We start from the raw sequence: 57,671 nt of genomic DNA, 5'->3' as shown, positions 1-57,671 counted from the left end.
GGTATTGGCCGGCATCGCTGGCTGACTGCCGGCCAGACGCTGCGCTGCTCGCCTCATTTAAAAGCGGAAGGTTTAACCGGTTCCTATCTGTTTTTTGATGGCCAGATGGACGATCGTAAACTTGGCTTGTGGATGGCCGCGCAATGCAGCAAAGCCGGCGTACAGCTGGCAGAGCATAGCCCGGTTTTAAAGGTCAGCACCGATGCCCGGATTCTGCTGGCCAGCGGTTGGCAGCAGTATGACCGGGTTATTAATGTGGCGGGGCCCTGGAGCCAGCAGCTGCTGGCACAATCAGGCCTTAAGCAGCAACCGCTCGATCTGGTGCGTGGCAGTCATTTACTGTTGCCACCAATAGGCCGTTACGGCCATATGCTGGAAGTGCCGGCTGAAGCACGCATCGTTTTCGTGCTGCCCTATCAGGGCAATACCCTGCTTGGTACCACCGAGGTTCGTCAGCAACTGGATGAGCCCATCAAATGCTCGGCGGACGAACGGGACTATTTACTGGCTACCTATAACCACTACTTTCAACCGGCGGTTCAGTACAACAGCGTGCTGGCTGACTTTGCCGGTGTGCGGCCGTTACTTGGTGGCAGCGAAAATGCCAGTAAAGCCAGCCGGGAATATCAGCTGAACTGGCAGGGACAGCTGCTGACTGTTTCCGGCGGTAAATGGACTACCGCCCGCGCATTGGCCAGCCAGGTTCGGCAAGCTGTTTCTGAAAGTATTACAAAGTAATTTTGCGATTTTTGTTGTGATAAAAGCTCGCATTGTCATCTGAATTCAGTATGATTTCTGCCATGGAAATAGCCATTAAGGGGTTGGCATGGTTTCGTCTTTTAACAAGATGACAGTTAAACAGCAATTTGTGCTGGTATTGGTTTTACTGATATTACTCAGTTCAGTACTGAGCGGCGTACTCGCGTATCGGCAGGCGAAACAGCTGGTGGTAAACCGGATGCTGCAGCATGAAATGCCTGCAGTGGTGCGTCAGATTAGCCAGAGTCTGGAAGGCCAGGTAAGCCAGATGACCACGGCAACCCGCCAGCTGGCTGAAAACCCATATATTTTGCAATGGGCCGATCAAGGGTTTCCCAGCCAGCAAGAGCCTCTGCTGTTGCAGCAGATCCGCAATGTTAAAAATCAGCTTGGACTGGACGCCGCATCATGGGCAGACCGGCAAACCGGCCGCTACTGGAATCAGGAAGGTTTTCTGCGGGTGCTGAATCAGCAGCAAGATGGCTGGTTTTTTGCGTTCAGAGACTCTGCAGCAGCCACCAACGTCAGCTTGTTTACTGAGCCTGGTGGCAAGGTAAGAATGTTTGTTAATTATCAGCAGGTAAATGGTCGCGGCTTATCGGGTATAGCGGTATCGCTGCAACAAATGGTCGATTATCTCAGAGGAGTGCGGATTGCCGATACTGGCCTGGCTTATCTGGCCGACGGCGACGGTAATATTGTCATTCACCCCGACACCAGCCTGATTGGCCAGCAAACCATGACGCAGCTGTACGGCAGTAATGTCACCCGGCAATTGGCAGCGGGCAGCGCCTTACGCACCCAGATTACCGACAATTTATTGCTGGTTAGTGTGCCGGTGCAGGGTACGGTCTGGTCTGTGGTGGCGCAGGTACCGCTGGCTGAAGTACTGGCTCCGGTGCGGCAATTGCGTAATACCTTGTTGTTAACGGGCTTGGCGGCCACCCTGATTGCGGCTTTGCTGGCCTGGTTACTGGCCAGTTCTTTAACCCGCCGTTTGCATTCTGTGGCAGAAACCCTGCAAAACATTGGCGAGGGCGAAGGGGATTTACGGCAACGCTTACCGGCAGATGGCGCCCTGGAAGTCAGACAGATAGGTAGCGGCTTTAATAATTTTGTCGAAAAAATTCATGGTCTGATTACCCGGTTACATCAGCAAAGCGAACAATTACAGCAGTCCGCTACTCAGGTAGATGACAGTGCCAGCCAGAACCGTGATCTGGCGCAGGAGCAGCGTGACAAGCTAGGCGGTATTGCCACAGCAATTGAAGAGTTATCTAACACAATAAGCGCCGTGGCGGGCAATGCCGCAAAAGCAGCAGATACCGCCGAACACACTAATCAGAACGCCAGCCGGGGGCTTGCCGTTATCAGTAACACCAGCCAGAGCCTGCAAAAATTAACCGCTGAGGTTGATCATATAGCGGCTGTCGTCACCACGCTTGCTAAAAACAGCGATAAAATCGGCGGCATTCTTAATGTTATTCGTGCTATTTCCGAGCAAACCAATCTGCTGGCGTTAAATGCGGCAATCGAAGCCGCGCGGGCGGGTGAGCATGGACGTGGCTTCGCTGTTGTTGCCGATGAAGTGCGGCAACTTGCGCAACGTGCCGCCAGCGCTACCGATGAAATTCAGCAGATGATTAATCAGTTACAAACAGAATCGCAGCAGGCGGTGGGGGCCGCTGAGCAGGGAAAACAACAAGCCAGCGAGAGTGCTCAGGCTATGCTGCAGGCCACGGCAGAGTTACAACATATTGTCGACGGTATTCGTGAGCTGGACCAGCTGAACCGGCAGGTAGCGACCGCGACAGATGAGCAGGCGGCAGTGGTACAACATCTGGGGCACAGTGTGCACAATGTGGCCCAGCTGGTCGATGACAGCACGGCTTCCGCCACTAAACTGGCGGACTTCAGCGTAAAATTGCGCCAGTTATCCGGTGAATTAAACCGGCTGATAGACCGGTTTATTGTTTAGCAGCTGGCGGTGGCGGCGTTACAGGGTTATCGCCAGGATCTTTGAGCGACGCTGATAATTATACAGCTGCTTTTTCTGGCTGGGTAAATCATCAACGGTAACCAGCTCAAAGCCCTGCTCTAAAAACCAGTGAATGCTGCGGGTGGTCAGGGCAAACACTTTGTCATAGCGACGCTGGCGGGCCTGCTGAATAATATGTTTTAACAGCAGGTAACCCCGGTCGGCATCCCGGTAGTCGGGATGCACGGCTAAACAGGCAAATTCACCGACGTTTTCATCAACAAACGGATAAAGCGCGGCACAGCCAATCACCAGGCCATCGCGCTCTATTAAGGTAAAGTAGTCAATTTCCATTTCCAGTTGCTCGCGCGAGCGGCGCACCAGCAAGCCCTGCTGCTCCAGCGGCCGGATTAAATCCAGAATGCCGCCAATATCCCGTATTGTCGCCCGGCGCAGCTTTTCAGCCGACTCGGTGACAATCTGCGTACCGATACCGTCGCGGGAAAATAACTCCTGCAACAAGGCACCGTCTTCATCATAACTGACCAAATGGCAGCGTGGTACGCCGCCACGGGTGGCTGTGATAGCTGCATGTAAAAACGCCAGGGTTCCCGGGCAGGCGCTATTATTCTGTGCCAGAGCCTGCAGCGTTGTTTCCGCTTCATTTGGCATTAGCTCGGCAATAATATCGCCGTCTTCATCCGTTATACCGCCCACCTCACTGAAACCAATCATTTTATCGGCCTTCAGTTTGATCGCCACCTGGGTAGCAATATCTTCGGCAGTCAGGTTAAAGCTTTCACCGGTTACTGACGCCGCAATCGGGCCCATCAGCACAATGCCGTTGTTATCCAGCTGGCGGCGGATACCGGTAACATCAATCCGCCGCACTTTGCCACTGTGATGATAATCAATGCCTTCATCGACACCCAGTGGCTGGGCAATGACGAAATTGCCACTTACTACGTTTATTTGCGCGCCTTGCATCGGGGTATTGCTTAAACTCATTGATAAGCGGGCGGTAATATCCAGCTGCAGTGCGCCGGCTACCTGCTTAATCAGTTTAAACGAGTCATCATCGGTTACCCGTACCCGGTTATGATACGTCGGTTCCAGCCCGGCAAGTCCCAGCGCCTGATTAATCTGTGGCCTGGCGCCATATACCAGCACAATTTTAATGCCAAGGCTGTTTAACAGAGCAATATCATTAATAATACTGCGAAAACCAGTTTGAGTAATGGCTTCGCCGCCTAGCATAACCACAAAGGTTTTGCCGCGGTGAGCATTAACATAGGGGGCAGACTGGCGAAAACCGGAGACAAGTTCAGTAGTGCGCACGGGTAAGGGGCTTCCTTCTTGCTGAAAATTAACAATCTACAGTATAAAGATGGCAGTAAGCTGACAATTTGCCAACCTTCACTGCCGTAAAATCGGCATTCTAGGTCTAAAGTGGTTTTATATCCACTTTTTAAGCATATTTATTCTTCGGTAGGTCGGTGTGCAGTTGCTGCTGGCGATTAGTTATAAAAATGGATGAATTTTAAGCCAACTCCGGTTAAGCCGGAGCATCGGATGAGCAACCAACCTTCCGACAGAAAACTGCCGAATGTGAATCGTATTCTAAGCGGCAGGCTGCATCGTCAGTCGAGGATAATATGCGGTAAAAACCGCGAGCTGTCTTTGGTGATCAGGCTGTTGTCTTCCCGGATACAGATGCCGGCAGCACTGTCGCCGACTACCCAGCTACCAATCAGTGTATAGTTATTGCCGAATTTTGGCAGTGGCGCTAGTGCCTGGCGAATATAGCCGCTGTCGGTGTAGGGGCCGTCTTCAGATAAGCGCTGGCCGCTGCTGGTGACCAGTTCAATATTGGCGCCTTCGCGCGAGAACAGGGGCTTTTTAACCCAACCCGGCTCTACCTGCTGGCTGTCGGCAAAAAACGCCGGCAATAAATTGGGGTGGCCCTGATACTTTTGCCACAGTAGCGGCAAAATACCTTTATTTGATAGCAGCAGCTTCCAGCTGGGCTCCAGCCATTGGGTTTTGCTGGTAAGAATACTGCCGGCAAACTCTTCCTGCAGCATAAACTCCCACGGATACAGCTTAAACAAGCCATTGATGGCAAAGCCATCCATATCCACCAGCTGGCCTTCAATATCGCCCAGCTGCTCCAGCTGAATATAACGGCAGTTCAGACCTGCCTGCAGCGCAATATCCATCAGGTAATCGACCGTGCCTTTATCTTCAATGCTTTCGGTTACGCTGCTGAAGTAAAACGGCTGCGCCAGCGGTAACTGGGCAAAAGCCTGCTCCAGTTTATCCTGCAATGAATTAAATTGATCGCTACCCTGCGGCAGCTGGCCCCGCATCAGCTGATCTTCCAGCCAGACCCACTGGAAAAACCCGGTTTCAAATAACGATGTGGGGGTGTCGTAATTCAGCTCCAGCAGTTTGGCCGGGCGCTGGCCATCGTAGCTGAAGTCCATCCGGCCGTATAAATGCGGCTCACCACTGCGCCAGCTGGCGGCGATATAGTCCCAGAACCGCTGAGGAATAGCCAGTTGCTGCAGCAGCTGCTCACTGGCCAGAATATCTGGCACCAGATCCAGCGCCATCTGATGCAACTCTTCAGTAGGTGCTTCCAGGTCCTGCTCAATCTGTTGCAGGCTGAACTGATAATAAGCGCTTTCATCCCAGTAGGGTTCATTATCGATAGTATGAAACTCAAACCCCACGCTGCTGGCAAAGTCCTGCCAGCCCGGGCGGGGTGATATGCTATGCCGTTTCAATGCTATCAGCCTCCGTAACTGCGGTTGGCGCTGCGCTGCGCTGCCTGGGCACCAAAACCGCCACGCCGGGCCAGCGTTGCTGGTTTAGGCTGCACTGCCGACGGCCGGATACTGGTGCTGCCCGGTTGGCTGGCTACCGCAGTGTTGGTGGCGGTGCGGAAAGTATTACGATCGTCACGCGATTTATACAGCGGCTGAGTGGGCACAGTGTTGCGCCCAGTTGCTGCCGCCGTTTGCTGACCGGTCTGGCCGGCGGCTGGCGCTAAGCCGCCACGGTTCAGCATCTGGCCGGCCATAAAGCCCATCATCATCGGCATAAAAAAGCTGCCCTGCTGATGTTGCTCAGGTGCGGTTTCACACTGGCCGGCACCAAAGTCGGCTTCGCACTCCTGCTTATTAGCATAGCGCGGCGCCACTTTCGGGTGTAATTGCGCTGCTTCGGCAAAAGCCGCCTGGCATTGTGCCGGCGGGTTATAAAAGGCCGCGCATTCTTCCGGGGTACTGAACACCTGTGCTTCAACCTGCTTTTCTGCGCAACCGTTTAAAGCCAGACCGGTTGCCGGTAACATAAAAATCAACGCGGCTTTCTGGCTGCGTTTGGTTTGGCGTAATGTCATATGCGGCTCCTTAATAGCTCATGCAGGCGGCATTTAATATGCCGACAGTAATAGAGCAACCGGCAGAATAAATACCGGCTGCCAGTTCGCCCTGCGTAATACGCTGCGGTAACTGTTTCAGGGCAGCGCTGCTTAACAGAAAGGTCAGCACCTGAACCACCAGTGCCACTGCGCCCCAGATGGCGCAGTCAAGTAATGACATCGAATGGGTAATAGCGCTGGCAAGCGGCCAGGCAAAGCCCACCAGGGCACCGCCAAACGCTATGGCTGCAGCCGGGTTATCGGCGCGGATAAGCGTGAATTCATCATGTGGTGTTACCCAGGTATAGAGCCGGATAAACAGCAGCAGCAAAATCACTGCCAGCAGGAAGTAAGCTAAAAAAGAGGGAATACCCGCCAGCGAGGTTAACGCGGTGTTTAACATAGTGCTGTTTGTCATCAAAAAATCCTGCGATTAAATGCCAGCACTGATCCTGCTTAAAATGCCGGCGTAATTCAAGTAAAACCGCTTAAGCAATCGTAGTTTGCCTTTTGTCGCAGCCTGACAGCGGGCTAACCTGCCGTGCTTTACAACCAAAGCAGAGCTTTTACACTCGGGTTATATTTAAATCAAAAAGCAGCAATCATCCAGGGAACCTCTATGAATAGAATATCCACGTTAGCGTTAGGCGTCGCGTTGTCGCTCGGCCTGACCGCCTGCAGCAGTCAGCCGGTTGTCAGTAATAGCGCGCAGCAATCCGCCACATCATCTGCCGCAACATCGACCCAACAAGCTGAACAACCGTTAGGCTCTGGCATCAACCCGGCCAATATGGACACCAGTGTTGCCCCACAGCAGGACTTTTTCCGTTATGTTAACGGTAATTGGCTTACCAGCACCGATATACCGGCTGACAAAGCCCGCTGGGGTAGTTTTGATGAACTGCGGGAAAATGCTGAAAAGCAGGTACTGGCCATTATTCAGGAGCTGGCAGCCAGCCAGCACGCAACAGGGTCTGATAGCCAGAAAATGGCTGATTTATACCGCTCTTATCTGGACGAAGCACGAATTAATGCGCTGGGCCTTTCGCCGTTAAGCAGTGAGATCAGCCGGATAGAGCAGCTGCAAAGTGCTGCCGAGTTAAGCCAGTATTGGGGTGAAAATCAGCGCTATCGCTTCGGTACCCCTCTGGCGGTCTATGTTGGACAGGATCAGCGCCAGTCTGATCAGTACATCACCGGCGCCAGCCAGGCCGGCCTGGGCATGCCCGACCGTGATTACTATTTAAAAGACGATGAACGCAGCAAGGTATTGCTGGCACAATATGGCAGCTTTATTGAGCAGTTATGGCAACTGGCGGGCTGGGACAATGCAGAGCAGGCTGCCAAAAACATTCTGGCGATTGAAACCAAACTGGCCGAAGCCCAGTGGAGCCGCATTCAGAACCGGGATCGCAATGCCACCTATAATAAATTAAGCAAAGCCGAGCTGGCTGAACTGGCGCCCGGCTTCGACTGGCTAAGGTTTCTGGCCGCCGCAGAACTGGGCGACATCGAACATATTGTGGTGCGCCAGCCCAGCTATTTTAAAGCCTTTGCCAGCATTCAGGCCGAGGTGCCGCTGGCCCAGTGGCAGCAATATCTGAAATTTCATTTATTACGCGCTAATGCCAATAACCTGAGTGAGCCTTTTGTTAACGCCAGCTTCGATTTTTACGGCCGTATTTTAAGTGGCCTGCAGGAGCAGCGCAGCCGCGAAAAACGCGCGGTCAGCACTGTCGAAAGCAACCTGGGCTTTATGGTTGGTAAAGAGTATGTCCAGCGCCATTTCCAGCCTGAAGCCAAAGCGCGGATGGACGAAATGATTGAAAACCTGCGGGTTGCCTTTAAAGAGGCCATCGACGATCTGGAATGGATGAGCCCGGCCACTAAAGTGGAAGCCCAAGCCAAGCTGGCCAAGTTTAATACTAAAATTGGTTATCCGGATGTCTGGCGCGATTACGAATGCGTAACGATTGCCGCTGATGATTTAATTGGTAACCTGCGCCGCAGTGCCGACTGTGAATACCAGCGGATGGTAAATCGGCTGGGCCAGCCGGTAAACCGCGATGAATGGGGCATGACGCCGCAAACCGTTAATGCCTATTACAGCTCAACGATGAACGAAATTGTGTTCCCTGCCGCCATCTTACAGCCGCCATTCTTTAATGTAGAGGCAGACGATGCGGTGAACTATGGTGCTATTGGCGGGGTTATCGGCCATGAGTTTACCCATGGTTTTGATGATCAGGGCCGCCGCTCTGATGGCGAGGGTAACCTGCGCGACTGGTGGGTACCTGAAGATGAAAGCCAGTTCCGGGCGCGGGCGCAGCGGATGATTGACCAGTACAGCAACTTTAACCCGATTGACGATTTACGCCTGCAGGGTGCGTTGGGGCTGGGTGAAAATATCGCCGATTTAGGCGGCTTAACGGTATCTTACCGCGCTTATCAGAAAGCGACCGCAGGTCAGCCGGACGTGACGATTGATGGCTTTACCCCGGAGCAACGGTTCTTTATGGGCTGGGCTCAGGTCTGGCGGATTAAATTCCGGGATGAAGCGCTGCGTCAGCAGGTTATTACCGGGCCACATTCGCCGGGTATGTACCGGGTACTGGGGGTGCTGTCGAATATGCCGGAGTTTTACCAGGCGTTTGATGTTAAACCCGGTGATGCGATGTACCGTGAAGAAGATGTCCGGGTGAAAATCTGGTAAGGCAGGGTTGCCCTGAAGCGCAGGCAGCTTGCACAAGCCTGCGCCTTTTATTTTTAAAAGGATTAAATCAGTGAAAAAACTTTTAGTGATACCTTTAAGCCTGATGCTGCTGTTGTTATGCAGCCAGTTAAGCGCGGCAGCGGTTGATACCGGTTATCGCGAGCCTGCTCCTGAAGTCACTGCTATTGTCGACGCGGCACCGTCTCCCGGTGCCAGCTTAAGCCCTGACGGCAGCACGCTGCTAAGCCTGCAGTTTCCGGCGCTGCCCAGTCTGGCCGATTTAGCGGCACCTGAGCACCGGCTGGCCGGAGTACGGTTAAACCCGGCGAACAATGGCCCCAGTCAGCCACGCTATATTGCCGGTGTTACCCTGATTGATATTGCCAGCGGTAACAGCCGGCAAATTAAAGGTCTGCCGGCAAATTTAAAGGTGATAACGGCTGAGTGGTCGCCTGACAGCCGCTACATTGCTGTAGTGCAACTGGATGACAACGCCAGCAGCCTGTGGCGGATAGATACTAAAAATGCCACGGCCAAACGCTGGGGTAAACTGCAGCCCAATGCCGTGCAGGGCGCCCGGCTGGAGTGGGCGGCTAACAGCGACGCAGTCTATTTACTGGCGGTATCTGAAAAGCGGCCGGCAACCCCTGTCGCGCCGAAAGTACCCGCCGGCCCGGTGGTTACTGAAGCCCGGGGCCGCACGGCACCGGCCCGTACCTATCAGGATTTATTAGAAGATGCCCATGATGAGGCGCTGTTCAGCCATTACTTCAGCAGCCAGCTGGTTAAAATTACCCTGAAAAATAAGCTGACAACCATTGGGAAACCGGCGCTGATCCGCAGCTTCAGCCTGTCACCGGACAACCAGCATATTCTGGTAAGCCGGATAGTACCGCCATTCTCGTATGCGGTACCCATCTACCGGTTTGCCACCAACACCGAGGTATGGAACCTGCGGGGCGAAGTCAGCTATCTGGTTGCTAAGCAACCGGTAGCCGATAACCTGCCTATCGCTTTTGATGCGGTGGTTACCGGGCCGCGCAGCGTCAGCTGGCGTAACGATGCCCCGGCAACCTTGAACTGGGCTCAGGCTGCAGACGGTGGCGATCCTGCAAATGAAGCCGAGGTACGCGATCAGTTATGGCAACTGGCCGCACCTTTTAACAGCGAACCGGTGAAACTACTGGATATGGCATTCCGCTTTCGCGATTTACTGGCTGCCAATGCCGGCACCGCTTTGGTATACGAAGGCTGGTGGCAGGAGCGGCAGGAAAAAGTCTGGTTAATCAGTCCGGATGGCAGTGCCAAGCCGCGTTTATTATGGCAGCGCTCTACTGAAGACCGCTACGGCGACCCGGGCCGGCCGTTAATGACCACAGCCGACAATGGCCAGCGCTTATTGCGGCTGGAACAGGGCCATATTTACCTGACAGCAGTGGGTGCATCAGAGCAAGGCAACCGGCCTTTTATTGATAAGTACCACCTGGCAAGCGGCGACAGTGAGCGGCTGTGGCGCTCAGAAGCACCGTATTATGAATACCCGATTACCCTGCTGCCCAGCGGTAAATTACTGACTCAGCGCGAAGCACCGACTGAGCCGGCTGATTTTTATCTGCGCGATTTGCAAAGCGGTGAGCTGACCGCACTAACCGATACCCCACACCCGATGCCGCATACGCTGGGCATCAGCCGTGAGCTGATTAACTACCAGCGCGCAGACGGCGTGCCAATGTCAGCGAACCTGATTTTACCGGCGGGCTACGATGCCAAACGTGACGGCCCCTTGCCGACGGTGATCTGGGCTTATCCGCGTGAATTCCGCAATGCGGCGGCCGCCGGACAGGTATCAGATTCACCTTACCGGTTTAACCGGGTAAGTTACTGGACCCCGCAGTTCCTGGCGACCCAGGGCTATGCGGTGCTGGATAACGCCACTATGCCAATTGTTGGTGAAGGCGAGGTAGAGCCAAACGATAACTTTATTGCCCAGCTGGTGCTGAACGCCGAAGCGGCGATTTCAGCCGGGGTAAGCCGTGGCGTTACCGATCCTGAGCGGGTCGCCATTGGTGGTCACTCTTACGGCGCCTTTATGACAGCCAACCTGCTGGCGCATACCAACTTATTTAAAGCCGGTATTGCCAGAAGCGGCGCCTATAACCGCAGCTTAACGCCGTTTGGTTTTCAGCGTGAACAGCGGACGTTGTGGGACGACCCGGACTTATATCTGGCGATGTCACCGTTTTTCCATGCGGACAAGCTGAAAACACCATTGTTGATGATCCATGGCACCGATGACAATAACTCCGGCACCTTCCCAATGCAGAGCGAGCGCTTATATCAGGCCGTTAAAGGCCATGGTGGCACCGTTCGGTTAGTGATGTTGCCGCTGGAATCACACGGCTACCGCGCCCGCGAATCGGTCCTGCATATGCTGTGGGAAACCCAGCAATGGCTGGATGAGTTTGTCAAAAACGCCGGGTCTGCCAAGGCGCAGTAACATAAATTAGTGCTGTACCAGCAACAACCCAAGGGCTGCCATCGCAGCCCTTTTTATTTAAGGTAATAGCATCACAAAAATGTATTGATTTTTAGAAGCTTGCAGCGTAACTTCAAATTTTTTACAAAAGATAGAATGTAATTTACACCGCGTGAAAGCATGGGCGTTACAAACTACTAAATTGTTATAAACCAGAAGGAGATTTGGTTTGGATTTTATTTATGCAAAATATTTCGCTTTGCTATTTATCGTATTCATATTGATCATGGGCGTGGTGTCTTACTACCTTGGCCGTCGTAAAACGCAAACGCCAGTGCTAACAGGTTTGCTTGGTGTGGTGCTTTCAATCATTCCACCGTTTGGTCTGCTATATCTGGTGGTATTAGTGCTGAAAAAAGATGTAGTTTTAACTTCTGCGGCAGTAAGTGGGTAAAGTGGTTTATAACAAAGCCAGGCACGGCGACGTTTTTTGCGCTGCGGCTTCGCCTTCACTACAAAGCCGCACGTACTGGCGGGCGTTATAAATCAAGGACGGTAATGCGATATTTTTTTGCACTTATCTTTTGCTTTAATTTCGGTGCTTTCGCCTGTGGTAAGGAAGACATTCCATTTGTAGCGTTTGCTATTAACGAAATCGACTCACCAGAAGGCTACCTCACTTTCAATATTTTATCGCCAGTAATGAAAGGTGATTTTTATTTAAACGGCATTACAGCTGTCGTTGAAAATGAATTTATAGTGGCTTTGGATATCAAAAAAGACAAAGAATACAAAGGCGATTATTACTCTTCTTATTTGAGTATCGCCGAAAAACACGTTGAAAAAGTTAAAGTTATTATGGCGTACAATGCTACAGTTTTGGATCGGTCTGTTTATGCATTCTGTTTAAATTCAGCGGAGTATGCTCTAAAAGATCTGTTATCCGTGGAGCCTGTGGAAAAAGCTCCACCGCCACCTCCGGGTTCTTCGGTAGAGGAGGGTAATTGATGTACTACAAACGCCATCAAAGCGCCGCTTCGCAGCTGGACTCGCAACAAGCTGCTCGCGTGTATGGCCGGCGTTAAGCGATATCATGAATCGATGAAGAACATAGCAATTGCGATTGTCAGCGCCGCGCTCGTTGTAGCAATCTGCACGTTTCTAATGGGCCTGGCTGAGCAATACCGAAATTGGGAAGTTAGTGCCCTGGTTGCTGCGGTCGCAGCAACAGTTTCAATCATTGCTTTAATTGTTGTAGCGTTGCCGCTGCATTACGCCTTATCCCGCACCGGTAAGGTGGGTGCGGTCTGGTATGTTGTCCCGGGTATTCTAGTTGGGGCTGGGTTTGTGCCAGGCCTTAAGCCATTCGGTCAGGACGCTGTATCAGGGTTAATTTTGCAAAGTCTATGGTGTGGTTTACTCGGTGCCATTGGTGCAGCAACGTTCTGGTTTTTTGCGGTCCGGAGGCCGCGCTTAACAAAGCAAAGCATTCAGACGGTATAAAGCGTCTCTCTGCTTCGCTAAAGCCACGCTTAAAGCAGCAGTATTATACATTCTGGAGAGTTTAGTTTGAGTTCTTTAAAGCCACCAAAAAGTATTTTCTTCGCTGCGGCATGGATGTCTCTGTCAGTTTTTGTTGCTTTAGCAGGCTATGTGGCGCTTTTTGATAAAGCTCCGTTTGCCATGTTTGGGCTATTCACTCTGTCAATTTTGCTTTTTGTTGTGGGGCTGCAGCGTACAGAACGCTTTTATGTTAACCAGGGTATTTTTAATAGCCGGATTCGGATTCTCGGTTTTGCAGCAGCTTTGTGCGGCATTGGTACTGTTTTTTATGCAGCAACCGTATAAATGTATAAGAAACGGCAGCACAACGCGCCGTTGGCACTTGACTCACAGCAAGCTGCTCGCGTGAGTAGCGGCCGTTATCCCTATGAATAGAATCACAGTAATTCTCACTGTAGTTGCTCTCTTCGGTTGCACTGACAGCGGATACATAGCCAGCAAAACGAGTGAAGAGATTTACTCTGAACTCAAGGCTAATAACTTTGAAACTTTAGAGTTGTCCAGGTTGGGTGGTGATAATTGGACCAAAGTGTGCTTTTTAGGGCCATACAACGAAATGTCAGAAAAGGCTCTAGGTTTCAACTGGCAAGTATCGGAATATACTGATGTGCTTAAATCGGATGGTCATAATGTCATTGTGTTCGCCACCGAGTCGAAAGTAGTTGAATATGTAATCCATTCTCGCAGTACAGGTGATTTTTGGCAGTTGTCAGGTGAGTGCTTCAGCCGTGAAAACTCGGATTTAGTAAAAGGCTCAGGCGGAGACTTTGTCCGTCCAAAGGCATAACGGGCGAATGCACCAGACAAATTTACGCCGTCACCTTTTGTGCAAGAATACGCACGAAGGCCGTCATCATAAATTGCTCGGTGGGCCGGGCATTATGTGTTTTCAGAGGTATTATTTTAATGTCAAACGTCTTAAATGTGGTTAAGTTACGGAACGCCAAATCGGATTTCAAAATGCTGGTTGTGTTGGCATTTTGCCTCGTTGCCATATCATTTTTTGCAATTGGTTTTGTGTATGCCCAAGCCCCAGAAATTGATATTTTAGTTAAGCTTCTGGTAATCATGGGTACTGTTAATATTGCTATGGTTTTATACGTAATTAGAAAATTCAATGCTATATCAAATATATAGCAATGCTTATAACTTGCAGCCTTCGGTCGCTGGGACGCCAAACTCACTGGCGCGTTTTTGTTGCCCGTGTGCTTTGCATTAGGTAATCTCAGATGTTTTCTCCTTATTTCCTGACTGAACAAGATTTTGGAATGTATCCTGAAGTCGATGTGCGGACAGATGAGCATGGTGGTATTGCTCTAAGGCTTGTGTTTAATTCGCGGGTCTTAGAAGTATTATTCAGTGAGATTATCGCATTTAATTGCATTGAGGAAAGCATTTACGAATTGTCACTAATACCAGGTATGCCAACAGATGTTGAATTTGCACATCAAGAAAATGGAGCAACAAAAACACCAGTCTGGAAATCTTCTGTTAATTTCAGGCGCGGTTATTATGGTCATCTCGATTCGTATTGTGCGGATGCACCGTTAGAATCTTATTTAATTTTTGGTGCCGATTACGTGGTATTGGTTGAGTCAATCGGTTCGGTAGATGTTAAGTTTGCAACTTAATCACCTAACAAACCGCATCGTTCGGGGCCGGCGATACTTTCCCAATAAAGTAGACGCTTATCACAAGTTACCATGCCAACTAGTAAAAGCCTTCTCCAGGCAAAGCTGTGCTGGCCATTGAGGCTTTAGCCATTTAAGAGGATTTAGCATGAGGTTTTGGATCATATTAGTTGTTTTGTTGCTGGCGGCTTGTAGTACAACTCAGCAAGAAACACAGGCGAGAAAGGAAGCTAACCAAGAATTACCTGATTCAAAAAAGGTGTATTTTTTTCAACATCGTCTTTTGCCAGAGTGGACATTCACTTCTGATGGTAATTTCTTTAACGATCTTCTTCAGAGTGATCTTACAAAGTTGAGGGCGGCCGCAACAAAAATAGTCTCAAAAGACTATGCGGAAATGATCAAAACAGAGGTGGTTGATAACCAAGCTGCTGTTTTAATTACATTCCCTCAGCCAAAAAACATGGCTGATTGTTTTTACATTCTAATCGTGAAAAAGAATGATGATTTCGCGTTCTATACATATGAAAAAACAATGAGCTTTGAACAAAACGACCCCGTTAAGGGCATAGTTGGAATATGGTCAAAAGAAGGTAGTCATGGGAATCTAGGCCCAAGAACCTATACATCATCCTCAGATTTCATCCAGGATGTTCTTAGTAACAGTGGCTAATAATGCGCTGTTGTCGCCACTATCGTGGCTGGGACGGCTGAGTATGAGCGCAAATGCGCATAACCAAGTGTCTACTTTTTATGGGTAAGAGCAGTAATTATGTATGTTGGCGAAGCTGGAGATCTATTTGGCGAGTGGACAGTCTTTTTCAAAATGAAGGACTCTGTAAGAAAAGTAGAAATTCCATTGGAAACTTCATTTAGGCTGGTTAAAAGTAAGGCTAGCAAGTCAATATAGCCAACCGCGAACGCGTCGGCTGACTGAAGCGTTACATGCATTAGGAAATACAGTGCCAAGCCAAAAAGAAATATGTAGCAGGTACGATGTAATACCTTTTCCCTCGAAAGAGAGTGAAAAGCTGGGCATTGCAATCGAAACTATTGGCAAGCTCCCAATTAATGGGTTCCGGCACAACCCTGAGAAAGGAACCTGTGGTTGGTACATTTGGTGCGGCGAAGAAATGTCTGACGATACGGATTTTTTCAAGCCATTGCATGTTGGCCACATAGCGGAATATCTACCTGAAATTGAGCAGTATTTATCATTGCCACCAGGTTATCGGTTTTTGATTGCTGGCGAGTACGAAGATGTTTGGCATGATCCACAGCTCAGCAGCATTTAACAAGGCCAAGCCTACTTCGTGGTTGGACCCCGGCACGCTCGGCCGGTGTTGGCAGTATTAGGCAAATAGGAGATAAATTGGAAGATTCATGGAAGCCTAAAGGCTGGCTAAGTATTTTTTACGGTTTGGTAATACAGCCCTTTGCATTTTTGTATGTTAACAAAGCCAAGTTGTTTTGGTTTTACTTAATTTTAGTTATATTTTTTTCATTGCTTGATACCAAGTTGCAGGCTATTGCTGATACCGAGTCTTGGCATCATCATCTTTATTTTACCTGGTTGTTTTTAGTCATTTGTCCTCTTCATGCTTATCTTATTTGTCGGGGGTACGATAAAGGTCAGCACAGGGAGTGGTACGCTGGTTGGTGGGCTACGTTACTATGTTTTCTCATGTTTTTTGCATTCTTATCTTTAGGCAGAACGTTTGTATATGAGCCATTTTCTATCCCCGCAAAGTCAATGAGTCCCACCTTAAATCCGGGTGATCAGGTTATAGTTAGTAAAAGTGGATTTGGAAACTATAGATATTTTGGCTTACAAATAGTCAAAAAAGCACCATCTAAAACACCGAAAAGAGGTGATTTGATTGTGTTCCAATATCCACAGAATCCTCAAATCGATTTTGTCAAAAGGGTTATAGGGCTACCAGGCGATACTGTTATATACCGCAGCAAAAGTATCTTTATTAAACCTTCTTGCAAGGTTGAATCGGCAAATTGTCCCGGTTTTACAGAGGTAATGAAAGAATACAAATTCACTGACTCGGAAGCTGGTTCAGAGCATGAGTATTATAACGAGTCGCTAGATACTGATACATACGATATTAAGCTGAACAGTAGTCAGCAAGACTTATTCGAACACTACTTTTATCAAGTTGGCACTCAGCCAGGTGAATGGTTAGTGCCCGATAAGCACTATTTCGTATTAGGTGACAATAGAGATAATAGCCTAGATAGTCGTTACTGGAGGTTTGTGCCTGAGAGCAATATCATTGGTAAAATAGCGTATGCTTGGTAATTCGCCTAAAAAACGCTGTTACTGGGACAAGTTTTTCGCTGCGTTCCAAACAAGCCCGAGCTGCGGCCGTTAGTTATTAAGGACAATTATGAGAACCCTCCAACTTCTAGGTTTTTCGCTTGCCATTGCAGGGATAATTTTAAGCTACGTGTTGCTAGCTCCTGTTGACGGTGAAACATCAGGAGCCTCCTCAGGAGCTGCAGGTCTGGGCATTATGTTTATGGCGTTACCTATGCTTGGTTGGTCTGCGCTGATGTTAGTACCTTCTTCAATAGCATTGTTTAACCACGAAATACGAAAGCGTACTTATTTCAGAGGAAATTTTTGGTTAAACCTTTGGAAAGTTAATCTGGTTATTTCCTTGGTATATATTGCCGTTGCCATTTATTTTGCTTATTTATGGCTTAAAGTCAGCATTGGCAACTAACCAGCGCAGTAACAATCGGCACTGCCTGAACTTCAATCACTAACCCCGTACCTTTTGCCTTTGTTACCAATTTTAATTGCTGTGGTTTTGCCGTTGTTTTGGTTCCGCTCCTATTACGCTGCTCTGAATAAGTACGCAAAGAGCAGGCAGAAAGTTAAAAAGTCAGCTGCGCATGAGGATACGAAAGTTAACCAAAATATTGAACGGTACGTAGAAGCTCAGAAATTAAAGAAACAGCAGGCGAAATGGTGGCAGTTTTGGATTTAATCTCTCCGGTGTCATCGTTTGCCGTCCCAAAAATCTTACCATTAAGTTGTTGCTTAACTGAGCGCCATAGGCTAAATTCAATTTGTTTACAAAATCCATAATCTTATTTACATCAAGTCTGGTGTAAAGAGTATAAATGGCTGTAGCAAACCCAGATACCAGAACCGGAGCCTGAAAAATGCTTAAATTATCTGCCAGTTTATTACTTTGTTTATTAATGATCGGTTGTGCTGCAAAGTCTTCTCATCAATTAACCGGTCAGGCCCGGGCTGCCATTTCACCGGCAGAGGTTATGGTGTTCAGCGAAGCTCCGCAGCAGTATTCAGAAATTGCTATTGTCACCGCGACCAGCGGTGGCTCTTTAAGTCCCGGAAATAAAGAGAAAACGGCAGACGTGTTAAATTGGTTAAAAGCTGAAGCGGCTGCGCTGGGCGCAAATGGCATTATTTTAACCAGCCTGGAAGAAGACGTTGAAATGGATCGGGTGCCAACCACAAACGGCACTCAAAGCAGCATCAATAACGTGACTAAGTTTTACCAGACAGCACGAGCACTGGCTGTTTATATTGATTAGTGTTGGTCAGCTAATTTTTCTTTAATAGTTGAGACTGTAGCAAAAGCATATGTTGTCACAAAGCAATTCATAATAATGATCTTAACTACTAAGGATTGTAGCGACAGAAGTACTTTCTAAACCCTCCCAAAGTCAATAATTAAAACTGCTCTTCAGGCCGCACTAGCGGCTTGTCTGCTGTTAACCGGCAAGTTAACTAATGGGATAAAAAGCCCTTTTGCAATAACTTGACCGTAAGCAAAATAATTATTAGAATCGCGCAAAAAATGTGCAGCTAGGGTTGGGATTTACTATGTCAAGCATTAGGCTCAAAGCATTAGCTATGGCACTGACTTTAGTTTGCACAGCAGGCAAAGCCGCACCGGCAGCTCAGCCGGAAACACTAGCCAGCGGGCAAGTTATATTTGCCAACTTGGACACGACAACCCCGAAGATGCCGGACGGTAGTCCATATGCTTGCTATGCTCTTCATACAATGGCAGGCGATCGCGTTTCAGTCAGCCTTAACTCTTCCGCTTTTGATCCCGCGTTAATAATTGCACGCGGCGCACTCTGCTCAGCATCCGCCTTACAATTTGAAAATGATAATTTTGAAACTGGAAACCTTAATGCTCACATTGAATTTACAGCAGCAGGCGGCCGCTACCTGATCCTCGCAAGAAGCACTCGTGCTGATGCTGTTGGTTCCTATTCTCTGAGTGTGCAAGGCGGCCAGACAGTTTTCGATGAAGCGAGTACTGCATCTTCAGACAAAGAACTGGAACGGCAACGTATCATGGAGCGCGAAGTAGCAAAACGGAAACAGCAGCTCGCAGCTATAGAAGCAAAACGTTTGCTCCAACAAGCAGAAGAGGCGCGTAATAATGCGGCTATTGCTGCGTGGGAAGCGGAAGAAGAACGACGCTGGGCGGCTGAAGAAACCAATGATTTCAACGGTGCTGCAGAAAAACAGCCTACGCAAAATATGATGGCTGGCATTCTTAACGGTTTGGCAAGCGGTTGGAACGAAGAGACGCAGAAACAAACGGCAATGGCAGCGCAGTTTGATGAAACACGTCAAATGATTGCGCAGCTGAAGGCTGAGGAGGCCGCTCGCCAGGAGCGGGAAGCCAGAGCTGCGCAGATTGATGCCGCTGCTCGTAAAGCGCAATTCCGATTGCAGCAAGCAAACGAAACTGCAAGGCGAGCACAAGCCAATGCCGAAGCTGCCGCTCAACGCAGCCGAGAGATCGAGCTTGCTTCCAGCTCAGCAGCTCAGGCATCTCCAAAAACCAGTTCATTTACCAATACCGCGACAGCACAGGCTGCCAAGTCTTCCGCTGCTTCAACTGATACTGACGCTAATCGCTGTGTAACAGCACCAGAAGTTCGTTTAAATGCTGCTTTTGAAGGAAATACATCTGCTAGTGTTATGAATGGTTGTGGCCAGTTGGTGGATATCCGTATTTGTTTAAAACGAACAGGTGGCTGGAACTGTGGGGTTGCTCCTGGCGTCGCACCACAGGAGCGTGGCGTTCATAGTTCTTTCCATGCGACCGGAGAAGTATTTGTTGATGCAAAAATCAAAGGCAGCCCACGAAGATTTGCTGATCCTGCTAATTAAATTAAAATTTATGACGCCGCTATTGAATAATGTGATGAAAGCATAAGCATTGTCCGGTATAGCTGCAGCGCTGTTAATTAATCAAAACGTTGGAACTATCAATGGACAATAAGTTAATCGTAAAAAGTGTTTCTATTTTGCTCTGTGTCGGGGCACTTTTATCAGGATGTACTAGTTTCGTTTCAGAATTCGGGTATGGTGAGGCTGCTACTCAGGGACGGCCATTGATACCAGGACAAACCCTGAATGGCACCATAACTCGTGCTGATTTTGCGTATCCTGGTACCATTGATCAGTTTCGCCCTAATGGTTTGCAGTATGTTTGTCATATTCTCGACACCACGAAGGGCAGCCATTGGGAAATTTCGTTGAAGGCAGATGGCGGTTCCCTGGCGATTGGGCGAGGCCCTACCTGTGTAGGCGCGCGGACATCAGGTTGGTACCAAACAGCTTCGGTGGAGGGGTTGTTAAATCCGACAGCCACATTGCGCTTTATTGCAAGTGGTGGCCAATACGCAGTGGCAGTTACAAGCTTGTATTATGGGCCGTTTGACATAACGGCAGTTGAAACACCTGCAAATTCTAACTATGCAACATTGCCGCCGGGTATGCGGCAACGTAAGGATCCTTCGTCTGGTACCGCATCGACTACAGAGCCAAACGCTGATGCAGGTGTCCGGCTTGCCGCTCAGATCTTTCGTGATTGCGATACTTGTCCCGAATTGGTCGTAGTACCTAAGGGTGCTTTTATGATGGGCTCACCAGACATGGAGGAGGGACGCACTCTTGATGAAGGCCCCAGACATAAAGTCACAATAAACCATGCATTTGCACTGGGCCGGTTTGAAGTGACTTTCGCTGAATATGATGCATGCATTGCCGATGGCGGGTGTGACACCGTCGCAGGAGCTGACGCTAACTGGGGCCGTGGTCGGCGGCCGGCTATAAATGTTAGTTATCAAAACGCACAGCATTACGTAGCTTGGCTTTCAGAGATAACAGGTGAAAAGTATTTTCTGCCTTCAGAATCTGAATGGGAGTACGCTGCCCGCGCAGGAACTGTCAGTCCATGGAATACCGGCAATGCAATTATTACAGCAGATGCTAACTTTCTTGAGACCTTTGGCAAAACTGTCCCCGTCGGCTCTTACCCTCCTAATGCGTTCAACCTGTACGATATGCATGGAAACGTATGGGAGTGGACTCAGGACTGCATGGATGCTGGTTATCTCGGCGCACCGCAAGATGGTTCTGTAGCTCCTGCCGGTGATTGTGGCAACAAACGTATTATACGCGGCGGAGCCTGGGACAGTATGCCAGATAAAATTCGTTCAGCGGCCCGACGGGTTACACCCAGCTATTCGATATCTGGTAACCTGGGATTTCGTGTAGCCCGAGCACTCTAGTTTTTAGCCCAGGTTTACCCGGTGGCAATATGAAAAGGATAAACAGCACAGGATTTGCTCTGCTCGGTGCCGGATTGGTAGCGATTAGTTACGGTCTGGCCCGCTTCGCTTTTGGCTTATTTGTGCCACCGATTCGTGCTGAGCTGGCGCTGACACCACAGACAATTGGTATCCTCGGTGCCTTGCCTTTACTGAGCTTTGTGCTGGCGACGCTGATCGCGCCTTTTGTGACCGAGCGGCTGGGTGCCCGCACCACCATCATGCTATCTGGTGGCTTTGCGGTTGCTGGCCTGCTGCTGATTAGCCTAGCCCGGGGGGCATGGTCGCTGGGGGTGGGGGTGATTGCCTGTGGTATCTGTACCGGTCTCATGATGCCCGCGCTGACTGCCGCCATGCAGCAACTGGTTAACCGTGCGGTGCATGGCCGGGTTAGTGCGGTAATGAACGCCGGTACCAGCTTAGGGGTAATGCTTGCAGCGCCGGCCATTGTTTTGCTGACCGGTGCCTGGCGGATGGCCTATCTGTGTTTTGCGTTGCTGGCTGCGGTTGCAGTAATAATCACCTGGTGGCGGATCCCTGCCATGTCGCGGCCTGCGCCTGCTGCACCGTCGGCTAAGCTTAGCAAGCTGCCATGGTGGCCGCTTGGCAGGCTGTCGCTGTTTGCGCTGGCGATGGGGTTTGTCTCCAGTGCTTACTGGATCTTCGCACCTGATCTGGTGGTCAGTTTAGGCTCGTTACCCGCGGGGGCAACCGGCTGGTTGTGGTTAGCCGTGGGGCTTGCTGGATTAAGTGGTGCTGCGGTGGCTGATCTGGCCGATCGCATTCACTCTGCGCTCACTCACGCCCTGATGTTTACCCTGCTGGCAGCCAGCCTGGCCTTACTTGCTGCCGGTTCTGGTCAGCTGCTGCCGTCGGTCGTTTCAGCCTTCATCTTTGGTCTGGCCTATATGAGCCTGACCGGGCTTTATCTGATGACTGCAGTCCGCCTGCTGCCAGGGCGGTTGTCAATGGGGCCGGTATTACCATTTATGGCCTGCGCGCTGGGACAGGCAGCGGGTTCGCCGGTAATAGGTAACCTGGTGAACAGCGTTGGCTACCAGCATGGTTTTGCGATTTTTTCCGCGGCCGCTATTGTGGTTGCGGCCTTATCCGCGCTGTATCCGCAAAATAATGGCCGTTAGCCGGTAGCTAACGGTTTGCCTGGCAGGGCCTGCCAATTAACTTATCCGGCGCTGCCCGGCCATGGCCAGGATCAGCTCGCGCACCTCGCTTTGCTGCAATGCCTGCTCAAATTCAACCGGTAACTTGCGCCGCCAGTTCGGGTATTCTGTGCTGGTGCCGGGTATATTTACCGGTGTGGCAACCAGCAGTAAGTCTTCCAGCTGATAAGCCATTAAACGGGCCGGGGTGGCAGCCAGATACAAATGGCTGTTTTGGACTAACTGCCGGGTATTACCCTGCTCCAGCTGCAACTCGTCAGATAACAGCTGCTTTTCATCTTTGCGCAACTGCTCCAGGTTGGCCGCAATTCGCGCGCTGGGGAATAAATCCAGCTGATGGCGCAGCGCTAAATCATGTTCGTTCCAGTAACCTACCAGCGTGGGCATATCGTGGGTGGTTACCGTGGCCAGTGACAATGCCGGATAGGTCTGGTCGCGGTGCTGATAACTGCCAGACTTTTGCTCCAGCATAAATACCCGGTACGACATTACCTGATATTTAGCCATTAACTGGCTGATTTCGGCCGGCACTGTGCCTAAATCTTCACCAATAACCACACAATGATTGCGCTGGCTTTCCAGCGCCATAATGGCAAATAAATCTTCAGCAGGCATGCTGATATAGCCGCCGGCTGTCGCATCGGCACCCGGTGGGCAACACCACAATCGCAGTAACGCCATAACATGATCGAGGCGCAGTGCGCCGGCATAGCGCATATTGGCGCGGATAAGCTGAATAAACGGCTGATAGGCTTTTTGGCGCAGGGTGTGCGGGTTATAGGCCAGCAGGCCCCAGTTCTGACCTTTCGGCGCCATAATATCCGGCGGTGCTCCGACACTGAGTTGCATCAGAAAATCTTCCGGCGCGCCCCAGCTTTCTGCACTGTTACTGTTGGCGCCAACCGCCACATCGCAGTACAGACCTATTGCCATGCCTTGTTGCTGACATTGCTGTTTTACCCCGGCCAGTTGCTGCTGCGCCAGCCATTGCAGATATAACTGCTGATTAATGGCATCCGCGTGCTCCTTAGCAAACTGCTGTACTGCCGGGCTATGCGGGTTCTGATACTCTGGCGGAAAATGCTGCCAGCACGCCATCTGCATATCGCGGGAAAACAACACCGCCTGCAATACCTGATAGCGGGCCAGATTTAGCAGGCTGGGGTCGCTTTGCTCAATAAATTGTTGAAACTGCTGCGCCCGCTCGCTGTTTCTCGCCAGGTGTTGCTGTTTAAAGTGCTGATACAGCACCGTTGCCATCTCTGCTTTCAGGCTGCTGACCGCGTGGTAGTCAACATCGGCAGCAGCACGACAGCGCGCCAGCCGGCTTTGAAATTGCTGGCTTTGCAGTAACTGCTGCGCCTTTTCGCATTCGGCAAATTCAGGGCTGTGTTCCAGCGCCACATAAAGAGTATTAAGCCATAACCGGCTGTTCGGGCTGTAAGGGCTGCAATCCTGCGGCAGCCCGGGATACAGCGCATGCAACGGGTTTAAACCGATAAAATCGTTTCCCAGCTCAGCTAGCGGTACCACCATATTTTTTAAATCGGCAAAGTCGCCAATGCCCCAGTTACGGCCGGAGCGCAGCGCATACAGTTGAATGGCCGGCCCCATTGTTTTATGCAGTACCGCGCTGTCCTGCAATTGAAAGCAGCGGTTTGGTGCAACAATAAGCTGTTGCTGGTAGCTCTGGTTGCCAGCCGGGATGTCTGTTTCAGTGGTGCCGGTTTCAGGCGTTAAGGTCAGTTGGTGGTAGCCGGGGCCCAGTTCTACGTCAATAGCCAGATTAACGGCCAGATACTCGGTGTCAGCAAATTGCTGCCGTTCGATAATATCGCTGGTAGCAATGTGCAGCTGACCGCGATAAGTCTGCTGTTGTTCGGTCTGCAGCTGCCATTGCCATTGGCTATGCGCAGTCGCTGCCGGCTGCTGGATCCGGACACAAAGAGCTTGCTCTTCTGACAGTACCTGCACCGGCGCGACTACTTCAGCCCAGGGTTGTTGTTGCAATTGCCGGATCTGACTGCTTATCGCGTCGCTGCTGCTTAAATCGTAACCCATGGCAGCCAGAATAGCCTGCTGATCCGCCAGCGCAATATGTTCAACATGCCCCTGGGCGTGCACATAGCTGTCCTGCAGGCCCGCTAATGCTGCGAGTTGCTTAATTGGTTCCATACATCACCTGTCGGCTGGCCGTGGGTTGCCCCGGATAAGAACGGCTGATTGTCGTGCTGCTGCGCTGGCGATAAATACCGGGCGGGCAGCCTTGCCAGCTTTTAAATGCTTTTTGAAAACTACTTTGTTCTTCAAAACCAAGCTGGGTAGCAATTTGTTGAATATTGAACGTATTGTCCTGCAAGTACTGCTGCGCCAGCTGATGACGACATTCAGTTACCAGCTGGCGAAAGCTGGTATTACTGCCTTGCAGATAGCGCTGCAGCGAGCGGCTGCTGATATTCAGGGCTTTGGCCAGCTCATTTAACCTGGGCACCTGGGGCAATTGCCGGCAAATCTGTTGCTTTAACAGCGCCAACTGGCTGTTGCGCTTGTTGTTGCCATCATTGTTTGTCAGGCGATAACGCCAGAAACCATGGCTTGCGATAGTCATAGTGCATTGCTCCAAATTGGCAGCAAAGCAAAATCCCGGCTTTGCCCATCGCTGCCATTAATTGGTGCAAGCATAAAACAACGTTGGACTATAGTTAAACATGCTGCATACGTATGCAGCGAAAATAGCCGGAACTGGCCAGTCATAAAAACGATGATCTCTGCGCTGGTTTGTTGCATAACGGCCAACAAACCGGCTGACTGCAAAGTGCGCTGGTGGCTTGATGGCTATGGCGTGCACTGCAATTGTGCGCAGAGTAACCGCTTTGCCCCGGTATTGTGCATTAAGCAGCTTATGAATACGTATTCATGTTGAGCTTAGGCCCGAATAAGTTTAATAAATGACCATAGTAAAAGTTGGTTAGTAAGTTTTCACCGCGTGCAAGCAGCCGGGAACGCTTTACTGCTGAACAATAACAACCTCACCGGGGATAAGGGTAATGAAAAACTTTAAACTGAATATGCTGACTGTCGCGCTGATTGCAGCCGGCGCCAGCACTGCCGCTGTTGCGCAGCAAACCACTGACGCCAGCGAGCAGGCAAAAGAAGACAACATCGAAGTCATTGCGGTTACCGGCTATCGCGGCAGCCTGCAAAAAGCCCAGGCCATTAAAATGAGCGAAAGCTCAGTGGTGGAAGTACTGTCAGCAGAAGATATCGGTAAGCTGCCAGACACCAGTATTGCTGAGTCACTGGCGCGTTTACCTGGCCTGGCCGGTGAGCGTCGTAACGGCCGTACCAGCGGCTTATCTGTTCGGGGTTTTAACGAAAACTACGTTGGCACCTCCCTAAACGGCCGTGAGCTGTTAGGTATGGGTGATAACCGTGGCGTTGAATACGATTTATACCCGTCAGAAATTGTCTCTACCGCTGTTGTATACAAAACGCCAGACGCAACGGTAATGGCGCAGGGCATTGGCGGTACTATCGATTTACAAACCGTCCGCCCGCTGACTGCCGAACCTACCCTGACCTTCAATGCCAATTTTGAACAAAATGGTACTTCTTCAGGTAACCCTGATTTTGATAACAATGGTCACCGCTTCTCAATTAACTTTGTTGATAAGTTTGTCGACGATACGCTGGGCGTCGCCGTAGTAGTATCGTCAATGGAAACGCCACGACAGGAGCAGCAGTTCCGCGGCTGGGGCTATGCCGATGTTAACCTGGGTAATCCGCGCCGGGCCACCGATCCGGTAGATGTACCGGCAGGCACTGTGGTGCTTGGCGGCCATGATTCTTTCACCCGTTCAGCGATGCTGGAGCGTGACTCGTTTGCTGTTATTGTCGAATATCAACCGACCGACAAACTGACAGTTAACTTTGACGCCCTGTATATCGACTTTGTCGAAAATGACGTACGTCGTGGTCTGGAAGAAGGCGGTGCTGAGTGGGGTACCGGTGATTACACCATTACCGGTGTTGAAAACGGTCTGGTCACCTCAGGTTACTACGATGGTTTTTATTCAGTAGTCCGTAACGATGCCCGTCGCCAGGAAGCGGATTTACTGACATTTGGCTTAAACCTGGAATATGAGCTGAGCGACGACTGGACAGCAGAACTGGATATGTCCAGCGGCAAAGTGGATAAAACCATTACTGACGTGGAAAGTTACTCAGGTGTCGGCCGCGCCGGTATTGATGGCCGGCCGCAGGCTGCCCGCAGCTGGACTATGACGCCAACCGGCGTAATGTACAGCGATCATCCAACTCTGCCATCAGTGGATTACACCGATGCCAGCCTGATGCGCTTAGCCGGACCGCAAGCCTGGGGTGGCGCTTTAAATCCCATTGAGCGCTTTCAGGGCGAGCCTGGTTTTGGCCCGGATACCGCTCAGGATGGTTTTGTTAACCAACCGGTATTTGAAGAAACCTTAGACAGCTTCCGGTTGCAATTTAACGGCTTTGTTAACTGGGGCATTATTACCGGCGTTGAAACCGGCGTGGCGTATCAGGAACGTTCGAAAACCAAAATTAACAATGGTGCTTTTTTAACCGCACCAAGCTGGCCGGGCGATGTCGCTATTCCTAATCCGCTGGGTGTGGCTGACTTAAGCTTTATCGGTATTGCAGGGGTGACTGCTTATGACAGCTTAGGCTTATATAACAGCGGTTACTATATTGAAACCGACGCAGCGCTGTTAGAAAACGGTCGTTTTGGTGACACCTACAAGATTGACGAAGAACTGACTACGTTGTTTGCTAAGTTCGACATGAATACCGAAGTCGCCGGCATGATGGTGCAGGGTAACTTTGGCGTGCAGGTGGTTAATGCCAAGCAAAGTGGTGAAGGTTTCAGTACCACTACCAATGCTCAGGGCTTCACCGTGGCAACCCCGGTAAGTGACAGCGACAGCTATACTGATATTCTGCCAACCTTAAACCTGAGTGTTGAAGTGGCCGATCGGCAGTATGTGCGTACCGCGCTGTCTAAAGTGATCAGCCGGCCGCGGATGGATAACCTGCGGCCTAATGCCCAGGTGACTTTCCAGTTTAATGACTCAAATATTCTGAGCGATGATCCGGCAAACAGCCCATGGGGTGGCAATGCCGGTAATACTCAGCTGAAACCGCTGGAAGCAAACCAGTTCGATTTAGCTTATGAGAATTACTATCACGACAATGGTTTCTTTGCCGCCAGCTTCTTCTTTAAAGATCTGAAAAACTGGCACCGTAATGAAACCGTGCTTGCCGATTTCTCTGATGTCTATATTCCGGGCTTCCACCAGTCGTCTGACGCCACAGGTAATCAGCCGCCGGCGTTATTTGTCGGTGGTATTTCGCAGGTAACTGATGGCTTACAGGGCTTTGTCCGTGGTTATGAGTTCCAGGCCAGTGTCCCGTTTGAAATTGTCCATGAAGCACTTTATGGCTTTGGTGTGGTTGCCAGCGCAACCTTTATGGATGGCAAGCTGGATGACGGCGGCCGGGTGCCGGGCTTATCAGAAGAAATTTACACCTTAACCGCTTATTACGAGTACAAGGGCTTTGAGTTCCGGATTTCCGGTACCAAGCGTGACGAGTTCTTAAGTGAAACCCGTGGCTTAAGTTTGTCACTGGCTACGGTGGAAGATCGCGGTGCAGAACTGTGGGATGCCCAGATTGGTTATGACTTCAGCGAATCCGGTGTTGATGCGCTGGACGGCCTGCGGGTAACCTTCCAGGTGCAGAATATCACTGATGAGCCAACCTTAAAAACCAATGGCGCAGATGTCCGCCAGGTTACTGAGTATCAGAGCTTCGGCACTAACTATATGTTAGGACTGAACTACACGTTCTGATAAATCTGCTAGGCTGAGCCTGTTGTATTAAAAACAGGCTGGCCACAGCACAGGTTCTCCCTGGTAAAAGCCCGGCCTGGTTTAAGGGCCGGGTTTTTTTTCGAGTAGATAATTATGAACAACGCAGTAAAAAAAATAGTGGTGTTAGGTGGCGGTACCGCCGGCTGGATGACGGCGGCTTTGCTGAAAAAAGTCTTAGCCGGTGCCATTGATATTCAGCTGGTGGAGTCGGAAGACATTGGCACCGTCGGCGTCGGCGAGGCGACGATCCCACCTATCAAGCTGTTTAACAATGTGATGGGTATTAACGAAGCCGAGTTTTTACGGGAAACCAAGGCCACCATTAAACTGGCGATTAAGTTTGATAACTGGCGGGTGCCGGGCGAAGGCTATTTTCATACCTTTGGCGCACCGGGCAAAAGCCTGGCATTTTGTCATTTTCATCATTTGTGGCTGCGGGCCCGCCAGCACGGCGATACCACCGATTTATGGCAATACGACTTAAACTACCTGTGTGCCATGGCCGGTAAGTTTGCGCCAATTAATGCCAAAGACAGCATCCTGGAACTACCCTATGCTTACCATTTTGATGCCGGTCTGTATGCCCGCTACCTGCGCAAACTCAGCGAAAAAATGGGGGTGGTGCGCCATGAAGGTAAAGTACAGCAGGTATTTCAGCACCCCAGCGGCGATATAAAATGCCTGGTGCTGGACGATGGCCGCGAGCTGAGCGGCGACTTATTTATTGATTGCTCCGGTTTTCGCGGTTTGCTTATTCAGGACAAACTGAATGCCGGCTACGACGACTGGAGCCATTTTTTACCTTGTGACCGCGCCGTAGCCGTGCCTTCTGAGCGCTTTGAAAAAACCGTGCCGTACACCCGTGCTATTGCTCACAGTGCGGGCTGGCAGTGGCGCATTCCGTTGCAGCATCGTAATGGCAATGGTCTGGTGTATAGCAGCGCCCACTATACTGATGAGCAGGCGGCGGATTTATTATTGGCTAACCTGGATCGTAAAGCGCTGGCCGATCCTAAATTTCTGCGCTTTAAAACCGGCCGTCGCCGCCAGCAATGGCAACGTAATGTGGTGGCGGTAGGCTTAAGTAGCGGCTTTTTAGAGCCGCTGGAATCAACCAGTATTCATCTTATTCAATCGGCTGTGGTGCGGCTTATTCAGTTATTTCCGCACAACGGTATTTGCCAGAGTGCGATTAACGAATACAACCGGCAATCCGAGCTGGAATATACCCAGATCCGCGACTTCCTGATTTTGCACTACCACGTTAACGAGCGCAGCGACAGCCAGTTCTGGCGTGATATGCAGCAATTAGCCATTCCCGACAGTTTACGCCAGAAAATGGCCATTTTCGCCGATAATGGCCAGCTTTTCCGTGATCAAAACGATTTGTTCCTGGAAAGTTCCTGGCTGCAGGTAATGTTAGGCCAGGGCATAGAGCCGAAAGATTACCACCCGATAGCCGGTAATTTCAGCCCGGAAAAACTGCGCGATATGCTGGCCAATATACAGGCGATTAAGCAAGAGCCGCTCAGTAAACTGCCGGACCATGATACCTATATTCAAACCATGATTAGCCGCAGCTAACCACAGAGGAATTATGCAATGAAATTTGGCACCAGATTATTGATCCTTGTTGTATTACTGCTTAGCGGCTGTGCTGGCAGCACGTCAGGCACTAACGGATCCGGCGACGTCGCCGCCAACAGCCCGGGGGTTACCATGACGGACAGTTCACTGCAACGTTACCAACCTGAGCCGTACGTTAAACTCAGTCACCCAAAGTGGAGTAAAGATGCGGTTATTTACCAGATAAATACCCGCCAGTTTACGCCAGAAGGTACTTTTGCCGCCGCCCAGCAGCAATTGCCACGGCTGAAAGCGCTGGGCGTGGATATTTTATGGTTAATGCCTATTCAGCCGATTGGCGAAGTGAACCGCAAAGGCAGCCTGGGCAGCCCGTATTCGATAAAAGATTACTACGGGGTTAACCCGGAGTTTGGCACTAAGCAGGATATCAAAGCCTTTATTGACGCCGCCCATCAGCAGGGTATGTACGTTATTCTGGACTGGGTGGCCAATCATACGGCCTGGGATAATCCACTGACACAGCTGCACCCCGACTGGTATATCCGCGACTGGAAAGGCGACTTCCGGCCAACCCCCTGGTGGGACTGGAGTGATATTATCGAGCTGGATTACAGCAAGCCCGGCCTGCGCCGATATATGACCGAGGCCATGAAGTACTGGGTACAGGAAATTGGCTTTGATGGCTTCAGAGCGGACGTTGCCGGCTTTGTGCCGCTTGATTTCTGGGAGAATGTCCGGGCAGAGCTGGAGACGGTAAAACCGGTATTTATGCTGGCCGAGTTTGAAGGCCGCGATTTTCATGCCGAAGCCTTCGATGCTACCTATGGCTGGACCTGGCATCAGGCGGTGCATGCTGTGGTTACCGGCCACGCCGACGTCAATAAGCTGTATGTTTACTATTCATGGAACGAGAAGTACTTTCCACAGCAGGTCATGCGCTTACTGGGTACCAGCAACCATGATCAGAACGCCTGGGAAGGTACCGAGTTTGAAATGTTCGGCGAAGCACTGCCGGCAGTAACGGTATTGTCTTTTGTCAGCGAAGGCATTCCAATGCTGTATAACGGCCAGGAAGCCGGCAATACCAAACGACTGGAATTCTTTGAAAAAGACCCGATTGTCTGGCGCGAACATGCCAATGGTGAGTTATATAAAAAGCTGATCCAGCTGAAAAAGGCGCAATCGGCGCTGTGGAATTCCAGCTGGGGTGCCCGGATGATCCCGGTGCATAACAGCAAGCCTGCACAGGTACTGAGCTTTGTTCGTCAGGATGACAACAGCAAGGTGTTTGCGGTATTTAACTTTTCAGATAAACCGCAGCAGGTAAGCTTTAAAGCCCACTTACACCATGGTAATTACCAGGAGTATTTTACTGCCAGCAATGCTGAATTTTCAGCTGATACTTCGCTGACACTGCCGGCATGGGGTTATAAGGTGTATATCAAACGCTGAGCCAATATTAATCTTTGTCAGATGGCAGCGTTTACAGTAGCACCTGGCTCAACGATTTGGTCAGCAATTAGCAAGAGTGGATACACCTCTTGTTAATCGCTGGCCTTTGCAAGTTCAGTCTGAATACTTGACGCTGTGCGCTTTAAATTTACCTGATTTTACAAAGCGATCTAACCATTTTGTAAATTTCACATTTGCTGCACTCTGCTCCTGATAAAACGGATGAGGCACGTCGGGTGTGGCAAAATCATCTGTCAGGATAGTGTGAATATTGCCGCTGCCAATATAGTACTGGTAGTTAGTTGTTGTTTCAGATAGCAAGGCTAAGGTCGCTTCCATTCTGGCGTTCCACTCGGCAAAGTATACATAGTCAGATTCGGTTATGCCCCACGAAACTGGATTACTGTTACCCAGATCATTTTGGTCCATTATTTTTAAAAACTGTACTTGTACCCAGTCGAATTGCGTCGTGTACTGCGCGAATCGACTTTGTGGGTAGGCTTCGCTCAATTTTGTGAAAATGTCAGAGTTAAAATCTAATGCGGAATATGTCGTTAATGCTTCACTAAACAGCAGCGGCAGGCTCGCCTCAACATTCCAGACCTTATCGTAATCAAGCACACTATCGATAAAACCCTGGGTTACAATAGCCTCAGAAGCATCGGCAAATAACGCGCTGTCTGCTTCAGGAAAGGCGGACTGTAAATAAGGAAAGTTCAAGGTTGCACCATAACCACCAGCACTTGAACCCGTTACCAATAACTTCTTAAGTTTATTCTGCTTTTTACCCTCTACATGGTTTATCAACCATTCTCTGACGGCCATAAAATTATCAAAACCACGGTGTTTAACGGTTACCGGAGCCCCCGGATAGCCGGTTATCGTGCCGTCTGCATCGGTATAAACAGTATCAATGGATCCAATGTGAATATCGCCGGTGCAATAAGGAATAAATACCTTACTCCAGTCTCTGAACGGGTTATCTTTTTCACTATCGTTAAAAATTCCGCCGGCGCCTATCGGCGAATTTTCGGCCAATATTGAAGGGTTATAAGCCGGGCGGGCGTCGGGCACACCTGCCAGAGCCAGTGATGCCACACAAGTGGCGTCGTTCCAGCAAGCACCACCACCATTAAAGTAGACTAACAGGTTTTTACTTTTGCCTTGTTTAAAGTAAAAGTGAAACGCGTTATCCAGAGGGGCGCCGTTATCCGAGTTTACCACTGTATCAAAAGCACAGCTGGGATTAATTATTTTGGTGATGCCCTGGTTATCGGTGATTTCCATTTGAGCAGCCACCGGGATCACTTGCCACTCAGTTGCGCCAGGTTTACCTTGCGCACCCGCTATTAAGGTGTTTAACGATAATACTGCTACAAGCCATAAAGTTTTTTTCATACCAGAGTCCATTTCAATATTAAGAATTGTAGGGCGTTATTGCCTGTGACAAAAAGATAGTTCAAATTTATGAATGCATGTATAACATCTGTTAAAAATATTGATATATACAGTGAAGCTAAAGGCTTCCACTGGGAATGACAGCTGTTGGTTGTGTAAGCTGTGGCAAACAGAAATAACCGGCAATTTTTACCGATAAAGTGAAGACATTATAAAACTGACAAAGCATATATTCGGCAATCAGCAGAGCATGCCTGCTTTTGCCAGTCTGGAACGAAGCTTGCTTCTTGTTGTGTAACGAAATAAGGGTGTCAGCCTTAAAAACGTGTAAAAGACAGCAATTAAGGAGCAACAAATGGCAATTATCAATTGGGCAACAGCAACGTATGAAGGTCTGGGCAAAGAGGGTAAAGGACATGTATCTACCCAGTCGGGGGCCTTAAAAGATCAGCCGTATGGTTTTAATACCCGCTTTGAAGATAAAGAAGGCACCAACCCCGAAGAGCAAATTGCGGCAGCACATGCCTCCTGCTTCACTATGGCTTTATCAATGGGCCTGGCCAAGCAGGGCTTCAGTAAAGGCACCCTGCAATCGAAAGCCAGTATTACGCTGGTGAAAGACGGTGATGGCTTTACTATCACCAAATCTGAAATTAAGTTAGACGCCAGAGTGCCGGGTATGCACGGCTCAGATTTTGAGAAAGCGGCGGTAGAAGCAAAGTTAAACTGTCCGATTTCCAAATTACTTAACTGCGATGTCACGTTGGATATTACCTCGTTTGAGGGATAACAAATAACGCCACATCGTCGTTACTCAGGCGACTGAGTGCGCTCAGCAATTCAGTTTGCATTGATTGCCTGAGCGAATTCGGGGTTAGTATTTTTTATGGGTGAAAATCAATCGGCTGATTATGAAAAGGGCAGCTTAAGTCTGACTGGTGCGGTGTCAATGGGCACTGGCGTGATGATCGGCGCCGGCATTTTTGCGCTAACCGGTCAGATTGCCGATTTGGCTGGCAGCTGGTTTCCGTTGGCGTTTGTCGTAGCAGCGGTTATAGCCAGCTTCAGTGCCTATTCGTATGTAAAGCTCGCCAATGCCTATCCCTCGGCAGGCGGTATTGCCATGTTTTTGAAGAAAGCATATGGCCGCTCACTGATGACGGGGGCGCTTGCACTGCTGATGTATTTTTCGATGATTATCAACGAAAGTCTGGTGGCCCGGACCTTTGGTACTTACTCCTTACAGCTGTTCGACGCTAAAGATATGCAGTGGTTAATTCCGGCGCTGGGTGTTGGGCTGTTAATTTTTGCTTTTTTTATCAATGTGCTGAGCAATAAGTTTATTCAGTCGCTGTCATTTGTTACTGCATTTATCAAAATTGCCGGGCTGGCTGTGCTGGCCATTGGTGGACTCTGGGCTTCCGGTCTGAGCTTTGAAAGTATTTCTACAGTGCCGCAACAAACCGACGCAGCAAGTTTTCTGGGGGCGGTCGCGCTGGGTATCCTGGGCTATAAGGGGTTTACCACTATCACCAACAGCGGAAGCGAGATCAATGATCCCCATAAAAATGTGGGGCGGGCGATCATTATCTCGATTTTGATCTGCACAGTGCTGTATGTTCTGGTATCGCTGGCAGTAGGCGCCAACCTTTCTATCAGCGAAATTGTAAACGCCAAAGATTACTCACTGGCTGAGGCGTCGCGCCCGGCATTTGGTAAGTACGGGCTTTGGTTTACCGTAGGTTTTGCCATCATCGCCACCGTGTCAGGGGTAATTGCCAGTGTTTTCGCCGTATCGCGCATGCTGGCGATGCTAACGGAAATGCAGCTGGTGCCGCATCGTCATTTTAAGCTGCCAGGTGATATTCAAAAGCATACACTAATCTATACGGTAGTGATTGCCATATTGCTAACCATCTTTTTTGATCTGAGTCGGATTGCCTCACTTGGCGCGATTTTCTACATTATTATGGATATTGGTATTCATTGGGGCGTGTTCAGACATTTACGCAAAGACGTTGCGGCAAATGCGGCAATCCTTATCTCGGCTATGGTACTTGACGTGATTGTGCTGGCAGCTTTTCTGTGGGTTAAGCTTCAGTCAGACATGCTGGTGATCTGGGCTTCGCTAATTGGTCTGGCCGCCATTTTTATTGGGGAAAAATATTTTCTGAAATTGCATAAAAAAGATGATGATGATCCGCATTATACGTAAAACTATTGTTACTGATCCTGCTGTCCGGGCTGGTGGTGTAAGCAGCGAACAGCAGCGTTAATAGGCCGCGGCTAATTTTGTTTTAAGGTGGCGTTCTGCCATAAATTCTGGTGCGCCGGCTCGGTGAAAAACTGCTCTGGCTGCCAGCAGCGTGGTAGTAATTTACGCAGATAGCGAGCTTCACCATCCTGATACAACGCATTAAGCAACGCCTTTAAACGGTGCTCGGGTAGCACTTCCAGCCGTTCCCGGGCGACTTTAAAATACAGGTTGTAATCAGTTTGCAGGCTGATGTCTATGCCGGTGTTACGGTACTGCTGCTGACGGCTGACTACCCGGCAATTCGGTTGCTCTGGTTTTTGCGGGTACAAGCCGTTAACAATGGCAAATTCATAGCGGTCCTGCGGCTGATTATCGGCCGCGAGCGGAGTAAATACCACGCCATAACCCTGCGGAAACAGGCCGGTTATCCTCAGTAACTGATCAACCAGCAGGCCGTTATATTCATTACGGCGGGCCCCCTCGCGCATTAACAACGCGGCTTTGGGTAATAGCGCATAGTTAAAGCGCTGCCGGCCCGGCAACACAATAGAGGCATACACCTGCGGCACTTTTAGCAGGCTGCCAAACAGGGTTTTATCGGTCGGGTCTAACTGCAGCAGCTGACTAAGCCAGTGCAAGCGTTGCTGCTGGGCGGCAAAGTACTGTTCCCGCTCTGCTTTATTGTTGCCTTTGTATGGCGCGATGCCAAACCCCTGCTCCAGCAGCGCCAGACTGGCGTCACTGCTTATTTTCAGCAGCCGGCTGCGCTCATCAATATTTAATGGTCTGCCAGAATCGAACTGGGCTAACTCGCCCTGAATAATCCCCAGCGCATCCGGGTGCAGTAAACCGATATCCTGCAACAGTATTGCCATGACAATCGGCAACTGCACATGCTGGCGGTACGGGCAATCATCCGGCGCCTGACGGTTACGCAGTTGATAATGGCTGACCAGTGCCGGCTCATCCAGCAACTGCTGCGCCAGTAAATGATCAAGCAGCCGCAGACTCAGCACGGCCCGGTAAAGTGGTTTATACGCAAACTGCACCCGTTCGCGTTGGCGTTTAGCGGTGGGCACCATAATTTGCAGACAACCGAGCAAGCGGGCACTGAACGCCAGCGTTTCACTGTTGCTTTCCCCCTCTGACAGCTGCAGCAGTTGCTCGGCCAGCAGTTGTAAATCAGCCCAGCGCATCAATCGGCCTTTCTCGTCCTGATACTGCAACTCACTGTAGTGTTGCCGCGCATGCTGGCGCTCAGCCTGACTGGCGCTGGCAGTTTGTTGCAGATGCTGCCAGCGCTGCTCAGCCTTGCAAAGCTCAGCCTGCTGTTGGCGATAACTGGCAAAAAACGCTTTGCTGCGCTGATAAAAACAGCTGGCGTCGCCGGAGTACAACACATCCAGCAAACGTTCCAGCCGGTACACCATTACCGAGCTCTTCGCCGCTTTTTTCACCTGACGGTTTCCTTATTGCTGAGCAAGTAGCCAACGCCTTCTACTGGCTACCATAGCCTGAGTTTGCGCGAATGAAAAGTCAGCAACCGGTTGCACCATTTTGGTTACCAGCGAATGACTACTGCGCCATTTTAGCGCTTGTGAATACGTATTCATATTGCCAGTTGCCCCAAATAGGTTAATAACTAACCTCACAACAATTATGGTTGCAACATTTCGTGCCCGAGTCGGCTGGTCCGTATCGCATGGAAAGCGCATCCAACAATAAAAACAAAACGGGGACGAAAGTATGAATAAGTTTAAGCTTAGTCTGCTTAGCCTTGCTGTCAGTACAGCAGGGCTAAGTTCGTTGGTGGCTGCACAGCAACAGCCACCAGCGGAAGAGCCGGCTGCAGAAGAGCAACAGGTGGAAGTGATTCAGGTGCGCGGTTTTGCCAGCAGTCTGTTTCGTTCACTGGACACCAAACGCTTTGGTGATGTGGTATCTGAAACCATCTCAGCCGATGATCTGGGGGCCTTGCCTGATGTGTCGATAGCCGATGCCTTAACCCGCTTACCCGGTATTTCTGCGGTACGGACCGGTGGTCAGGCAGCTGAAATTAACATTCGGGGTATGTCTGGTGGTTTTGTGTTTTCCACCTTAAACGGCCGCGAGCAGGTATCAACCAGCGGTAAGCGTAATATTGAGTTTGATCAGTATCCGTCAGAGCTGATTAACTCGGCGGCGGTGTATAAATCACCGAAGGCGTCGCTGATTGAAGGCGGTGTGGCTGGTACGGTGGAGTTGAAAACCACCAGCGTGCTGCTGAACGAAAAAGATCACAGCTTTAACGTTAATCTGCGCGGTATGTTTAACGACCGGGCCGATGAAGTACCAGATGGCCAGGATTTTGGCCACCGCTTTAGTTTTTCATATCAGGGTAAGTTTCTGGATAACACCTTAGGCTTAGCCCTGGGTTATGCCCGGTTGTATCAACCCAGTGTTGCCACCCAGTTTATCGGTCTGGCCTACAATGGCCAGAAAGATGTCGCCGGTGATGAGCAGAACGAATTTATCAGCGAAGGCTTTGAAATTCAGCATTTAGGCGGTGAAGAAACCCGCAACGGCTATCTGGGCTCTATTGAATGGCAACCCCATGATGCCTTTAGTTTAAAAGCCGATGCCTTTATTTCCCAGTTTGATAAAGAGTCCTTTGCCCGCGGTTTCCGGGTTAAGTTTGGTGGTGACGCCGCTGCTGTCGGTAATCCGGTATTAAACAACCGCTCAGTAATAGGCGGCACCTTTAACCGGACCTCGCAGAGTTTCACCCGGGTTGAAATTGTTAATGATGATAATCGTGACTACGACGAAGTAAAAAGCTTCGGTGTCGCTGCGGACTGGGATATTAACGACCGCACTAATCTGGTGTTCGATGTATCGCACTCTACCGCCAGCAGCGATTTCAGAAACGGCCTGCTATGGGCGCTGGTAGCTGAAGATGCGAACGCGGCCGTGCCGCAGCTGGATACCAATGTCTCGATCTCTTACTTACTGAACGGCATGGACTTGCCCAGTATTGGCTTTAACCAGGCCGATGCATTCTCTGATATTGACCGGGTTATGGTCAGTAAATATGGCATATACCCCTTTGTAAACAGCGATGAAGTCAGTGCGGTAAAACTGGACCTGAGCTATGACCTGGATCTACCCATCATTCGCTCATTTGAGGTAGGGGTGCGGTATTCAGAGCGCACCTATAGTAACGATCGTTCCGTATTTGAATATGGCAGTGATGGCGCCTTTTTAAATTCGCAGCCGCCGTTGCAGTTAACAGCAGACATGGCAAAAGTAGTCGATTTTAAAGGTGACTTTGCTAATTACCCCAGTTATCTGGCGATTGACCTGGATAAAGCGCTAGCAGCCTGGTTCCCGCAGGGTATACCACAACCGGTACAAACCTGGGGTGCAGGTAATGTTGGGGTGATTAACCGCGACCCAACCTCAAATGTCGATACCAGCTGGTCGGTACTGCAAAGTGGCGAAGTATATGAAGATGTAATGGCGGCCTATCTGATGGCCAATCTGGATACTGAAATTTTTGATTTGCCGCTGAGCGGTAATGTCGGGGTACGCCGGGTAACCACTGATCAGTCGGCGACCGATTTAACCGATGTTGGCGGTGATCCGCTGCGCGGTGCCCAGAATATTACCGACGATGCCGGCCTGGTAAATAACCAGTATGCCCCGGGCATCCTTGGTGAGAAATACACGCACTACCTGCCCAGCATCAACTTAAACTTAAGCCTGACCGACAATACCCAACTGCGTTTTGCAGCAGCTAAAGTGATTTCACGGCCACCGATCAACCGGTTGGCGTCAAACACCTCTATTAATATCAGCGATGATGGTGAGATTAGCGGCTCAAGCTCTAACAGCCCGTTCCTGCGGCCGTTTGAAGCCAACCAGTACGACTTGTCTTACGAGTACTATTTTGGCAGTGGCGCTGTGGTAGCTGCGCTATTTTATAAAGATATTCAGAACTTTATAAACGATTTTACCATTCAGGAATTTGATTTCGCCGGCGCAGGTTTTGCGGTGCCCGAGGTTATTGTCAATGAAGATGGCGTACCCCGGGCGACGTTTAATGGCGCCTTTTCCACTGCGGTAAACAACGACCGTGGTGGTTATATCCGTGGCCTGGAGCTGGCCTACACCCATGTGTTCGATTTCCTGCCGGATTTATGGTCAGGCCTGGGCGTCAGCGGCAGTTACTCTTATACCGAAAGTGAAGTTGAGCTGATCAACACCCTCGGTGGGGAAGCGATTACCACCACCTTTGAAGGCCTGTCAAAAAATGTCTTTAACGGCACCCTGTTCTGGGAACATGACGGCGTGGAGGCTCGGGTAAATGCGCGCTACCGTTCACCCTTTGTCTCAAGCCAGGTCGGTATAGATGAGCAGATTACCAATTTCGACAGTGAGTTAGTGGTTGATATGCAATTTGGTTACATGTTTAACGACAACCTGAAGCTGTTGTTCCAGGTCAATAACCTGACCGACGAGCCGACCAAGAGTTATTTTGGCCAGAAGGCACAAACCGGTACCTTGCAGTTTTTTGGCAGGCAGTATTTTGTCGGCGCCGTGTACTCGTTTTAACCCAGCATAGCGCCACGCTGCAGGCTGGGCCTGGTGTGGCGGGAAGCAGAATAATCTGGAGTAACTGAATAATGTTTAACCAAACGATGTTTAATATAAAAAGTCTGCTCAGACTCAGTACGCTGGCTGTCACAGTAAGTGTATTGGCCGCCTGTGGCGACTCGACCGAACCCGGCGAAGTATTATTAACCTGTAATGTGCCGCAAATACCTAACGCCAGCGGCAGTGCCTGTATTGATCCACCCCCGATCTCCTGCCCGACCGGTACCTTTCCTGATGCTAATAATGAAAGCTGCGTCAGTGGTCGCGACCCGAATGCGCCGGATCCGGTGGTATTTGCCGGTGAAAATCAGGCAGTATTGTTTTATAACCGGCCGCAGGACGATGCCTATGACGGTTACCGGCTGCATACCTGGAATAATGAAGCCTGTGATGCTTATGCCACATCATCAATTGCTCCGGCCTGGGCTAATGGCTTAGTGCATGACGGCGTTGACCCGAATTACGGTGCGTACTGGGTGCTTGATTTAAAACCCGGTTATGCCGGCACAGCCGAAGCCTGCGGTAATTTTATTATTCACATTGGCACCGACGACGCCGGTAAAGACCCTGGCCCGGATATGAAAATGCCATTGTCGCAGGACGACCCTGACTTTGCCCGGATGAACTGGGTATTCTCCGGTGTTAATGGCGTGTTTGAGTTCCCGATTTTGTCCTTGGGTGTCAGCATTCAGGGCGCCGCTGGTCACTGGTTAGATACCAATACCTTTATCTGGAATGCCACTGCGGCCGACACCGCGCCGGTGGTAAAACTGTTTTATGCGGCAGATGCTGATCTGGCAGTCAATAACAATGACCAGCTGGAAGGCAGCAGCATTGAGCTGACACCGTTTATGCTTAGCGACGAGCAAAAAGCGCTGGTACCACATATGGCTGATGCCGCCGCCTTTAGTGCAGACTTTACCGCTGACGAAGCAAAAGCCATGGCAAAAAACCAGTTGGCACTGGCCGCTTATAACAGTGAAGGTGAACTGGTTGCCGCCAGTTATGTGCAGGTCGCCAAAGTACTGGATGCCTTGTATGCCACAGGTGATAACAGTGCACTGAGTGCTGATTTAGGCGTGCACTATGCCGACGGCAATATCACCGCTGCAGTATGGGGCCCGACTGCCCGCAGCATGACCTTAAAAGTGTATAACAGCGATAAAACCGTAGCCGCCAGCCATCCGATGAGCCTGGATGGGCAAACCGGTGTCTGGTCATATACCGGTGCCAGCAGTGCACTGGACCGTAAATTCTACCGCTATGAAGTGACGGTTTATCATCCGTTAACCCGGGCAGTGGAAACCATTGAAAGCACCGACCCCTATTCAGTCAGTGTGTCGACCAATGGCCGCTACAGCCAGTTTGTTAACCTGGCTGATGCTGACCTGGCCCCTGAAGGCTGGAGTGAGCGCACTGTGCCGGTGGTAGCGAATCCGGAAGATATCGTCATTTACGAAGGGCATGTCCGTGATTTCAGTATTCGTGATAGCAGTACCAGTGCTGCAAATCGCGGTAAGTACCTGGCGTTTACTGAGATGGAGTCTGCCCCGGTAAGCCACCTGAAAAAACTGGCCGACAATGGTTTAACCCATTTCCATGTGTTGCCATTAAATGATCAGGCCAATATTGAAGAGCGGGCTAACCGCCGGATTAACTTAACCGACACGGTCGCTCAGCTGTGCGCGTTAAATGCCGATGCACCGGTTTGTGGTGTCGAAAGTGCCAGCGCCACCCTGCAATCGCTGCTGGAAGGCTACCTGCCCTACAGTGATGATGCCCAGGCACTGGTTGAGTCTATCCGCCGGATTGACGGCTTTAACTGGGGTTATGACCCGCATCACTTTATTGCCGTTGAAGGCAGCTATGCCTCTGATCCGGAAGGTGCAGTACGGATTAAAGAAGTGCGCGCCATGGTTAAAGCGTTAAACGATATTGGCCTGCGGGTAGCGCTGGACGTGGTATATAACCATACCAGCAGCTCAGGCCTGTTCGACAACTCCGTATTCGATAAGCTGGTGCCAGGTTATTATCACCGTTATAACGAAGTCAGCGGCACTATTGAGCGCTCAACCTGCTGTGAAAACACCGCCACCGAGCACAAAATGTTCGATAAGTTTATTAAAGACTCACTGGTTATTTTAGCCCGCGACTTTGGCTTTAACGATTTCCGCTTCGACATTATGGGTCACCATCCGAAAGACAACCTGCTGGCCGCGCGCGAAGCAGTGCGAGCAGTGGATGCCAACGCTTACTTCTACGGCGAAGGCTGGAATTTTGGTGAAGTAGCAAACAACCGCTTATTTACTCAGGCCAAGCAGCAGGATATGGCCGGTACTGAAGTGGGCACCTTTAATGACCGGATCCGGGAAGGTGTGCGCAGCGCCGCTATTTTCAGCGGCGTTAATAACGATGGTAACCTGGCGGAACAGGATATTATCCGGATTAGTTTAGCCGGTACCTTAAAAGATTATATCCTGAAAAATTACCGGGATATTACCGGCCCTGCCTCCAGCGCTAACTGGAATGGTCAGGCAGCAGGTTATGCGGAAGATCCGGCCGACATTATCAACTATGTATCAAAACATGATAATGAAACGCTGTGGGATATCCTGCAAAGCCGCTTGCCGCAGACATTAAGTGTGTCTGAGCGGGTGCGGGCGCAGAATATGGCGATTGCCATACCATTAATGAGCCAGGGCATTCCATTCCTGCAAATGGGCGGAGACTTTCTGCGCTCTAAATCAATGGATCGCGACAGCTATGACTCGGGCGACTGGTTCAATCTGGTTGATTTCACCATGCAAACCAACAACTGGGCAGTGGGTTTACCACTGGCTGAGAAAAATCGTGATAACTGGGACAGTATTGCCACGTTATTCCTGAACCCGCAAACTCAGGTCAGCGGCACTGATATTATGTTTGCCTCTGATGTGTTTGCTGAGTTTCTGGCGATTCGTAGTGGCAGCCCGTTATTCCGCTTAACCACCGGTCAGGATGTCCTGGACCGGGTAGGCTTCCATAACATTGGCAGCAACCAGACCCAGGGCGTTATCGTGATGTCAATTGACGATGGCACCGGCCTGACTGATTTAGACCCGATGCATGACGCCCTGGTAGTGATGATTAACGGCAGCGCGCAGGAGCAGTCGCATACTGTACCTACCGCAGCCGGTTTTGACTTACACCCAATGCAGCAGGCGTCTGTTGACACTAATGTCACCACAGCCAGTTTCAACGCGGGTACCGATGAAGGCACCTTTACTGTGCCGGCCTATAGCATGGCGGTGTTTGTTAAAGCGCAAATGGGCGAGCAAGGCCCCGGCTTAGCCGCTGATGCCACCCTGGGTGCGCCGGATATTCCACCATACGAAGCAACGACGGTATTTGTTCGCGGTGGTATGAATGGCTGGGGTGAGGCTGATGCCTTTAACTATGATGGTGCTGGTATTTACAGTGCAACGCTGAATATCGACGCCGGTAGCTATGAGTTTAAAGTTGCCTCGGGTGACTGGGCCACCGTTAACCTGGGTGCTGGTGCTGCTGGCAATCAGGTGGCAGTGGATACCCCGATTGTGATTGAGCCAAGCAATGACAACCTGCGGATTGATATTGCCAGTACTTCATCTTATGTATTCACCTTAAACGCAGCTAACCCGGCAGCGCCGACGCTGACTGTCAGCGAATATGTACCTTACGGCTCAACCACGGTATTCCTGCGCGGCGGTATGAATGACTGGGGCGAAGCCGATGCCTTTGAATATATGGGCTCAAACCTGTACAGCGTGGATATCAGTATCACTGCCGGTAGCTACGAGTTCAAAGTGGCTTCCAGTGACTGGGCTACAGTAAATATGGGCGCAGGGCCAGACGGCGCCGCGGTAAGTGAGGGCACGCCGCTGCGTATTCAGGGCAGCAATGACAACCTGAATATGACGTTTGCAGAAGATGCGGTTTATAACTTCCTGCTAGATGCCACACTAACTGAAACGCCGGAACTGACGGTGACCAAGCAATAATTTGGTAACTTAATTAAAAAAGCTGCAGCCCGTCTGCAGCTTTTTTGTTTATAGTGAATGTGAACACTACCCAGGAAGAATGTACAAATGAGCTCAATGGACATTGCTGCAGAGAACCGCTTTAAAGTGCTGATTTACACCTTAATTGCGCTTGATTTTATTTTTGCTTTTATATCATTGCAGTGGTCGTACTTCGGCCATGATAGGGTTTTGAACTGGGTTGGAGAGGGGGCACTATTCCCGCTTAACTACTACTTTATATATTCATATGCCGCTTATTTTATTACCTTGGTAATATATTTAGGGTTATACAATTATAAAAAATGGGCACGGCCGGCATTACTTTGGTTGTGGTTGTTCGATTCAGTTATTACGCCATTCTCCGGAATTTATGTGTTTTCAGGTTTTGAAATGATGATATTTAAAATCACATTAATTCTGACTGGTTTGCTGATTGGTTTAGTCTATTTCTCTGAACTGACGAAGAATTTTGGCAGATAGGACGTGTGCTGTTATTAGTACTGTCAGCTACAAGTACTGGAGGTGTTAGTATGCGGAATATTGGCATAGTTATTTTAATTCTCGGGCTAGGAACTCTCGTTAAATTCAATGCTCCTGCAATTATTAACTATATTCCTGATTATTTCAGCGCGATAATATTTTTTGCAGTTTTAATCTATTCCTTTATCAGCTTTATTAAGTTTGTCGTAAAGAAAAAGGCTGAAAGTGATAAGCAATAAATAGTTTAAGGAATAGTGACCTGTAAAGCTGGTCTATACTAATGCAGATTTCACTGTAAGAGGAAGATCTGAATGAAGTTGCTATGGGCAGGTATGGCGCTGAGCGCCGCGGTATTTTCGGTTGCCGCTGACGATATTGTGCAGCAGGGCCAGAATATGCATTGTCAGCTGGGTGATGCAGTGCGGATAATTAAAGTGGTGTACCCACAAGGGGGGTTATTGCCCTGTGAAGTACATTACACCAAAGATGGCGCCACCAGTGTGTTATGGCAGGCCAGCAATGAAGCCGGCTATTGCGAGCAGCGTGCCGCTGACTTTGTTGATAAACAACGCGGTTGGGGCTTTGAATGTGTCGCTATGCCAGCGGTTGGCAATGTGGTATCAGACACTGATCCTATTGAATAGCACCAGCTTATAATGCCAACCTAAATTGCCAGAGCTGCTGCCAGCTGTTGCATTTGTTGCAGCACTTGCGCAGGAGCCTCTGGCGCAAGTCTGGCCCGTTGCAAATAACCTTTCGCCTCGGCACTGCGGCCGGCTTTTAGTAATATTTGAGCTGCCTGTATATTGGCATTGGCGTCGTGTGGCAGCGCATCGGCAATTATTTTTAAGGTTTTTAGCAACATATCACCATCGCCCTGTTGGTGATAATACTGAGCATTGCGGTTTTGCAGGCTTAGCCAGTCCAGTTTGCCTTCAACATAAGCCTGGCCCCATTGCTGCTGCAAGGTTTGCGCTGGTGGCAGCTGCACGGTTTGTGGTTCAGGCCGGAACGGGTAATCAGCTTTAAGCTGCAGTATGCGCAAATACCCGGCATGCTCTTCTGCCGGGGTAATGGGTCGCTCCTGCCAGGCCACGTTTGCCGGTACAAGAGTTGCAGGTACAAGAGTTGCAGGAACAAGAGTCGTAGCCACCGGCTTTTGCCAGCTACCCAGCGTCTGCTTCCGGGCCAGCGCCTTATAAAAACTATCGGCCAGTAAAAAATAACCCTGCACATTCGGATGCACATGCTCCAGCAGCAGGCTGTTACCGGTTATACCCTGTGGCGAATTGGCAATAAAGGCGGCTTCGCTGTCAACCAGAGTGGCGTTGTAACGCCCGGCCAATTGCCTGATTTGCTGGTTAATGGCTTCAGGGGCCCGAAAACGCAGTAAGTCATGCTCTTTTGCCAGCAAAAATTGCTGCTTTGCCTGCTCTGCCTCGCCCCGCTGCTGGTAATGCCGGCCTAACTGATAATGAAGCTCTGCGGAGTTGGCAGCTGTCGCTGCAGTGGTCAGGGCCTGTAACAACTCTGCATAAGTGGCTGTATCCGGGCTGGTCTGCGCCAGTTGCGCCAGTTGTTGCCGGGTTGCCGCCGGTACCGGCTTGCTGTTAAAAGGTGGCTGATCGGCTAAATTACTTACCAGGGTGCTGATATACACCGGTATGCCGGCGCGCTGATACTTCGCCAGCAGCCGGCTCAGATTGCTGTCAAACTGCTTTAGGCCAGCCTCAAACTGAGCTGAACCGAGGGCAATGTCCTTATCTCTTGCGACTTTGGCCATAAAAGTGCGGCTGTTGTGCTCTGTTTCGTCAAGCAGCGGGTTCATTTGCTGATACAGCTGTTCGATAAGTTGAAAGCTATGCAGTTTTCTAAGGCTGATTAGCAGCCGGGTAATGGCCGGACTCTGGCTGGCCAGATAATGTGAGCCCACGCCCAGTAAGCCCAGGTATTCGTTATGGCCGGCATAAATCAGCACCGCATCGGGTTTAACGGCAATAATTTCATCGGCCAGATCCAGCAGGGTGTAGCTATTTACTGCGGCCAGCGCGGTATTGACCACTTCTACCCGTTGTCCGGTAAAAGTGCGGCTTAACCGTTGTTCCAGCATCGCTGCCAGTGACGCGCCAGCGCCATAGGGGTAACCTGCCGCCGTTGAGCCGCCCTGTACCACCAGCCGGATGCCATTGGCGGGCTTTGCTGCCAGCAAAAAAGCCGGCTCCATTTTTACTGTTGGCAGGCTGCTGGTGCTGGCAAAGTAGCGTTTAACAATATCTGCTTCAGTTACCAGATACGCCGGATTGGCCGGGTTTACTTTAAATAATGGCCAGTCGCCCCCGGCGCCACTTGCCCGTACTGCGAGTTCTGCCAGCAGTAACACCAGCAGGGGTAATATCAGGGCAATAGCCCGGAACAACCAAATCCGCATCGCGCTAATCTCCGGTTGTCAGTTGTTGCTGCAGCTGCCGTTGCTGGCGCAGGGCCACCGGGTGGTCCGGCTGGCGCGCCAGAATTTTATCAACCTGCTCCAGTGCCTGCTGCAGTTGCTGCTGATAATAATAACTGCGGGCCAGCATTAAGCGATAGTCAGTATTGTCAGGGGCTAGCGCCACTGCCAGACGTTGATAACGGCTGGCCAGCGCCAGCTGTTGACTATCGAAATACAGCTGGCCGGCGACAAAGGCCAGATGGCTTTCAGTCGGCAATGCATCGGCCAGTAATCCGGCGACTTTGGCGGCATCGCTAATCCGGCCCTGTTGCTGATACAGAGTCACCAGCCGCTGACTGGCCTCAAGCCAGCTTAAACCGTTACTGCGCGCGCGGGCCAGCTCAGTATAGGGGTTATTGCTGAGCGCAAAGCTAACCTGCTGGGGCGATGCCACAAACGGATAATCAGCTGTCAGCTGGCGCACTTTAAACTCTGCCAGGGCCAGGTCAACCTCGGTTAGCGGGATATCGGCCAGTGCCTGGCCGGGCGTTATAGCGTCACTTTCAGCCTGGTTCAGCCCCAGTTGCTGCTGCACCGCCGGCAAAAATGCTTCAGCCAGCCAGAAGTAACCCAGCTGATTCGGGTGCAGGTGCTCCAGCATCAGTTGCTTGCCAATAATGCCATCCAGGCTTTGCCGGCGCAGCAAGGCTTCAGCATCCACCAACGGCAGATTAAAATCGCTACTTAGCCTGGCGAGTGTGGTGTTAATGGCCAGCGGAGCCCGAAAACGCAGTAAATCATGCTCGCGGGCGAGCTGATAATGGGCCAGGGCCTGATTGGCCTCGCCATCTTGCTGGTAAAGCCCTGCCAGTTGAAAGTGCCAGCTGGCGACATCGGCTTGTGTTGCCAGCGCCTGTTGCAGCTGCGCTTTATCCGGGTTAACCAGTGCCGGCTGGGCTGATACAAAGGGTGGCTGATCTGCCTCATTGCTGGCAATTGTACTTAACAACACCGGAATGCCGGCCGCCTGATATTTGCTAAGCAACAGGCCCATATTGGCATCAAACTGAGCAATGCCTGCGTCAAACAGCGCTGTGCCCTGACGAATTTCAGTATGACGGGCAATTTGCGCCATCATGGTACGGTCAGCCTGAAAGCTTGCCGGTTTACTGAAGCTGGCATATAAACCCTGCAACGCCTGAAACAACGCCAGCTTACGCAGCTTTAAATACAACAGTTTAGTGCCGTGGCTGTATTGCCCGGCAAAGGCTGAGCCTACCCCCATAATCCCTAAATATTCGTTATGGCCGGCATATACCAGCACCAGATCAGGCGTAAGCGCAATGACTTCATCACTGATATCCAGCAGGGTATAGGAGTTTATTGCCGCCATAGCCAGGTTAATAACTTCAATATTCTGTTCGGGATACAATCGTTTTAAGCGTTGTTGCAACATGGCCGCCGGCGCGCCCCAGCGACCATAAGGAAAGCCGGCAGCTGAAGAGCCGCCAATAAACACAATACGTTGCTGGCCGGCGGTTTTTTCTGCCAGAAAATACTGGGTATCGGGGCTGACTTGCGGCGCCTGTTGCGGGGTAGCGACGTAGCGGTTAATCAGGGCCGGGTTGGCTTGGACATAGCCTGGCATTGTTGCCACCGGCACCACTAACGGATAACGCTGATACAGGCTGGTCTGGCGTAGCAGCAGTTCTGCCAGCAACAACAGCGCCAGCGGAATCATCAGCGCAATAGTATAAAACAGCACTTTACGGCTGCGCATTATTTTGCCGGCTGTTACAGCGGGTTTATCGGTCATTGGCTGGGTTATTCAAGACAGAATAAAATGACGGTACCCGATGTTAATTCGCTCAGCAAGTTTTGGCGCATTTGAACTACCGGCAATTGTCAATTAAGGTTACTTTAGAGAAGTGTCTGATAAAAGGTAGTGCTGCGACAGCCGGCTTATGCAATATATTCTGGGAATTTCCTGTTTTTACCATGACAGTGCCGCCTGCTTACTGGCCGATGGCGTTATTGTCGCCGCGGCCCAGCAGGAACGGTTCAGCCGGATTAAACACGATCCGGCATTCCCGGCTGATGCTATCCGTTATTGTCTGGCCGAGGCCGGTATTACCCTGAGCGATTTAAGTGCAGTGGTGTTTTATGATAAGCCGCTGTTAAAGTTTGAACGCCTGCTGGAAACCTATCTGGCCCACGTACCCCGGGGCTTTCGCTCTTTTCTGGCCGCTATGCCCGTATGGCTGAAGGAGAAACTGTATTTAAAAACGGTGCTGCGCCGCGAGCTGCGCGCCCTGGCCGGACTGGATAATAAAACGACATTGCCAAAATTGCTGTTTAGTCAGCATCATCAGGCCCATGCCGCTTCGGCGTTCTATCCCAGCCCCTATCAGCAGGCGGCAGTTATTTGTCTGGACGGTGTCGGCGAATGGGCCACCTCTACTATCTGGCACGGTAAAGATAATCACTTAACGCCATTGTTTGAACTGCAATTTCCGCACTCACTGGGTTTGCTGTATTCGGCCTTTACTTATTATTGCGGTTTTAAGGTTAATTCCGGCGAGTATAAACTGATGGGGCTGGCACCTTATGGCGAGCCACGCTTTGTTGAAACCATTTACCGCGAGTTGATTGACGTTAAAGCAGACGGCAGTTTTTCCCTGAATATGGCCTATTTCGATTATCCGGTTGGCTCCCGAATGACCAACCGCAAATTTGAACAGCTATTTGGCGCGCCGCCGCTTAACCCGGACGAAGCCCCTGGCCAGCTGTATCTGGATATAGCCTGTTCAGTGCAGCAGGTTACCGAAGAGATTGTGCTAAAAATAGCCCGCCATGCCCATAGTTTAACCGGCGAATCTAAACTCTGCCTGGCCGGTGGCGTAGCGCTAAATTGTGTTGCCAATGGCCGCTTGCTGCGACAGGGGCCTTTTACTGATATCTGGATCCAGCCTGCAGCAGGCGATGCCGGCGGTGCCTTAGGCGCAGCAATGCTGGCCTGGCATCAGTATTATCAGCAACCACGCCTGGCCGACGAGCAGCATGACCAGATGCAGGGTAGTTACCTGGGGCCGGCTTACAGCGATGATGAGATATGCCGTTTGCTGGACAGTGAGCAAATACCCTATCAGCAGTTAACCGATGATATGCTGTATCACAGCACCGCCGGCTTGCTGGCGGCCGGTCAGGTGGTGGGCTGGTTTCAGGGGCGGATGGAGTTTGGCCCAAGGGCGCTGGGTAATCGCTCTATTCTGGGCGATGCCAGAAGTACCAGCATGCAAAGCATTCTGAATTTAAAAATTAAACAGCGCGAGTCGTTCCGGCCCTTTGCCCCGGCAGTAATGGCAGAGCATGCCAGTGAGTATTTTGACCTCAGCACAGCCAGCCCTTATATGCTGCTGGTAGCAAAAGTGAACCCTGAGTTATGTATCAGCCTGCCGCCGGAAACGCGCGGCTTAGCGCAGCTGGCGCAGCCACGCTCCAGCCTGCCGGCCATTACTCACATTGATTACAGCGCCCGGGTGCAAACAGTCAGTAAAAAGACCAACCCGGGGTTTTACCATTTGCTGCAAACCTTTAACGAGCTGACAGCTACACCGATGCTAATTAACACCTCGTTTAATGTCCGCGGTGAGCCACCGGTTTGTAGTCCGGCTGACGCCCTGCAGGGGTTTCTGGCTACCGATATGGACTATCTGGTGTTGGGTAACTGTTTAATCAGTAAAGCTGAGCAGCAGCCGGCGCAGCTGGCAGCGGCAAGGCTGCGTAGTTTTATTGCCGATTAGCATCGTTGCATGCCGGCATGTATTTAAAGGAAGTAAGATGCAGTTATTAGTCAAAACCGATCGCGCCGGGCTGCGCACCTTTGGCTGGCAAATGGCCGTCGCTGTGCCGCTGTTATTTTCCCTGCTGTTACCCTGGTTATTTGGTTGGTTGGCTGCTGGCCAGATACCGCTGTGGCCGCTACTGCTGTCGGCGGTATTTTTAGCGCTGGCTGGTCTGTGGCCAACCGGCTTATATTATCCGTACCGGGTCTGGATGGCCTTTGCCCGGGTAATGGCCTGGATTAACACGCGGCTGCTGCTCGGCCTGGTATTCTACCTGCTGCTAATGCCGCTGGGCCTGGTGCTGCGTCTTTGTGGCAAATTGCAGTACAACGTTAAACCAAAGGACGACAGCTACTGGCTGGCGCCCGATAAAATACCCACTGCCAAAGATTTAGAGGATCCGTTTTAATGCAGGAATTTTTAACTGATTTATGGGCTTTTTTACGGGTTCGCAAAAAAATCTGGTTGCTGCCAATTATTCTGGTGTTAGCGCTACTCGGCGCCCTGGTAGTGGTTAGCCAGCAATCGGCATTAGCGGGCTTTATTTATACCCTGTTCTGATTAATACCCGAAACGCAGCATCATTGGCTAATCGACAGCAAATACTGTAAGCTGCACGCCCTTCAAAATGAGGGCCACTGCAGCTGCGGCAGATTTTTCTCGCAGCCTTTATTGCGGGATAACGCATGCAATTTACCGATTTAAATTTATCGAATGACATTTTAAAAGCTATTAGTGACAAGGGTTACACCACGCCATCGCCGATCCAGGCTCAGGCCATTCCGGCCGTACTGTCCGGTAAAGATCTTATGGCTGCCGCCCAGACCGGCACCGGCAAAACCGCGGGCTTTACCCTGCCGTTACTGCAAATGCTGAGCGAAGGCAGTAACCAGGGCCGCAAAGTACAGGCTAATCAGGTTCGGGCGCTTATTTTAACCCCAACCCGCGAACTGGCAGCACAAATTGCCGAAAGCGTTAAAGTATATGGTAAGTACCTGCCGCTGCGCTCAGCTGTGGTATTTGGCGGCGTTAGCATAAACCCGCAACTGATGGCACTGCGCAAAGGCGTCGATATTCTGATCGCCACCCCGGGCCGCTTACTGGATTTATACCAGCAAAATGCCATGCGCTTTACCCAGCTGGAAGTACTGGTGCTGGATGAAGCCGATCGGATGCTGGATATGGGCTTTATCCGCGACATTAAAAAAATTCTGGCCCTGCTGCCGGCCAAGCGGCAAAACCTGTTGTTCTCGGCCACCTTCTCCAATGAAATTCGCACCCTGGCCAAAGGCCTGCTGCACAACCCGGTAGAAGTGACGGTAACACCGCCAAACAGCACCGTTGAAAAAATTGAGCAGTGGATCTACCCGGTTGATAAAAACCAGAAAGCGGCGGCATTAATTGCGCTGGCTAAACAGCATAACTGGCGCCAGGTGCTGGTATTTACCCGTACCAAACATGGTGCCAATAAACTGAGTTTACAGCTGGAAAAAGCTGGCATCAGCGCGCTAGCGATTCATGGTAATAAAAGCCAGAACGCCCGCACCAAAGCGCTGGCCGAGTTTAAAGCCGGCACGATCCGGGTGCTGGTTGCGACTGATATTGCTGCCCGTGGTCTGGATATCGATATGCTGCCACAGGTAGTCAACTTCGATTTACCGCATGTGGCCGAAGATTATGTGCACCGGATTGGCCGCACCGGCCGCGCCGGTAAGTCTGGCCAGGCGATATCGCTGGTCTGTGCGGATGAGAGTAAAGAGCTGGCCGGCATAGAGCGCTTAACCAAACAACAAATTCCACGCCAGGTGATTAGCGGCTTTGAACCGGTGCAGCAGTTACCTGACAGCAACCCAAACAGCAAGCCTTACCGGCCGAAAAAACCAAAAACTGAGCATCGTGACGGCCGGCGCTCGCCGCGTAGCTAGTAGCATAAAAACTGGTCACATGGATGTGGCTAGTTGATTTTCCCGCCTCACGCTACATATCAAAAAATAAAGCTATGTTTTTCAGAATGTAAACTCATACTAACGGGAAGTTGCCTTTGAAAAGTGCAATCTAATTGACGATAAGCCTCGTTTAACTGTTTTTTATTGCTGAATACAGACTGAATAAATCTTGCTTTTGTTAACAATTTCGGTTGAAATGTGCGCTTACTTTTCTGGATGAGCCAGTTATGCAGTCGGAATTCCACTTTATTTCTGGTTTACCCCGTTCAGGTTCAACCCTTCTTGCCGGTATTCTTCGCCAAAACCCACGTTTTCATGCTGCAATGAGCAGTCCGGTAGCAGGTTTAGTTAATGGTGCACTCGAGCAGATGGGTGCTGCCAGCGAATCGTACTCCTTTTTTGATGAAGCAAAACGTAAGCGCATTTGTCGCGCCTTATTCGATGCCTATTATGCCGATAAACCGCAACCGGTTATTTTTGACACTAATCGCAATTGGACAGCCAGGTTGCATCAGCTTGTAGAGCTGGTTGACGATTTTAAAGTGATTTGCTGCGTACGTAATCCGGCATGGATTATGGACAGTTTTGAAGTTATTTACCGTAAAAACCCGTTTGATTACAGCCGGATGTTTAACGCCGCTAACCGACAAACGGTTTATAGCCGTTGTGAGTCATTAATTAATACCGGTGGTGCGGTAGGTGCTGCCTGGACCGCATTAAAAGAAGCCTATTATGGTGAATATTCCGACCGGTTGCTATTGGTGGATTATGATCTGCTATGCCAACACCCGGCGCGTACGCTGGAACTTATATATCAATTTCTTGGCGAAACACCGTTTAAACATAACTTTGAACAGGTAGATTACGAAGAAAGCGAATTTGATCAAAAGTTAGGCATTAAAGGGCTGCATACGGTGAGAAAAAAAGTTGATTTCAAACAACGCCGCAGCATTTTGCCGCCCGATTTATTTGTGAAATATCAGGATATGGATTTCTGGCAGGATCAGTCTGGCACAGCCGCCAACATTATTGCCGGCAAAAAAACCACTAAGATCGCAAACACTAAGACAGAAGAAAAATAACCGTAAAGCATTCTTGCATGACGCTATCGGACTGAATCGAGATCCCTAGAACCTCGAAACACCTGGCGAATGCGACACACTAGTTAAGGCAGTAAATATGAAAAAATCACTTTTAAGCGGAATGTTCTTAGCAGTGTTGCCACTTAGCGCTTTTGGTCAAAGCAGCCTCTCTACTACAGGCAGTTATGGATATGTTGGTAACAGAAATAGCAAAAGTACGGCTATTACTTCCAGTCTAGGTAAAGCTGACCGAACATCATCTATCATGCCGCAGCAAGTTACGGATGATATTGAATTAAATCAGGGCACCTTGATTTCCGAATTGGTGATTATTGATCAAGCCGTACCTGATCAGGTCGCGTTTTCCCACCTTATTCGGCCTGGCATTCAAGTACATTATATTGAAAGCCATGCAGATGGTATTGAGCAATTACGGGCTATTTTAGCCGGTTATAAAAACTTACGCGCAATACACTTAGTGTCTCATGCTGAAGACGGCGAAATCATCTTGGGCAATAGCCGACTGAACGCTGATCGCCTAAAACAAGATATAGCCATTTATACAAATTTAAATGGTGCTATGGAGGTTGATGCAGATTTATTATTGTACGGTTGCAACCTTGCATCTGGAGAAAAAGGTGAAGAATTTCTTTCTCTTATTCAAAACAATAGCCATATAGACATTGCTGCATCAAACGATATTACGGGAAATGTAAATAATAACGCAGATTGGGAATTGGAGATCGTTAAAGGACACATTGAAACTGACATCCCATTTAATAGTAGAGCCTTACTTGACTTTTCTTCGACCCTTGGCTCTTACACACCTCAAAACTTTTGTACGTATGCAGGACCAGTTTCATCACTAAACTCCAGTGATGGCAACTACACTATTTCCACATCACCATCTAATTTTTTCTGTGGACAATTTGGGCAAGTTGGTTATTCAAATCCAATGCCAGCTACGCATAATATAACTGTAACCGGCAATTCGAGTGATTTTAAACTTAGCCAATTAAGAATTGGCGGAGGTAGCTGTCCGATAAACGAACTACGGGTTTACAATAATAATGTACTTGTCGGTTCATCGTTGACAAATTCACCAGTTGGATATCAAACAGACATAAATGTCTCAGGCATTTCTGGAATATCGATCGACAAATTTGTAGTTACATTGAAAAACTGTCTTGGGTCATCCGGCATTAGTTCATTTACTACCGCAGTACCAAACACAGCACCCACCGATATAACGTTAAGCAGTAGCACAGTAAATCAAAGCGCTGGCAGTAATGCAATTGTTGGTAATTTGTCGTCGACGGATGCTGAAGGTGGACCTTTTACTTACAGTTTAGTGTCTGGCACAGGTTCAACAAATAATTCAAGCTTTAATATTAGTGGCTCAAACCTTAGGGCAAACAACGCATCCTCAATGGCAGCAGGCACCTATAGTGTGCGGATACGCACTGCTGACAGCGGCAGTGCTTCATATGCTGAAGCATTTAGTATAACTGTCGCAGATAACATCGCACCTACTGTTGCTTCCGTTACCGTGCCAGCCAACGCGACCTATACAGCAGGCCAAAATTTAGACTTTACCGTAAATACCTCTGAAAACGTCACGGTAAATACTGGCGGCGGTACACCGCAAATAGCCATTACCATCGGTTCGATAACCCGCCAGGCAGTTTATGTTAGCGGTAGCGGCTCGTCGGCAATATTGTTTCGCTACACCGTGCAAGCCGGAGATAACGACACTAATGGTATTGCTATTGGCACCTTAGCAGCAAATGGTGGCACTTTGCGTGACGCAGCTGGCAACAATGTGAACACCACGCTGAATTCTGTTGGTTCATCCTCTTCTGTATTGGTAGATGCCTTGGCGCCTGGCACACCTTCAGTCCCTGATCTCAGTGCTGTCTCAGATACTGGCGTTTCTAATACGGATAACATCACCTCTGACGCGACGCCAACCTTTACCGGCACGGCAGAAGCAAGCTCAACGGTAACAGTTATTTCTTCAGTGTCAGGTACGCTAGGCACCACCACAGCCGATGGCTCTGGCAATTGGTCATTTACCGCAGCTGGAATGAGCGCCGGTGCTCACTTTATTACTGCAACCGCGACAGATGCATCGGCTAATACCAGTGTCGCCTCGTCAGGTTTAAGTATCACTATTGATACCAGTTCTGCCGCTGTAACGAGTATTGCACCAACTGGTTCACCTGCGGCATCAGATACCAGTGTCAGCTTTGCCGTAAACTTCAATGAAACGGTCGTCAATATTTCCACCGATGATTTTGCCTTGGCAACGTCTGGCACAACAGGAACTATTGCCAGCGTATCAGCAAGTTCTGGCACCAGCGTGCTTGTTACGGTAAGCGGTATTACGGGTAATGGTTCCATCAAGCTTAATCTCAATGGCGCCAGCAATATTTCTGATATTGCAGGTAATGTTGGGCCTGCTGCTTATAGCAGCGGTTCTTCCCATACGGTTGCAGTCCCTACGCCACCAGATGCACCTACCATTGGTACAGCTACCGCGGGTGATGCCCAGGCCAGCGTAACGTTCACAGCGCCGGCTGACAATGGTGGTTCAGCCGTTACCGGCTATACGGCGACAGCCTTTCCCGGTGGGGCTACTGCGTCTGGTGCGGCATCACCTTTAACCGTCACAGGCTTAACTAATGGCACGGCCTATACCTTTACGGTAACTGCGACCAATTCTGTCGGTACAGGTGTAGCTTCTGCTACGTCAGCTGCGGTTACCCCAAATGGAGTCCCCACTATAGGTGGAATACCTGTTGAAAATGTTAATCAAGGCAGTGCTTACAGCTTCACGCCAACCGCGGCAGACTCACCGGGTGACACCTTAACCTTTAGCATTATTAATAAACCGACGTGGGCAGCATTTGATAGCAGCAGCGGTACACTTAGCGGTACCCCTGCTAACAGCGACGTCGGTGTAACATCATCGATCGTTATCAGCGTATCCGACGGTAGTTTAGGGGCGAGTCTGGCGGCATTTAATTTAACAGTAGTCAATGTTAACGATGCACCGACTATTACGGCAACGCCCCCGCTTACCGTCAACCAAGGCGTGTTTTATGATTACACCCCTGTTGCGTCAGATATTGATCCAGGTACTACGCTGGGATTTGATGCAGTAAATTTACCAGGCTGGTTAACCGTCGATACGTCAAGCGGTCGTATATTTGGTACGCCGCAACAAAGTGATGTCGGCGTTTACCCTTTTGAAATTTTTATTCGCGTCAGTGATGGTATCGAACAAGTTTGGTCTTCACCTTTTATTATCAGTGTTGTGAATGTTAACGACGCCCCGACCATCAGTGGCTCGCCTGTGCTGACCGTGGCGCAAGATAGCGCTTATACTTTCACGCCTACCGCGGCGGATGTAGATGCTGATACTACGTTGACGTTCAGCATCGCCAACAAGCCAAGCTGGGCCAGCTTTAATACCGCAACCGGTGCGTTAACCGGCACGCCGGGCAACAGTGAAGTTGGTGTGACTTCAGGTATTGTGATTAGCGTATCCGATGGCAGTTTAAGCGCGGCGCTGCCGGCGTTTAACTTAAGTGTGACCAACACCAACGATGCACCAACGATCAGTGGTTCACCTGCCGTGACTGTGGCGCAAGATGCGGCTTACAACTTTGAACCTGCCGCAGCCGATGTGGATGCCGGCACGACGCTGACGTTCAGCATCGTTAACAAACCTGTGTGGGCCAGCTTTAATACCGCAACCGGTGTGTTAACCGGTACGCCGGGTAACAGCGATGTTGGTGTAACGAATGGTATTGTGATTAATGTGTCAGATGGCAATTTAAGCGCAGCGCTGCCGGCGTTTAACTTAAGTGTGACTAACACCAACGATGCGCCGACCATCAGTGGCTCGCCTGTGCTGACCGTGGCGCAAGATAGCGCTTATACTTTCACGCCGACCGCAGCCGATGTGGATGCGGACACGACACTGACCTTCAGCATTGTCAATAAACCGAGTTGGGCCAGCTTTAATACCGCAACCGGTGCGTTAACCGGCACGCCGGGCAATGAGCATGTGGGTGTCACCTCTGCAATCGTGATCAGCGTGTCAGATGGCAGTTTAAATGCAGCACTGCCGGCATTTAACTTGAGTGTGACCAACACTAACGATGCGCCGACCATCAGTGGTTCGCCTGTGCTGACCGTGGCGCAAGATAGCGCTTATACTTTCACGCCTACCGCGGCGGATGTAGATGC

General features: G+C 50.2%; 43 protein-coding genes (1 of these 43 running past the window's edge). 33 read left to right on the top strand and 10 right to left on the bottom strand.

What is annotated here, in order from left to right; translation table 11 throughout:
- Together R3187_RS05375 and R3187_RS05370 are read left to right on the top strand one after the other, a co-directional pair.
- A protein-coding gene (locus tag R3187_RS05375; RefSeq protein ID WP_318965679.1) for a glycerol-3-phosphate dehydrogenase/oxidase crosses the window boundary here: on the top strand, positions 1-738 show its 3' portion. It extends 339 nt beyond the left edge of the window; the window shows 738 of its 1,077 coding nt (coding positions 340-1,077); the start codon falls outside the window, past its left edge; the stop codon is at positions 736-738.
- An 88-nt stretch (positions 739-826) separates the two neighbouring features.
- Positions 827-2,737: a methyl-accepting chemotaxis protein gene (locus R3187_RS05370; protein ID WP_318965678.1), complete on the top strand. Its 1,911-nt coding sequence runs from the start codon at positions 827-829 to the stop codon at positions 2,735-2,737.
- An 18-nt stretch (positions 2,738-2,755) separates the two neighbouring features.
- Here R3187_RS05370 and argA read toward each other — a convergent pair whose 3' ends face one another.
- The 4 genes from argA to R3187_RS05350 all read right to left on the bottom strand — a co-directional run bounded on the left by argA (position 2,756) and on the right by R3187_RS05350 (position 6,582).
- Positions 2,756-4,075: an amino-acid N-acetyltransferase gene (argA, locus tag R3187_RS05365; protein ID WP_318965677.1), complete on the bottom strand. Its 1,320-nt coding sequence runs from the start codon at positions 4,073-4,075 to the stop codon at positions 2,756-2,758.
- A gap of 302 nt (positions 4,076-4,377) precedes the next feature.
- The gene (locus tag R3187_RS05360; RefSeq protein ID WP_318965676.1) at positions 4,378-5,526 is read right to left on the bottom strand and encodes a glutathionylspermidine synthase family protein; all 1,149 of its coding nucleotides are present in this window, start codon (positions 5,524-5,526) and stop codon (positions 4,378-4,380) included.
- A 5-nt stretch (positions 5,527-5,531) separates the two neighbouring features.
- Entirely contained in the window at positions 5,532-6,143 is a 612-nt protein-coding gene (locus tag R3187_RS05355; RefSeq protein ID WP_318965675.1) for a DUF1190 domain-containing protein, read from the bottom strand.
- Positions 6,144-6,153: 10 nt separating this feature from the next.
- On the bottom strand, positions 6,154-6,582 hold the full coding sequence (locus R3187_RS05350; RefSeq protein ID WP_318965674.1) for a DUF350 domain-containing protein: 429 nt from the start codon (positions 6,580-6,582) through the stop codon (positions 6,154-6,156).
- A gap of 201 nt (positions 6,583-6,783) precedes the next feature.
- On the opposite strand from R3187_RS05350, the gene R3187_RS05345 reads away from it, so the two are divergent.
- The 16 genes from R3187_RS05345 (at position 6,784) to R3187_RS05270 (ending at position 22,316) form a co-directional block, all read left to right on the top strand.
- Positions 6,784-8,877 carry a M13 family metallopeptidase gene (locus R3187_RS05345; RefSeq protein ID WP_318965673.1) on the top strand — a complete coding sequence of 698 codons (2,094 nt, stop codon included), beginning with the start codon at positions 6,784-6,786 and terminating at the stop codon, positions 8,875-8,877.
- A gap of 70 nt (positions 8,878-8,947) precedes the next feature.
- Positions 8,948-11,374 carry an alpha/beta hydrolase family protein gene (locus R3187_RS05340; protein ID WP_318965672.1) on the top strand — a complete coding sequence of 809 codons (2,427 nt, stop codon included), beginning with the start codon at positions 8,948-8,950 and terminating at the stop codon, positions 11,372-11,374.
- A gap of 208 nt (positions 11,375-11,582) precedes the next feature.
- The gene (locus R3187_RS05335) at positions 11,583-11,807 is read left to right on the top strand and encodes a hypothetical protein (RefSeq protein WP_318965671.1); all 225 of its coding nucleotides are present in this window, start codon (positions 11,583-11,585) and stop codon (positions 11,805-11,807) included.
- A gap of 104 nt (positions 11,808-11,911) precedes the next feature.
- Positions 11,912-12,361, top strand: a complete 450-nt coding sequence (locus R3187_RS05330; RefSeq protein WP_318965670.1) for a hypothetical protein — start codon at positions 11,912-11,914, stop codon at positions 12,359-12,361.
- Between the two features lie 93 nt (positions 12,362-12,454).
- Positions 12,455-12,856 carry a hypothetical protein gene (locus tag R3187_RS05325; RefSeq protein ID WP_318965669.1) on the top strand — a complete coding sequence of 134 codons (402 nt, stop codon included), beginning with the start codon at positions 12,455-12,457 and terminating at the stop codon, positions 12,854-12,856.
- Between the two features lie 66 nt (positions 12,857-12,922).
- Entirely contained in the window at positions 12,923-13,201 is a 279-nt protein-coding gene (locus R3187_RS05320) for a hypothetical protein (protein WP_318965668.1), read from the top strand.
- 82 nt (positions 13,202-13,283) lie between these two features.
- Positions 13,284-13,703, top strand: a complete 420-nt coding sequence (locus R3187_RS05315) for a hypothetical protein (protein WP_318965667.1) — start codon at positions 13,284-13,286, stop codon at positions 13,701-13,703.
- 442 nt (positions 13,704-14,145) lie between these two features.
- Entirely contained in the window at positions 14,146-14,547 is a 402-nt protein-coding gene (locus tag R3187_RS05310) for a hypothetical protein (RefSeq protein ID WP_318965666.1), read from the top strand.
- A 148-nt stretch (positions 14,548-14,695) separates the two neighbouring features.
- Positions 14,696-15,220, top strand: a complete 525-nt coding sequence (locus R3187_RS05305) for a hypothetical protein (protein ID WP_318965665.1) — start codon at positions 14,696-14,698, stop codon at positions 15,218-15,220.
- Between the two features lie 289 nt (positions 15,221-15,509).
- Positions 15,510-15,842, top strand: coding sequence for a hypothetical protein (locus tag R3187_RS05300; protein ID WP_318965664.1), 333 nt, complete (start codon positions 15,510-15,512; stop codon positions 15,840-15,842).
- Between the two features lie 77 nt (positions 15,843-15,919).
- Positions 15,920-16,858 (top strand): signal peptidase I, encoded by a 939-nt coding sequence (gene lepB / locus R3187_RS05295; protein ID WP_318965663.1) that lies wholly within the window; start codon positions 15,920-15,922, stop codon positions 16,856-16,858.
- An 88-nt stretch (positions 16,859-16,946) separates the two neighbouring features.
- Positions 16,947-17,285: a hypothetical protein gene (locus tag R3187_RS05290; RefSeq protein WP_318965662.1), complete on the top strand. Its 339-nt coding sequence runs from the start codon at positions 16,947-16,949 to the stop codon at positions 17,283-17,285.
- A 445-nt stretch (positions 17,286-17,730) separates the two neighbouring features.
- Complete coding sequence (locus R3187_RS05285; protein ID WP_318965661.1) at positions 17,731-18,126, top strand: hypothetical protein; 396 nt, start codon at positions 17,731-17,733, stop codon at positions 18,124-18,126.
- Positions 18,127-18,418: 292 nt separating this feature from the next.
- A complete protein-coding gene (locus R3187_RS05280; RefSeq protein WP_318965660.1) occupies positions 18,419-19,729 on the top strand; it encodes a hypothetical protein in 1,311 nt (436 codons plus the stop codon).
- A gap of 101 nt (positions 19,730-19,830) precedes the next feature.
- Entirely contained in the window at positions 19,831-21,135 is a 1,305-nt protein-coding gene (locus R3187_RS05275; RefSeq protein ID WP_318965659.1) for a formylglycine-generating enzyme family protein, read from the top strand.
- 29 nt (positions 21,136-21,164) lie between these two features.
- Positions 21,165-22,316 carry an MFS transporter gene (locus R3187_RS05270; RefSeq protein WP_318965658.1) on the top strand — a complete coding sequence of 384 codons (1,152 nt, stop codon included), beginning with the start codon at positions 21,165-21,167 and terminating at the stop codon, positions 22,314-22,316.
- Positions 22,317-22,352: 36 nt separating this feature from the next.
- Here R3187_RS05270 and malQ read toward each other — a convergent pair whose 3' ends face one another.
- Both malQ and R3187_RS05260 read right to left on the bottom strand, forming a co-directional pair.
- Positions 22,353-24,530, bottom strand: a complete 2,178-nt coding sequence (gene malQ, locus R3187_RS05265) for a 4-alpha-glucanotransferase (RefSeq protein ID WP_318965657.1) — start codon at positions 24,528-24,530, stop codon at positions 22,353-22,355.
- Positions 24,517-24,963, bottom strand: a complete 447-nt coding sequence (locus R3187_RS05260; RefSeq protein WP_318965656.1) for an AraC family transcriptional regulator — start codon at positions 24,961-24,963, stop codon at positions 24,517-24,519. The genes malQ and R3187_RS05260 overlap by 14 nt, the downstream gene beginning before the upstream one ends.
- A gap of 439 nt (positions 24,964-25,402) precedes the next feature.
- On the opposite strand from R3187_RS05260, the gene R3187_RS05255 reads away from it, so the two are divergent.
- The 3 genes from R3187_RS05255 (at position 25,403) to R3187_RS05245 (ending at position 31,303) form a co-directional block, all read left to right on the top strand.
- Positions 25,403-28,243, top strand: a complete 2,841-nt coding sequence (locus R3187_RS05255) for a TonB-dependent receptor (RefSeq protein WP_318965655.1) — start codon at positions 25,403-25,405, stop codon at positions 28,241-28,243.
- Between the two features lie 114 nt (positions 28,244-28,357).
- Positions 28,358-29,848, top strand: coding sequence for a tryptophan halogenase family protein (locus tag R3187_RS05250; protein ID WP_318965654.1), 1,491 nt, complete (start codon positions 28,358-28,360; stop codon positions 29,846-29,848).
- A gap of 18 nt (positions 29,849-29,866) precedes the next feature.
- Entirely contained in the window at positions 29,867-31,303 is a 1,437-nt protein-coding gene (locus tag R3187_RS05245; protein ID WP_318965653.1) for an alpha-amylase family glycosyl hydrolase, read from the top strand.
- Between the two features lie 114 nt (positions 31,304-31,417).
- On the opposite strand, the gene R3187_RS05240 is transcribed toward R3187_RS05245, so the two are convergent.
- Complete coding sequence (locus R3187_RS05240) at positions 31,418-32,701, bottom strand: pectin acetylesterase-family hydrolase (protein ID WP_318965652.1); 1,284 nt, start codon at positions 32,699-32,701, stop codon at positions 31,418-31,420.
- Between the two features lie 355 nt (positions 32,702-33,056).
- Here R3187_RS05240 and R3187_RS05235 point away from each other — a divergent pair, with 355 nt between their 5' ends.
- Complete coding sequence (locus tag R3187_RS05235; protein ID WP_318965651.1) at positions 33,057-33,491, top strand: OsmC family protein; 435 nt, start codon at positions 33,057-33,059, stop codon at positions 33,489-33,491.
- Between the two features lie 96 nt (positions 33,492-33,587).
- A complete protein-coding gene (locus tag R3187_RS05230; protein ID WP_318965650.1) occupies positions 33,588-34,916 on the top strand; it encodes an APC family permease in 1,329 nt (442 codons plus the stop codon).
- Positions 34,917-34,987: 71 nt separating this feature from the next.
- Here the strand turns inward: R3187_RS05230 and R3187_RS05225 are convergent, their stop codons facing one another.
- Positions 34,988-36,415 carry a hypothetical protein gene (locus R3187_RS05225; RefSeq protein ID WP_318965649.1) on the bottom strand — a complete coding sequence of 476 codons (1,428 nt, stop codon included), beginning with the start codon at positions 36,413-36,415 and terminating at the stop codon, positions 34,988-34,990.
- A 289-nt stretch (positions 36,416-36,704) separates the two neighbouring features.
- Between R3187_RS05225 and R3187_RS05220 the strand changes: the two genes are divergently transcribed.
- The 4 genes from R3187_RS05220 to R3187_RS05205 all read left to right on the top strand — a co-directional run bounded on the left by R3187_RS05220 (position 36,705) and on the right by R3187_RS05205 (position 44,757).
- Positions 36,705-39,551 (top strand): TonB-dependent receptor, encoded by a 2,847-nt coding sequence (locus tag R3187_RS05220; RefSeq protein WP_318965648.1) that lies wholly within the window; start codon positions 36,705-36,707, stop codon positions 39,549-39,551.
- Between the two features lie 71 nt (positions 39,552-39,622).
- Positions 39,623-43,612 carry an alpha-1,6-glucosidase domain-containing protein gene (locus R3187_RS05215; protein ID WP_318965647.1) on the top strand — a complete coding sequence of 1,330 codons (3,990 nt, stop codon included), beginning with the start codon at positions 39,623-39,625 and terminating at the stop codon, positions 43,610-43,612.
- A gap of 96 nt (positions 43,613-43,708) precedes the next feature.
- Positions 43,709-44,113, top strand: coding sequence for a hypothetical protein (locus R3187_RS05210; RefSeq protein WP_318965646.1), 405 nt, complete (start codon positions 43,709-43,711; stop codon positions 44,111-44,113).
- Positions 44,114-44,424: 311 nt separating this feature from the next.
- Positions 44,425-44,757 carry a hypothetical protein gene (locus R3187_RS05205; protein WP_318965645.1) on the top strand — a complete coding sequence of 111 codons (333 nt, stop codon included), beginning with the start codon at positions 44,425-44,427 and terminating at the stop codon, positions 44,755-44,757.
- A 20-nt stretch (positions 44,758-44,777) separates the two neighbouring features.
- On the opposite strand, the gene R3187_RS05200 is transcribed toward R3187_RS05205, so the two are convergent.
- Both R3187_RS05200 and R3187_RS05195 read right to left on the bottom strand, forming a co-directional pair.
- Complete coding sequence (locus R3187_RS05200; protein WP_318965644.1) at positions 44,778-46,541, bottom strand: GDSL-type esterase/lipase family protein; 1,764 nt, start codon at positions 46,539-46,541, stop codon at positions 44,778-44,780.
- Positions 46,542-46,545: 4 nt separating this feature from the next.
- Entirely contained in the window at positions 46,546-48,321 is a 1,776-nt protein-coding gene (locus R3187_RS05195; protein WP_318965643.1) for a hypothetical protein, read from the bottom strand.
- A 184-nt stretch (positions 48,322-48,505) separates the two neighbouring features.
- Between R3187_RS05195 and R3187_RS05190 the strand changes: the two genes are divergently transcribed.
- The 6 genes from R3187_RS05190 to R3187_RS05165 all read left to right on the top strand — a co-directional run.
- Positions 48,506-50,344, top strand: a complete 1,839-nt coding sequence (locus tag R3187_RS05190) for a carbamoyltransferase (protein WP_318965642.1) — start codon at positions 48,506-48,508, stop codon at positions 50,342-50,344.
- A 37-nt stretch (positions 50,345-50,381) separates the two neighbouring features.
- Positions 50,382-50,795 carry an SxtJ family membrane protein gene (locus tag R3187_RS05185; RefSeq protein ID WP_318965641.1) on the top strand — a complete coding sequence of 138 codons (414 nt, stop codon included), beginning with the start codon at positions 50,382-50,384 and terminating at the stop codon, positions 50,793-50,795.
- Positions 50,795-50,947, top strand: a complete 153-nt coding sequence (locus R3187_RS05180) for a DUF5989 family protein (RefSeq protein WP_213998125.1) — start codon at positions 50,795-50,797, stop codon at positions 50,945-50,947. The genes R3187_RS05185 and R3187_RS05180 overlap by 1 nt, the downstream gene beginning before the upstream one ends.
- A 125-nt stretch (positions 50,948-51,072) precedes the next feature.
- Positions 51,073-52,311 carry a DEAD/DEAH box helicase gene (locus R3187_RS05175; RefSeq protein ID WP_318965640.1) on the top strand — a complete coding sequence of 413 codons (1,239 nt, stop codon included), beginning with the start codon at positions 51,073-51,075 and terminating at the stop codon, positions 52,309-52,311.
- 248 nt (positions 52,312-52,559) lie between these two features.
- Positions 52,560-53,414, top strand: a complete 855-nt coding sequence (locus R3187_RS05170; protein ID WP_318965639.1) for a sulfotransferase — start codon at positions 52,560-52,562, stop codon at positions 53,412-53,414.
- Positions 53,415-53,511: 97 nt separating this feature from the next.
- Positions 53,512-57,671: DUF4347 domain-containing protein (locus tag R3187_RS05165; protein ID WP_318965638.1), on the top strand; the 4,160-nt coding region annotated here is incomplete at its 3' end.

It is taken from the genome of Arsukibacterium sp., assembly GCF_033721375.1.
Lineage (GTDB): Bacteria > Pseudomonadota > Gammaproteobacteria > Enterobacterales > Alteromonadaceae > Alishewanella.
The sequence above is the reverse complement of the archived record's forward strand: the minus strand, read 5'-3'. Positions and strand labels throughout refer to the sequence as shown.

Coding starts and splice junctions, on each gene's coding strand:
- R3187_RS05370 (WP_318965678.1), top strand. CDS start 827: ATGGTTTCGTCTTTTAACAAGATGACAGTTAAACAGCAATTTGTGCTG.
- R3187_RS05355 (WP_318965675.1), bottom strand. CDS start 6,143: ATGACATTACGCCAAACCAAACGCAGCCAGAAAGCCGCGTTGATTTTT.
- R3187_RS05350 (WP_318965674.1), bottom strand. CDS start 6,582: ATGACAAACAGCACTATGTTAAACACCGCGTTAACCTCGCTGGCGGGT.
- R3187_RS05345 (WP_318965673.1), top strand. CDS start 6,784: ATGAATAGAATATCCACGTTAGCGTTAGGCGTCGCGTTGTCGCTCGGC.
- R3187_RS05330 (WP_318965670.1), top strand. CDS start 11,912: ATGCGATATTTTTTTGCACTTATCTTTTGCTTTAATTTCGGTGCTTTC.
- R3187_RS05325 (WP_318965669.1), top strand. CDS start 12,455: ATGAAGAACATAGCAATTGCGATTGTCAGCGCCGCGCTCGTTGTAGCA.
- R3187_RS05315 (WP_318965667.1), top strand. CDS start 13,284: ATGAATAGAATCACAGTAATTCTCACTGTAGTTGCTCTCTTCGGTTGC.
- R3187_RS05310 (WP_318965666.1), top strand. CDS start 14,146: ATGTTTTCTCCTTATTTCCTGACTGAACAAGATTTTGGAATGTATCCT.
- R3187_RS05305 (WP_318965665.1), top strand. CDS start 14,696: ATGAGGTTTTGGATCATATTAGTTGTTTTGTTGCTGGCGGCTTGTAGT.
- R3187_RS05290 (WP_318965662.1), top strand. CDS start 16,947: ATGAGAACCCTCCAACTTCTAGGTTTTTCGCTTGCCATTGCAGGGATA.
- R3187_RS05285 (WP_318965661.1), top strand. CDS start 17,731: ATGCTTAAATTATCTGCCAGTTTATTACTTTGTTTATTAATGATCGGT.
- R3187_RS05280 (WP_318965660.1), top strand. CDS start 18,419: ATGTCAAGCATTAGGCTCAAAGCATTAGCTATGGCACTGACTTTAGTT.
- R3187_RS05275 (WP_318965659.1), top strand. CDS start 19,831: ATGGACAATAAGTTAATCGTAAAAAGTGTTTCTATTTTGCTCTGTGTC.
- R3187_RS05270 (WP_318965658.1), top strand. CDS start 21,165: ATGAAAAGGATAAACAGCACAGGATTTGCTCTGCTCGGTGCCGGATTG.
- malQ (WP_318965657.1), bottom strand. CDS start 24,530: ATGGAACCAATTAAGCAACTCGCAGCATTAGCGGGCCTGCAGGACAGC.
- R3187_RS05260 (WP_318965656.1), bottom strand. CDS start 24,963: ATGACTATCGCAAGCCATGGTTTCTGGCGTTATCGCCTGACAAACAAT.
- R3187_RS05255 (WP_318965655.1), top strand. CDS start 25,403: ATGAAAAACTTTAAACTGAATATGCTGACTGTCGCGCTGATTGCAGCC.
- R3187_RS05250 (WP_318965654.1), top strand. CDS start 28,358: ATGAACAACGCAGTAAAAAAAATAGTGGTGTTAGGTGGCGGTACCGCC.
- R3187_RS05245 (WP_318965653.1), top strand. CDS start 29,867: ATGAAATTTGGCACCAGATTATTGATCCTTGTTGTATTACTGCTTAGC.
- R3187_RS05240 (WP_318965652.1), bottom strand. CDS start 32,701: ATGAAAAAAACTTTATGGCTTGTAGCAGTATTATCGTTAAACACCTTA.
- R3187_RS05235 (WP_318965651.1), top strand. CDS start 33,057: ATGGCAATTATCAATTGGGCAACAGCAACGTATGAAGGTCTGGGCAAA.
- R3187_RS05230 (WP_318965650.1), top strand. CDS start 33,588: ATGGGTGAAAATCAATCGGCTGATTATGAAAAGGGCAGCTTAAGTCTG.
- R3187_RS05220 (WP_318965648.1), top strand. CDS start 36,705: ATGAATAAGTTTAAGCTTAGTCTGCTTAGCCTTGCTGTCAGTACAGCA.
- R3187_RS05215 (WP_318965647.1), top strand. CDS start 39,623: ATGTTTAACCAAACGATGTTTAATATAAAAAGTCTGCTCAGACTCAGT.
- R3187_RS05210 (WP_318965646.1), top strand. CDS start 43,709: ATGGACATTGCTGCAGAGAACCGCTTTAAAGTGCTGATTTACACCTTA.
- R3187_RS05205 (WP_318965645.1), top strand. CDS start 44,425: ATGAAGTTGCTATGGGCAGGTATGGCGCTGAGCGCCGCGGTATTTTCG.
- R3187_RS05200 (WP_318965644.1), bottom strand. CDS start 46,541: ATGCGGATTTGGTTGTTCCGGGCTATTGCCCTGATATTACCCCTGCTG.
- R3187_RS05195 (WP_318965643.1), bottom strand. CDS start 48,321: ATGCGCAGCCGTAAAGTGCTGTTTTATACTATTGCGCTGATGATTCCG.
- R3187_RS05190 (WP_318965642.1), top strand. CDS start 48,506: ATGCAATATATTCTGGGAATTTCCTGTTTTTACCATGACAGTGCCGCC.
- R3187_RS05185 (WP_318965641.1), top strand. CDS start 50,382: ATGCAGTTATTAGTCAAAACCGATCGCGCCGGGCTGCGCACCTTTGGC.
- R3187_RS05180 (WP_213998125.1), top strand. CDS start 50,795: ATGCAGGAATTTTTAACTGATTTATGGGCTTTTTTACGGGTTCGCAAA.
- R3187_RS05175 (WP_318965640.1), top strand. CDS start 51,073: ATGCAATTTACCGATTTAAATTTATCGAATGACATTTTAAAAGCTATT.
- R3187_RS05170 (WP_318965639.1), top strand. CDS start 52,560: ATGCAGTCGGAATTCCACTTTATTTCTGGTTTACCCCGTTCAGGTTCA.